Origin of the sequence: Vibrio sp. ER1A (assembly GCF_000733315.1) — a bacterium.
GTDB classification, from domain to species: domain Bacteria; phylum Pseudomonadota; class Gammaproteobacteria; order Enterobacterales; family Vibrionaceae; genus Vibrio; species Vibrio mediterranei.
The window spans coordinates 57635-115305 of record NZ_JPJA01000093.1 but is presented as its reverse complement, the minus strand read 5'-3'; the positions used below and the strand labels follow the sequence as shown (position 1 = coordinate 115305).

47 protein-coding genes and 1 tRNA gene (2 of these 48 running past the window's edge) are annotated in these 57671 nt (G+C 45.2%); 21 read left to right on the top strand and 27 right to left on the bottom strand.

What is annotated here, in order from left to right; translation table 11 throughout:
- Nucleotides 1–662, top strand: partial view of a PLP-dependent cysteine synthase family protein gene (locus tag HW45_RS22225; protein WP_038229843.1) — the 3' portion only. 406 nt of this gene lie to the left of the window's left edge; only the last 662 of its 1068 coding nucleotides appear in the window; its start codon lies off the left edge, out of view; it ends in the stop codon at nt 660–662.
- A 74-nt stretch (nt 663–736) separates the two neighbouring features.
- On the opposite strand, the gene HW45_RS22220 is transcribed toward HW45_RS22225, so the two are convergent.
- Nucleotides 737–3268, bottom strand: a complete 2532-nt coding sequence (locus tag HW45_RS22220; protein WP_038229841.1) for a choice-of-anchor D domain-containing protein — start codon at nt 3266–3268, stop codon at nt 737–739.
- A 294-nt stretch (nt 3269–3562) separates the two neighbouring features.
- On the opposite strand from HW45_RS22220, the gene HW45_RS22215 reads away from it, so the two are divergent.
- The 9 genes from HW45_RS22215 to HW45_RS22175 all read left to right on the top strand — a co-directional run bounded on the left by HW45_RS22215 (nt 3563) and on the right by HW45_RS22175 (nt 15069).
- On the top strand, nt 3563–4990 hold the full coding sequence (locus HW45_RS22215; RefSeq protein ID WP_038229839.1) for an NAD-dependent succinate-semialdehyde dehydrogenase: 1428 nt from the start codon (nt 3563–3565) through the stop codon (nt 4988–4990).
- Between the two features lie 20 nt (nt 4991–5010).
- Entirely contained in the window at nt 5011–6300 is a 1290-nt protein-coding gene (gabT, locus tag HW45_RS22210; RefSeq protein ID WP_038229837.1) for a 4-aminobutyrate--2-oxoglutarate transaminase, read from the top strand.
- A gap of 177 nt (nt 6301–6477) precedes the next feature.
- Nucleotides 6478–8271, top strand: coding sequence for a MocR-like pyridoxine biosynthesis transcription factor PdxR (pdxR, locus tag HW45_RS22205; protein ID WP_038229835.1), 1794 nt, complete (start codon nt 6478–6480; stop codon nt 8269–8271).
- A 396-nt stretch (nt 8272–8667) separates the two neighbouring features.
- Nucleotides 8668–10203: an ABC transporter substrate-binding protein gene (locus HW45_RS22200; RefSeq protein ID WP_051868298.1), complete on the top strand. Its 1536-nt coding sequence runs from the start codon at nt 8668–8670 to the stop codon at nt 10201–10203.
- Between the two features lie 81 nt (nt 10204–10284).
- Nucleotides 10285–11304: an ABC transporter permease gene (locus HW45_RS22195; RefSeq protein ID WP_038229833.1), complete on the top strand. Its 1020-nt coding sequence runs from the start codon at nt 10285–10287 to the stop codon at nt 11302–11304.
- A 1-nt stretch (nt 11305) separates the two neighbouring features.
- Nucleotides 11306–12226: an ABC transporter permease gene (locus HW45_RS22190; RefSeq protein WP_081875879.1), complete on the top strand. Its 921-nt coding sequence runs from the start codon at nt 11306–11308 to the stop codon at nt 12224–12226.
- Nucleotide 12227: 1 nt separating this feature from the next.
- Nucleotides 12228–13211: an ABC transporter ATP-binding protein gene (locus HW45_RS22185; RefSeq protein ID WP_038229831.1), complete on the top strand. Its 984-nt coding sequence runs from the start codon at nt 12228–12230 to the stop codon at nt 13209–13211.
- A 20-nt stretch (nt 13212–13231) separates the two neighbouring features.
- Nucleotides 13232–14227 (top strand): ABC transporter ATP-binding protein, encoded by a 996-nt coding sequence (locus HW45_RS22180; protein ID WP_051868295.1) that lies wholly within the window; start codon nt 13232–13234, stop codon nt 14225–14227.
- Nucleotides 14224–15069, top strand: coding sequence for a carbon-nitrogen hydrolase family protein (locus tag HW45_RS22175; protein WP_038229829.1), 846 nt, complete (start codon nt 14224–14226; stop codon nt 15067–15069). Before HW45_RS22180 ends, HW45_RS22175 begins: the two co-directional genes overlap by 4 nt.
- 30 nt (nt 15070–15099) lie before the next feature.
- Here the strand turns inward: HW45_RS22175 and HW45_RS28470 are convergent, their stop codons facing one another.
- The 4 genes from HW45_RS28470 to HW45_RS22155 all read right to left on the bottom strand — a co-directional run bounded on the left by HW45_RS28470 (nt 15100) and on the right by HW45_RS22155 (nt 21063).
- On the bottom strand, nt 15100–15879 hold the full coding sequence (locus HW45_RS28470) for a methyl-accepting chemotaxis protein (protein ID WP_235225530.1): 780 nt from the start codon (nt 15877–15879) through the stop codon (nt 15100–15102).
- Nucleotides 15880–16404: 525 nt separating this feature from the next.
- A complete protein-coding gene (locus HW45_RS22165) occupies nt 16405–16725 on the bottom strand; it encodes a DUF1244 domain-containing protein (protein ID WP_006071398.1) in 321 nt (106 codons plus the stop codon).
- A gap of 124 nt (nt 16726–16849) precedes the next feature.
- The gene (gene vexH / locus HW45_RS22160) at nt 16850–19978 is read right to left on the bottom strand and encodes a vibriobactin export RND transporter permease subunit VexH (protein WP_038229827.1); all 3129 of its coding nucleotides are present in this window, start codon (nt 19976–19978) and stop codon (nt 16850–16852) included.
- The gene (locus HW45_RS22155) at nt 19978–21063 is read right to left on the bottom strand and encodes an efflux RND transporter periplasmic adaptor subunit (RefSeq protein ID WP_081875878.1); all 1086 of its coding nucleotides are present in this window, start codon (nt 21061–21063) and stop codon (nt 19978–19980) included. The genes vexH and HW45_RS22155 overlap by 1 nt, the downstream gene beginning before the upstream one ends.
- 321 nt (nt 21064–21384) lie before the next feature.
- Between HW45_RS22155 and HW45_RS22150 the strand changes: the two genes are divergently transcribed.
- Nucleotides 21385–21469, top strand: a tRNA-Tyr gene (locus HW45_RS22150).
- A 204-nt stretch (nt 21470–21673) separates the two neighbouring features.
- On the opposite strand, the gene HW45_RS22145 is transcribed toward HW45_RS22150, so the two are convergent.
- From HW45_RS22145 to HW45_RS22135, 3 genes are all read right to left on the bottom strand, one after another.
- Nucleotides 21674–22186 (bottom strand): GNAT family N-acetyltransferase, encoded by a 513-nt coding sequence (locus tag HW45_RS22145; protein WP_051868291.1) that lies wholly within the window; start codon nt 22184–22186, stop codon nt 21674–21676.
- Nucleotides 22187–22268: 82 nt separating this feature from the next.
- Entirely contained in the window at nt 22269–23357 is a 1089-nt protein-coding gene (locus tag HW45_RS22140) for a hypothetical protein (RefSeq protein WP_235225522.1), read from the bottom strand.
- Nucleotides 23358–23575: 218 nt separating this feature from the next.
- Nucleotides 23576–24460 (bottom strand): Tim44 domain-containing protein, encoded by an 885-nt coding sequence (locus tag HW45_RS22135; RefSeq protein ID WP_006075271.1) that lies wholly within the window; start codon nt 24458–24460, stop codon nt 23576–23578.
- Nucleotides 24461–24723: 263 nt separating this feature from the next.
- Here HW45_RS22135 and HW45_RS22130 point away from each other — a divergent pair, with 263 nt between their 5' ends.
- From HW45_RS22130 to HW45_RS22120, 3 genes are all read left to right on the top strand, one after another.
- Complete coding sequence (locus HW45_RS22130) at nt 24724–25314, top strand: TetR/AcrR family transcriptional regulator (protein ID WP_038229823.1); 591 nt, start codon at nt 24724–24726, stop codon at nt 25312–25314.
- Between the two features lie 15 nt (nt 25315–25329).
- Nucleotides 25330–27204, top strand: a complete 1875-nt coding sequence (locus HW45_RS22125; protein ID WP_038229821.1) for an MFS transporter — start codon at nt 25330–25332, stop codon at nt 27202–27204.
- A gap of 170 nt (nt 27205–27374) precedes the next feature.
- Nucleotides 27375–28301, top strand: coding sequence for a YeiH family protein (locus HW45_RS22120; protein ID WP_038229819.1), 927 nt, complete (start codon nt 27375–27377; stop codon nt 28299–28301).
- Here HW45_RS22120 and HW45_RS29045 read toward each other — a convergent pair.
- From HW45_RS29045 to HW45_RS22090, 7 genes are all read right to left on the bottom strand, one after another.
- Entirely contained in the window at nt 28246–28455 is a 210-nt protein-coding gene (locus HW45_RS29045; protein ID WP_006075267.1) for a hypothetical protein, read from the bottom strand. The genes HW45_RS22120 and HW45_RS29045 overlap by 56 nt on opposite strands.
- Before the next feature lie 72 nt (nt 28456–28527).
- A complete protein-coding gene (gene menE, locus HW45_RS22115; RefSeq protein ID WP_038229817.1) occupies nt 28528–29913 on the bottom strand; it encodes an o-succinylbenzoate--CoA ligase in 1386 nt (461 codons plus the stop codon).
- Between the two features lie 3 nt (nt 29914–29916).
- Nucleotides 29917–30918, bottom strand: coding sequence for an o-succinylbenzoate synthase (gene menC / locus HW45_RS22110; protein ID WP_038229816.1), 1002 nt, complete (start codon nt 30916–30918; stop codon nt 29917–29919).
- A 194-nt stretch (nt 30919–31112) separates the two neighbouring features.
- A complete protein-coding gene (menB, locus tag HW45_RS22105) occupies nt 31113–31979 on the bottom strand; it encodes a 1,4-dihydroxy-2-naphthoyl-CoA synthase (protein ID WP_006075264.1) in 867 nt (288 codons plus the stop codon).
- A 3-nt stretch (nt 31980–31982) separates the two neighbouring features.
- On the bottom strand, nt 31983–32837 hold the full coding sequence (gene menH / locus HW45_RS22100; RefSeq protein ID WP_038229814.1) for a 2-succinyl-6-hydroxy-2,4-cyclohexadiene-1-carboxylate synthase: 855 nt from the start codon (nt 32835–32837) through the stop codon (nt 31983–31985).
- Entirely contained in the window at nt 32830–34542 is a 1713-nt protein-coding gene (gene menD / locus HW45_RS22095) for a 2-succinyl-5-enolpyruvyl-6-hydroxy-3-cyclohexene-1-carboxylic-acid synthase (RefSeq protein WP_038229812.1), read from the bottom strand. The genes menH and menD overlap by 8 nt, the downstream gene beginning before the upstream one ends.
- Nucleotides 34539–35846, bottom strand: a complete 1308-nt coding sequence (locus HW45_RS22090) for an isochorismate synthase (RefSeq protein WP_038230150.1) — start codon at nt 35844–35846, stop codon at nt 34539–34541. Before HW45_RS22090 ends, menD begins: the two co-directional genes overlap by 4 nt.
- Before the next feature lie 228 nt (nt 35847–36074).
- Here HW45_RS22090 and HW45_RS22085 point away from each other — a divergent pair, with 228 nt between their 5' ends.
- The 3 genes from HW45_RS22085 to HW45_RS22075 all read left to right on the top strand — a co-directional run bounded on the left by HW45_RS22085 (nt 36075) and on the right by HW45_RS22075 (nt 39307).
- Complete coding sequence (locus HW45_RS22085; RefSeq protein ID WP_006075260.1) at nt 36075–37289, top strand: pyridoxal phosphate-dependent aminotransferase; 1215 nt, start codon at nt 36075–36077, stop codon at nt 37287–37289.
- 83 nt (nt 37290–37372) lie between these two features.
- On the top strand, nt 37373–37957 hold the full coding sequence (gene yfbR, locus HW45_RS22080; protein WP_038229810.1) for a 5'-deoxynucleotidase: 585 nt from the start codon (nt 37373–37375) through the stop codon (nt 37955–37957).
- Nucleotides 37958–37975: 18 nt separating this feature from the next.
- Nucleotides 37976–39307: an anti-phage deoxyguanosine triphosphatase gene (locus tag HW45_RS22075; RefSeq protein WP_038229808.1), complete on the top strand. Its 1332-nt coding sequence runs from the start codon at nt 37976–37978 to the stop codon at nt 39305–39307.
- A gap of 19 nt (nt 39308–39326) precedes the next feature.
- Here the strand turns inward: HW45_RS22075 and HW45_RS22070 are convergent, their stop codons facing one another.
- Complete coding sequence (locus HW45_RS22070; RefSeq protein WP_038230148.1) at nt 39327–39950, bottom strand: tRNA-uridine aminocarboxypropyltransferase; 624 nt, start codon at nt 39948–39950, stop codon at nt 39327–39329.
- On the opposite strand from HW45_RS22070, the gene rrtA reads away from it, so the two are divergent.
- Complete coding sequence (gene rrtA / locus HW45_RS22065) at nt 39949–40512, top strand: rhombosortase (RefSeq protein ID WP_038229806.1); 564 nt, start codon at nt 39949–39951, stop codon at nt 40510–40512. The two genes, HW45_RS22070 and rrtA, sit on opposite strands and share 2 nt — an antisense overlap.
- Here rrtA and HW45_RS22060 read toward each other — a convergent pair.
- From HW45_RS22060 to tig, 7 genes are all read right to left on the bottom strand, one after another.
- A complete protein-coding gene (locus tag HW45_RS22060) occupies nt 40495–40788 on the bottom strand; it encodes a ComEA family DNA-binding protein (RefSeq protein WP_038229805.1) in 294 nt (97 codons plus the stop codon). The two genes, rrtA and HW45_RS22060, sit on opposite strands and share 18 nt — an antisense overlap.
- A 171-nt stretch (nt 40789–40959) precedes the next feature.
- Entirely contained in the window at nt 40960–42819 is a 1860-nt protein-coding gene (gene ppiD, locus HW45_RS22055; protein ID WP_038229803.1) for a peptidylprolyl isomerase, read from the bottom strand.
- A 185-nt stretch (nt 42820–43004) separates the two neighbouring features.
- On the bottom strand, nt 43005–43277 hold the full coding sequence (locus tag HW45_RS22050) for an HU family DNA-binding protein (RefSeq protein WP_006075676.1): 273 nt from the start codon (nt 43275–43277) through the stop codon (nt 43005–43007).
- Between the two features lie 195 nt (nt 43278–43472).
- Nucleotides 43473–45824: an endopeptidase La gene (lon, locus tag HW45_RS22045; protein WP_038229802.1), complete on the bottom strand. Its 2352-nt coding sequence runs from the start codon at nt 45822–45824 to the stop codon at nt 43473–43475.
- A 117-nt stretch (nt 45825–45941) separates the two neighbouring features.
- A complete protein-coding gene (gene clpX / locus HW45_RS22040) occupies nt 45942–47222 on the bottom strand; it encodes an ATP-dependent protease ATP-binding subunit ClpX (RefSeq protein WP_038229801.1) in 1281 nt (426 codons plus the stop codon).
- 123 nt (nt 47223–47345) lie between these two features.
- Nucleotides 47346–47969 carry an ATP-dependent Clp endopeptidase proteolytic subunit ClpP gene (gene clpP / locus HW45_RS22035; protein WP_038229800.1) on the bottom strand — a complete coding sequence of 208 codons (624 nt, stop codon included), beginning with the start codon at nt 47967–47969 and terminating at the stop codon, nt 47346–47348.
- Between the two features lie 105 nt (nt 47970–48074).
- Nucleotides 48075–49379 (bottom strand): trigger factor, encoded by a 1305-nt coding sequence (gene tig, locus HW45_RS22030; protein ID WP_038229799.1) that lies wholly within the window; start codon nt 49377–49379, stop codon nt 48075–48077.
- A 560-nt stretch (nt 49380–49939) separates the two neighbouring features.
- On the opposite strand from tig, the gene HW45_RS22025 reads away from it, so the two are divergent.
- The 3 genes from HW45_RS22025 to HW45_RS22015 all read left to right on the top strand — a co-directional run bounded on the left by HW45_RS22025 (nt 49940) and on the right by HW45_RS22015 (nt 53365).
- Nucleotides 49940–51730, top strand: a complete 1791-nt coding sequence (locus HW45_RS22025; RefSeq protein ID WP_038229798.1) for a sensor histidine kinase — start codon at nt 49940–49942, stop codon at nt 51728–51730.
- A gap of 3 nt (nt 51731–51733) precedes the next feature.
- A complete protein-coding gene (locus tag HW45_RS22020) occupies nt 51734–53080 on the top strand; it encodes a sigma-54-dependent transcriptional regulator (protein ID WP_038229797.1) in 1347 nt (448 codons plus the stop codon).
- A gap of 96 nt (nt 53081–53176) precedes the next feature.
- Nucleotides 53177–53365 carry a hypothetical protein gene (locus HW45_RS22015; protein ID WP_006075546.1) on the top strand — a complete coding sequence of 63 codons (189 nt, stop codon included), beginning with the start codon at nt 53177–53179 and terminating at the stop codon, nt 53363–53365.
- 32 nt (nt 53366–53397) lie between these two features.
- Here the strand turns inward: HW45_RS22015 and HW45_RS22010 are convergent, their stop codons facing one another.
- From HW45_RS22010 to HW45_RS21995, 4 genes are all read right to left on the bottom strand, one after another.
- Nucleotides 53398–54759, bottom strand: a complete 1362-nt coding sequence (locus HW45_RS22010) for a TRAP transporter large permease (protein ID WP_006075545.1) — start codon at nt 54757–54759, stop codon at nt 53398–53400.
- A 2-nt stretch (nt 54760–54761) separates the two neighbouring features.
- Entirely contained in the window at nt 54762–55415 is a 654-nt protein-coding gene (locus tag HW45_RS22005; RefSeq protein WP_006075544.1) for a TRAP transporter small permease, read from the bottom strand.
- Between the two features lie 80 nt (nt 55416–55495).
- A complete protein-coding gene (locus HW45_RS22000) occupies nt 55496–56494 on the bottom strand; it encodes a TRAP transporter substrate-binding protein (protein WP_038229795.1) in 999 nt (332 codons plus the stop codon).
- Nucleotides 56495–56736: 242 nt separating this feature from the next.
- A protein-coding gene (locus tag HW45_RS21995; protein ID WP_038229793.1) for an ABC transporter substrate-binding protein crosses the window boundary here: on the bottom strand, nt 56737–57671 show its 3' portion. It continues 322 nt past the right edge of the window; 935 of the gene's 1257 nt are visible here — the last part of the coding sequence; its start codon lies beyond the right edge, outside the window — the gene reads right to left on this strand; its stop codon occupies nt 56737–56739.

Here is a 57671-nt window from a genome sequence, read left to right as displayed (position 1 = left end):
CTCACCGCTTAGCGAGAGAACTTAACGGCCACTATATGGACCAATTTACCTACGCAGAGCGTGCTACAGACTGGCGTGGTAACAACAACATTGCCAACTCTATTTTTAATCAAATGGAGCTAGAAGATCATCCAATTCCTACATGGGTAGTAATGAGCCCGGGGACTGGCGGTACATCTGCAACAATCGGACGCTTTATCCGTTATCAAATGCACGACACTAAATTGTGTGTTGTCGACCCAGAGAATTCTGTGTTCCATGACTTCTTTAAAACAGGTAATGCTGATATTACCGGTGACTGTGGTAGCAAAATTGAAGGCATTGGCCGCCCTCGTGTGGAACCTAGCTTTATCCCAGGTGTGGTCGATGAAATGCGCACCATTCCTGATGCGGCAAGTATTGCTACCATCCACTGGTTGGAGAAAATGCTAGGTCGTAAAGTCGGGGCATCGACAGGTACTAACTTATACGGTGTGTTGCAATTGGCTGGTGAAATGAAAAAGCGCGGCGAGAAAGGCTCTATTGTCACCCTACTCTGTGACAGTGGCGAGCGTTATCTAGACACTTACTACAACGCAGAATGGATTAATAACAACATTGGCGATCTACAACCTTACACTGACAAGCTAGAAGGCTTCGAAGCGACAGGTGAACTGGCTTAATCTTCAATGAAGACCAAACGCCACTTCGGTAAGCGAAGTGGCGTTTTTGTTTATTCAATTCCTAGCTTTAGACCTCAATTGCAATACGGTGCCAATTTGCCTAACTCAATAGCACTTGTATCCCAATTAAACTCATCATTATCACTCACATAATAATAGATCACACCATTCGGCAACATCACAAACTGTATGCCACCATAGCCCGACATAAACGGAATCATCACCTCACATCCTGAATCAACCATCACAGATTTACCCCACATACTATTGGCGTAATATTTATTAGTGATTGTCGTCGGCAGCGGAGGTGACGTTGGGTCTTCAAATAACGCGATCGCTAGTTCTGCTGGATCCAGTAGTTGTTGACCATTAACGGCGCCCCTATCAATAGAAGTGAACTTAGACAACTTCACAATATCATCGCTCAGGAAGGTCAAACCAAATCCACCAAATGGCATACCTTCACTGTCATAGGTGCGACGGGTGTCTTTCGAACCTTCATCAATACCCAGTGGCGACCAAATATCCGCCACCAGCACGTCATTGAATACATCAAAGCTGCTACCTAACTGACTCTTGGTAAAATTCTGAGCTGCAACGGTTGCAATATAGGTATCGGTCGTGTGATAGATAAACAATGAACCCGGCGCCGACTTACGAGGGTAACGACTTATTGAGTAATCGAGTTTGTCTTGGTGGCCTAGGACCAGAAAGAAGCCAGTATCATTAGCCGTCGAGCCTTCATCACTCATAGAACTTGAGGACAATCTATAATTACCCGTCGCCATATCCAACGCATGGTTCGGTGTTACATCTTGCCAATCCCCTTCTGGATCATTGGCAGTTTCAGGTACGAGTGAAGTCAGGTCAGTATTCATGTAGCCTGGATACATAGCCTCTAGCCTCATCGAAACCGTACCCGCAAATGCGGTTTTAGCCGTTGAATAAGATGGTATTCTCAAGCGATCACAGTACGGGTGCACACCTTGTCGTGTACTGCATTCAGCACGATAGTGAACACCGTTGAAAAACACCCCATAAGCGGTCATATACTCCGGCGTCACACCACTACCAATATTGGCAAGGTTCAAGCCAATAGATGGATAGTCACTAACAAGTTCACTCAAGGCTCGCGTTTCAATTTTCGAGTGCTCATACGCCTGATGCGCTTGTTTGAGCGCTAAGCTGTCTGCGACAGTATGAGGAGTATACGTAGCGGCTACACTTCCCCACATATCAAACTGATAATACAGACATGTTTCAGAGGCGATCTGATAAGCGACCTGACTAACAGATTGATTATCAAAGGTAAACATCATTAGGCCATTATGGACACAATTCGAGTTCTTTTGGATAAGAGAAAACGGAATGGCTGCCCGGCTTGAACCATTGTCCGAGTTTTCTTTCCATACTCTCCCCGGCTCTAAAATGTACTCCCAGTATGGATGAGAGCCAAGATTAATACCGCGTTCTACAGGAATTAAGTGGGTACCACTTTGAACAAATGAGAAGGAGAAGTCAGGAATATGCTTTCTAGGATCATCACCATTCCCAGTGTAACGGAAGGTATCTCTATGCTCGGTAAACTGGCCGACTCCTGCACTCTCAGGGGCGATAAGAGTTAACGTCCCTTCAAAATTATGCTCTGGTTGAGCAGCCTCACTCGGTAATGCAAACGCCTGAGTTGTCGCTAAATAGGAAACTGCATTGCTACTGTTAAGCTCAGAGTAAGTCAGTTGGTTACGACTCACACTCCCACTGCCAGTGAGCGGTTGATAATTCTCCGTATACTCTCCGCTGTTATCTTCAACCCCATAGCCACTTAACGTCACTTGAGCGGTTGGATTTTGAGGATCATTACTATCTAGGCTAAGTGTTCCGGTTTTTAATCCAGATGTCGTTGGCTCAAACTGCACCGTCACATCACAAGAGATGTTGTTATCCAACGTGACTCCATCACAGCTATTATTGACTAACACATAATCCGCGCCAGAAACTTGAGCACTGTTAATGATGAGCGACTGCATTCCTGAATTCGCTACCGAGATTTGCTTTTGAGTTTGACTATCAATCAGCTGGTTACCAAAGTTGGCTTGCTCCGCTACAACAATACTTGGATTCTCTCCGCCCGAATTGGCTGTTCCTGTTACTGACACATTCTCCACATAGCAATGGTCAGCACCGCCCGTTTGCGCTCTAAAACGAAGGGTTAGGTTGTTGCTTGAAGGAATAGTTATCGACGATGGGTAAAAATCGCCACCGTCTTGTCCATTAGTGAGCACTGACACCTGCGTGTAACTGTTGCCATCGTCCGTTGAGTATTCTGCTATACAATAATCAGCTGACTCAAGTAGTCTCGCTGCGAGTAAGTAGTCCACATTAATATCACTATAACCGCTGACGTTTATTACTCTTTCTATTGAACCCGTTTCTTTTAGATAAGCCGATAAACCATCAATAACAACTGTGTCACTGGTGCTGGTATTTCCATAAGCAATCCAATTAGACAACCCCGAATTAAAGTCATCATAAAAAAGCTCATCCGCTACTGTTGGTACTGAATAAAGCACAACAGATACTAGCGAGAGACAGAGAGAAGGCTTCATTCTATTTCTCCAAATATAAAGTCAATGTTCTTCCCTGAATAGGGACTTTATGATTGCCGCACTCTGAAATATTGCACTTAATGTCGCACACAGTTGACGGCTCACAATCGAACTAATAATAGAAAAGCCAAAATACCTGATAGGTACCAGTTGCCACTATTTCGTGGTACCAGCAAATTATTATTCCCCTCAATAACCATCTTAATCTGGTACCAGAAAATAGTGCTAACTGGTACTAAGCCGAGTAAACCGATTCGCCTATTCTCAACGTTACATTAGTTGGGAGAATGAATAATGGAATATATAAATAATAACGAACTGCTCGCTGCATTTAATAATGAAACTGACCATTCTATTGCAGTATATAACCCACATGATGACTCCATTGTGGGATATATACCTTCTCTTTCCATTGAAGACATTAATCACAAAATAGAACGCTCTAAGGTCGCGCAACAAGAATGGCAAACTACCACCGCCAGCCATCGTGCCACTATTTTGAATAAGTGGTTCGAGCTGGTAACTGAGTACAGTGATGAGCTAGCGCAAATCATGACACTAGAACAAGGCAAACCGCTGACCGAGGCTAAAGGTGAAGTGGTTTATGGTGCCAGCTTTATAAAGTGGTTTGCAGAGGAAGCCAAACGTACCTACGGTGACACTATTCCTGCTCCTGCTGCAGGAAAACGACTCATGACCACTAAGCAGCCAATAGGGGTGACCGCTTCCATCACGCCTTGGAACTTTCCTATTGCCATGATCACTCGAAAGGTAGCCCCAGCGTTGGCTGCAGGTTGTAGCTGTATCGTGAAACCTGCGAACCAAACCCCTCTATCGGCTTACGCCATCGCTGAGCTTGCCTATCAAGCTGGTCTTCCCAAAGATCTGCTGTTTGTTATCAATAACCACTCTTCTGTACTGGTTGGCGACCTACTTTGTCACCATGAAGATATTAAGAAGCTGTCATTTACAGGTTCCACAGAAGTAGGCCGAACCTTACTTAAACAGACCGCTGACACCATAAAACGTACGTCGATGGAACTCGGTGGCAACGCGCCCTTTGTCGTCTTTGACGATGCGGATATTCCGGCTGCCGTTCAAGGCGCTATCGCCTCTAAGTTTCGAAATGCAGGACAGACTTGTGTCTGTGCCAATCGCTTTTATGTTCAAGACGCTATCTATGATGAGTTCGTTGATCAGTTTGTGTCTGCCGTCTCACAACTCAATGTTGGCTATGGCTTGGAAGCCGATACCCATGTGGGTCCACTGATTGATAGCAAAGCTAAAGACAGCATCTTAGCGCTGATTTCTACGACGTTGCAGCAAGGTGCCAAGCTGCAATACGGTGGCGATAAGTTATCGGGTAACTATCTACAACCCACCGTCCTGACCGACGTATCCAGCGATATGGACATTGTACAAACTGAAATATTTGGCCCCGTTGCACCGGTGATTCGATTTGAAGATGAAAGCGAACTCATCAAGCAATGCAATGACACCATCTATGGCTTGGCAAGCTACTTCTATACCAAAGATATTCAACGCGCTTTTAGAGTGGCCGACGCATTAGAGTTCGGGATGGTAGGTATCAACGAAGGCATAATCTCCACCGAAGTCGCCCCATTCGGCGGTATTAAACAATCTGGTTTCGGCCGTGAAGGTGCAAAACAAGGGATCGAAGAATACCTAAATACTAAATACATCTGCTTCGGTAATCTCTAACTCTCAGCTAAGGAAAGAATATGAGCAATTTAGACTGGCAAACAAGAAAAGACGCCGTTATTGCACAGGGTATGGGTAACCTTGCCCCTATCTATATTGAGCGAGCCAACAACGCCACGTTAACGGATATTGAAGGCAACCAGTACATAGATTTTGCTTCTGGCATAGCAGTAACTAATACAGGTCACTCACATCCGAAAATTGTCGCTGCCGTCACTGAACAGCTACAACAATTCAGCCACACCTGCGCTATGGTGACGCCCTACACTAGTTTTGTCACATTGGCTGAAAAGCTCACCCAACTAGCCCCTGGAGATTTCGATAAAAAATCGGTGTTCTTAACCACCGGCGCAGAGGCGGTTGAAAATGCAATTAAGGTTGCTCGCGCCCACACTAAACGCAGCGGAGTTATTGCTTTTAAAGGCGGCTTCCATGGCAGAACCAATATGTGTATGGGGCTGACAGGAAAAGTAACCCCCTACAAAGCTGGTTTTGGTCCATTTCCTAACGACATCTACCATGCACCATTTCCCAACGCACTTCATGGCGTTACCGTTGAGCAAAGCCTCGAGGCGCTCAATGACCTACTGACTACTGATATCGAGCCTTCACGTGTCGCGGCTATTATTTTTGAACCCATTCAGGGAGAAGGTGGATTTTACGCCGCACCAAAAGCTTGGACAGATGCAATACGAGTCTTGTGTGACCGACACGGTATCGTACTCATCTGCGATGAGATCCAAACCGGCTTCGCTCGTACAGGGGCGATGTTTGCTTCCAGTCACACTGACTTGGTACCGGATATCACGACTATGGCTAAAGGCATCGCGGGCGGTTTTCCTATCTCAGCGGTGGTTGGCAAAGCCGAAATCATGGACAGCGCTATGCCCGGTGGCTTAGGTGGTACCTATGCGGGATCTCCATTAGCTTGCACTGCTGCTCTCAGTGTTTTAGACATCATAGAGCAGGAACAATTATGTCATCGCGCGGTCGAAATCGGACAACAGTTTAATGACAAACTCAACGCTATGCGCAGGGAGTTACCTTGTATTAGCGAAGTGCGACAAGTCGGCGCCATGATTGCGATAGAGCTCGACAATCCGAGAACTGGAGAACCACTTGCACACATTACTAAGCAATTAGTGACGGCTTGTGTGCAGCAAGGAGTGATCATTTTATCTTGTGGAGTTAAAAGTAATGTCATCCGTTTTCTACCGCCCCTGACCATTGAAAGGGACGACATTGAAAAAGGACTCACAACGGTTTACAAATGCCTTACAAAAATCACTAATCAAAACTTGACGCTGTAGTTTTACTGCATTTATTCACCAACCAACTAACCATATGAATTAAATCTACATTTGGAATCTGAGTCACGTATTTACAGTTGTGAATCAGATTCCAATACAACGCGCGATCTTGGTCTCGGAAAATAACATTTTGTTAACCAATACTGTTGATAAGATAATCAATCGTTGAGGTAAGCAGTGTTAGAGAAGTACATTCAAATCGACCCCAATTTATCCCTGTCACTGCAAGACCAAATCAAAACCGGTATTACGCATGCGATCACCAGCGGCTTTCTGGATAGATCGGTGCCTATCACCTCTTCTCGAAAGCTGGCCACCAGCCTCAAAGTATCTCGCAACACCGTCCTTCGAGTGTATGAACAGCTTAATGCTGAGGGTTTTTTTGTTTCGCGAGAGCGTAAGGGTTACTACATAAACCCCGAACTAAATATTAAGCCTAAGCCTCTTACTACACGCGACCAACAGCAGACACTGCCATGGAACAAATACGTCAAGCTCACCACTCTTGATTCACCGCCCTCTCCTCAAGAGCTGAGTGAGTATCCTTATCGCTTTATTCATGGAATGGTCGATGAGACCACCTTTCCCGTGGCTGAATGGCGTAAATGCGCCATTCAATCGTTGAACAAAATCAACAGCAAACGCTGGACTTCCGAGTTTGAGAACTACGATGAACTGATTAAGCAAATTCGCACTCGTGTCCTGCCTCGACGAGGAATCTTTGCACAGCATAATCAAATAATGGTTACCATGGGAACTCAGCACAGTTTAAACTTGATTAGCCGCTTGTTGACCGACCAAAGTACAACGGTTGGTATCGAAAATCCGGGATACCCAGAAGCAGTAAATCAACTAAGTGCAAAAACAGATCGTATCGTCCCAATTGATATCGACGAACAGGGAGCAGTAATTAATGAGTCATTGCACTCATGCGATTTGGTTTATGTCACCCCGAGCAATCAGTTCCCTACCACAGTGCGAATGTCAAAACACAGAAGACAAGCTCTGCTTCAAGCTGCTGAGGAACACGACTTTCTGGTGATCGAAGACGACTTTGAGCATGAAACCAACTTTATTGATGAAGACATTCCAGCACTAAAAAGCGAAATTCATAGTGAGCGTATTATTTACCTCTCGAGCTTTTCTTCTACTATCGCTCCAGGTCTGCGACTTGGCTTTATCGTTGCCGCACCTCAGTTCATTGAGCTGGCTAAACGGCTTCAACAGCGCAACCATACTTGCCCGCCTAAAAACAACTGTCAGACCCTAGCTCTGTTTCTTAAATTAGGCTACTACGATTCATTAATACATCGACTGCTGACTCGCTATCGCAGTAAATGGCTTACCATGGAAAAGGCGCTTAATTTCTACTTTCCGCAATCAGGGGTAGCCTCAGCATTATCTGGTACCGCATTCTGGATCGACTACAAACCCGGTTTTGACGCAAACCGGCTGGCTAACGTGGCGCAGCAACACGGGATTTTGATCAATTCTGGAGAGAAGTACTATTTTGCTAACGCCAAGAGAAATGGTATTCGGCTGAGTTTCAACTCCATCGACGAAAGCGATATTAGGGAAGGCATAAAACGCCTAGCGCTGCTTGCTCAACACATTATGCCCGATGACTCCTTAGAAACAGTAAAAGGACAACGACTTAAGGCTGATGAAGTCAGGGAGGTGGTCGATGATTACATCATCTGCACGACTGACTGCTTTAACATTCCTTATAAAGTGACTTTCCAGCAAGATGGTCGAATGCACGGTATGTCCAACCGCCCAAATGATGAGGATGAGGGGTATTGGTGGTTAGAAGAAGACACCTTGTGCATTCAGTGGAAGAAATGGCAATTTTCCGACGTACGAAGACAGAAGTTGATTCGCCATAACAATACCTTGTATCGGTTTGACGAAAATGGTCTTTTGGTATCGAAAGGGACTCTATTACCAAAAGCATCAATACCATCCCATTGAGTAAAATGATCGCTGAGATAAATGTCACATATTTGTTAACTGGATTTCATATCTATTAAAGAAAGGTCTTACCCAACATTCTATAGCAAATTATTTTACCGCTCAGTATCTTATATATATCGCTACCTAGAACTTAAAACCAAGAATATCAACCGATATTTCACATAATTCAGCATAAGTAACTACAAAAATAACAAAACAGCGAGTGTAACTCACCAAGATAATTCTGTTTTATATAAGCCAATTCGTTGAACATATTTATTAACAAAACTGGATCCAACGATAACGACAACTGGTACTACTCGATAGTTAACCTGAGCGCTATTTTTTAAATGTCTTGAACAGGAAGTAAATAAACAAGGCCTTACTCTGGTCAAATGATTACAAGGAAGCATTATGTTACTACGCAAACATAAATTGACTGCTGTTGCGCTACTGACGCTCGCTACTGGCTTTACTCATGCCTCTGCGCTAAACACCGCAACATTTGCTACATATACCGATATAAAAGATTGGGATCCTGCCATTGCCTTTTCTACCGAAGTCATCATGCTTAGCAACGTTTACGAACCATTGGTCTGGTATAACCCTCCGGGTTCAAAAGAAACCTTCAGTCCGGCACTAGCAAAAAGCTGGAACGTAAGTGAAGACGGTTTAACTTGGACGTTCCAACTGAGAGAAGGTGTGCAGTTTCATGACGGGACACCCTTTAATTCTCAAGCAGCCAAATCTTCTATCGAACGTACGGTTTCTATGAAAAAAGGGGCTTACTATATTTGGCCTAAAATGGATATTTCCACACCCGATGCCAATACCTTAGTCATCAAAACAGAGAAACCATCGCCTATCGATCTTATCGCTTCGTCACAGTATGGCGCTTATATCTACTCACCCGCTGCTGCAGACAAAGGCACAGAATGGTTTAATCAGGGTAATGCAGCAGGAACTGGCCCTTACCAAGTGACTCAGTGGGAAAAGGGTCAACAAGTCATTCTAGAGCAGAACGAGCAGTACTGGGGTGGTTGGCAAGACGAGCAACTCGATCGTGTGGTGCTAAAATACGTTTCAAACCCAGCGACGCAAGTACAGATGATCAAAGCAGGTGATGCCGACTTTATCAGCTTACCTTCTGCTGACCTAGTGGAATCACTCGCAAAGCATCCAGATGTTAAAGTAATTGACACTCCCTCATGGAAGAACTCACAGTTCTTAATCAATACTCAAAAATACCCAACGGATAACCTAGAGTTCCGTAAAGCATTACTTCATGCTTGGGACTATCAATCTGTGGTTGAATACATCTACGCAGGAGGAGCAACCATTCCTAGCGGTATTGTTCCCGGTACCATGTGGGGTGCTATCGAAGGTCAGGAAAGCCCAGCCTTCGACCTTAAGCAAGCCAAAGCATTATTGGAACAATCTGGCATTCCGAAAAAAGACTGGGTTCTGGATGCTGCCTATATCAACTCTTCAGAAGCCTATAAAAATGCCCTGCTAATGTATCAAGAGAATCTACGCCAGATTGGTGTGACGCTGAATCTAAAGCCGGGCCCTTGGGGTAAGATCTGGAACGATGCGAAGAATCTAAAAACCGCACCGAACCTTCAGTCTATGACATGGTGGCCAACTTACGCGACACCTTCAGATTGGTTGATTGGTCTGTTCAAAACCGAAGAATCACCGTCGTTTAACTTGTCTCACTATTCTAACGCCAACTACGACTCTCTTGTGGACAAGGGTGTAGCCGCCGAGCCAACGAATAAAGCTCAGGCTTCTAGCTATTACCAGCAGGCACAACAAGTGCTCATTGATGATGCCGTCGCTATCTTCTACGCCGACTTGAAAGGCCGCATCATTCATCACAAAGAGATTGAGGGCGTCACGCCAAACCCAGCCTACGCGGCCACGTTCTTCTATCAACTCTCAAAATAATCAACGAGCAGGAGCTCAGAAAGAAGTACCGAGCACGGTACTTCTTTCTCAACGTCATTGAAGACACAGTGGTAAGTAGTTATGAGAAATTACATTTTTAGACGCTCGTTAACGCTAGTTGGCATCATGGTCGGCATTTTGGTTATTACCTTCTTTTTAACCAGAGTGCTACCTTCGTCTCCAGTGGAAATGATGCTCGGAGCCAAACCCACAGCGGAACAAATCGCTATCGCCAAACAAGAGTTAGGGCTGGATAAACCGTTATGGCACCAATTTGTGTCCTATATTTCCCAAGCCGCCACAGGCGATTTCGGCAAGAGCTTACGTACCGGCCAAGAAGTTAAATCCGAAATTATTAAGCATATGATGGCGACCATTGAACTGGTCACCATTGCTATTGGTATTTCATTATGTACTGGTATCCCACTTGGTGTATGGGCAGCGATTCGAAATAAAACGCCAGTCGACCAAATGGCGCGTGGCGTGTCTATTGTTGGTATCGCGATTCCATCCTTCTTTCTCGCCATCTTGCTACAAATGCTGTTTTATGGCGTCTTAAACTGGTTTCCGCTGCAAGGAAGAATTGATTCTCATATTCTAATCGATGCGCAGTTTACTGCAGTTACAGGGCTGTTCACGGTAGATACTTTACTGGCTGGGGATTGGGTTGCCTTTAAAAGTGCGGTCCAGCATTTAGCCTTGCCCGTGCTCACCCTTAGCCTCGCCACGTTTGCCATTTTTGTTCGAACTACACGCAACTTAATGGTGGAGGTGTTGAGCCAAGATTACATTCGCACTGGTCATGCGTTTGGATTGAGTCACTCCAAGATTTATTTCTTCTATGCGTTAAAAGCAACACTCGTCCCGTTGTTGACTGTTATTGGCCTGACCTATGGATTTATGTTGGGCAACAGTGTGATTGTAGAGTCCATCTTTGATTGGCCCGGTATAGGTCGCTACGTTGTCGAATCTGTCATCACTAACGACTTTCCTGCTGTTATGGGGGTCACCTTGATCCTGTCATCGAGTTATTTACTGGTGAATTTCGTCATCGACCTACTGTACTTCACCGTCGACCCAAGACTGTCTCCTGAGGTGTAATATGAGTAAATCATCCGCACACGTTGCAAGTATTGCGTTAACCGCAAATTCAGAGCCTGTCGCACAGCATCTGTGGCAGACTCGCGTTCGTAAGTTTTGGTACAACGCTAAAAACAATCCGCTACTTTACATTGGCGCGTTTATTTTTATTTCTCTGATTGTCATGGCGGTCTTTGCACCTTGGCTAGCGCCTTATGACCCTGCAAAAATGAATTTTGCCCACAAGCTGCAATCGCCTAACGCGCTTCATTGGTTTGGCACGGATAACTTAGGAAGAGACATCTTCTCCCAAATTCTTTATGGTGCCCGAACCTCTCTATCCGTCGGTATTATTACGGTGATATTAGCGCTTGTGATTGGCTTACCCATTGGTCTGGTCGCAGGCTATGTTGGTGGTAAAGTTGATGGCTGCTTAATGCGAATCTCCGATGTGTTTCTCGCCTTTCCTCCCATGCTCTTACCTATCTGTATGATAGCGATACTTGGTCCAGGGCTATTGAATGTGATGTTTGCCATCGCCCTATCATGGTTCCCGTGGTATTCAAGGATACTGCGTGCAGCGGTGATTAGCGTGCGTAATGAGCAATATGTGTTGTCTGCTCAAGCTGCTGGCGTCGGTCATTTAACGATCATGTTTAAGCACCTCCTTCCTAATGCCATGACCCCTCTATTGATTCAAGTTTCTATGGATTTTGGGTACGTGATCCTCTGGGCAGCGGCATTAAGTTTCTTAGGTCTGGGCGCTGTCCCTCCAACCATTGAGTGGGGATTAATGATAGGCAATGCACAATCGTTGTTCCTTGAATACTGGTGGACCGCCGTATTCCCAGGCTGCGCTATTTTTGTCACGGTCTTGGCTGCCAACTTATTAGGTGATGGTTTACGAGACGCACTTGATCCAAAATTCAAAGGGAGAGATTAGTATGACCGATTCTCTATTGTCCGTACGCAACCTTAGCATTCAATTTGAGAACTTCTCCTCAACTATCCATGCCGTTAATGGATGCAGTTTTGAACTCAACCGTGGCGAGATCCTTGGCTTGGTAGGCGAATCTGGGTGCGGAAAGTCCCTCACTTCAACCGCCTGCCTCGGACTACTACCAGATAACGCCATTCTTAATGGTTCGATTTGTCTTGAAGGTCAACCCCTTGAGTTGCTTTCTGCACAAGAGTGGGCACGCGTTCGTGGTGACGATATAGCGATGATATTCCAAAACCCGATGACGGCTCTAAACCCCTACTTCACCATCGAACAACAAATGGCTGATATTATTCTTGCTCACCGCAAAATCAGTCGCAAAAAAGCCAAGCTCGAAGCAATACGGTTGCTGGACATGGTTCACCTTCCAGAACCAAAACAAGCGGTAAAGAAATATCCACATCAGTTTTCTGGTGGCCAATTACAACGAATTATGATCGCCATCGCGTTAAGCTGTGAGCCCAAAGTCCTTATCGCCGATGAGCCAACAACAGCACTCGATGTCACCATTCAAGCACAAATCATTTTGCTGCTGCGCGAACTAGCCGAAAAACAGAACATCAGCATTTTGTTTATTACTCATGACCTATCCGTCGTGGCATCGCTATGTGACCGCGTGGCGGTGATGTACGCCGGAACCATAGTTGAACAAGGCCCTATCGAGTCACTGTTCAATCACCCTATGCATCCCTATACCAAAGGGCTACTTAATTCCGTCCCAGCGATTGGTTTAACCCATGAATTGTACGCCATACCTGGTTCTGTGCCTGACATGAGAACAAAACCTCGAGGTTGTGCTTTTGCCTCCCGTTGCCATACTGCCACAGATCTGTGTCTAAGCGCTGCGCCAGAAGCCAAACAATATAACGCGCATCAGGTCCTGTGCTTTCATCATCAACCACCAAAACAGCCGAAGCAAATTGCTTAATTAATTGAGGAGGAATCATCATGGTACAGCCATTATTGAAGGTCACAGACCTTGCCAAGTCCTACTCTGTTGGGCAACAAACATTACAAGCGTTTCAGCACATCAACTTCGACATTCAACCAGGCGAGTGCGTGGCCTTGGTCGGAGAGTCTGGTTGCGGGAAAAGCTCCATAGCTATGACCATACTCAAGCTTATTGACGCTGATTGCGGTCATATCCACTTTTGCGGTCAAAATATCAGCGTACTCAAAGGTCGACAGCTCAAACAGCTACGAAAAGAGTACAGCATCGTATTCCAAAACCCCTACTCTACACTCAACCCTCGACTTTCAGTTCAAAAGCTATTAGAAGAGCCGCTGCTCACTCACACAAAGCTGAGCAAACTAGAACGGTTGGATAAGGTTCTCGAAATGCTCACTACAGTGGGACTTAATGAGAACATGTTAAACCGCATGCCTCATGAGCTTTCCGGCGGGCAGCGTCAACGAATAGGGATTGCACGCGCTTTAATGCTCGACCCCAAATTAATTATTTTAGATGAGCCGACGGCAGCGCTGGATGTCTCTGTTCAAGCCACCATTGTTAATCTACTTAATCAACTTAAGCAGGAACGTGGTCTGAGCTATTTGTTCATTACTCATGATTTAGGATTGGTCGAACGAATCGCTGACAGGGTATTGGTGATGTATTTAGGTGAAATTGTCGAAGCAGGTCCCGTCGGTGATGTGTTTCATCACACTCAACACCCGTACACACAAGCCTTGCTTAACTCTATCCCGTCACTAGATCCTACCCAACGTGATCGATTGCAAGCCTTATCGGGAGAAGTACCAAGTGCGTTGAACCGTCCACATAGGTGTGCATTCCAAAGCCGCTGTCAAAGGTTGAGCGAGAAGTGCCAAAAAGCCTTTCCTCGCATAGAGCAAGAAAGACCCCATGAGTGCGCTTGCTTTTACCCTTTATTGAATGAACACCAGCACTTTGCAGCAAACCAACAAGATAAGGTGACAATATGAGCCATTTTTCAATTGCGGGGCTGCAATTAAGCCTTCCAATGGGCGATAACTTAGCAACGTTGGAACAGAAGACTCGTGCCACTTGCCAGCGATTCCCTTGGGTCGATATGGTGGTTTTTAGTGAGCTTGCTATTTACGGCGCATCACTCAAATATGCCGAGCCTATCGGAGGCGAAACCGAGCAGCGACTAATCAAGCTGGCTCAAGAACAGAATATCTGGCTGGTTTCTGGTTCCTATTACACTCAAGATGACAATGGTACCAGCAACACCTTGTTGGTTATTAGTCCCGAGGGACAAGTTATCGCTCGTTACCAAAAAATGTACCCTTTTCTCCCATACGAGCAACAGGTTGAAAATGGCGACCAGTTCGTGACCTTTGACATCCCTAATGTTGGACGGTTTGGCGTTTCCATTTGCTATGATATGTGGATTCCAGAAACTATTCGTGCGCTAGCCTGTATGGGGGCTGAGGTTATCATTCACCCAACGATGACGGGCACGATAGACCGTGAGATTGAATGCTGTATTGCACGAGCCAATGCCATCACCAACCAGTGTTTTATGGTGGATATCAATGGTTGTGGGCCGCTGGGGAATGGGCAATCAATCGTCGTAGGTCCGGAAGGCGATGTGCTTTATCAAGCCGGAGAAACCGAACAAGTCATTCCTATTGAACTTGATGTAGGTCGAGTAAAACGTGTGAGAGAAAGAGGAACCTTAGGCCTAGGGCAACCACTTAAGAGTTTTAGAGACCACCCAATTGCGTTTCCTCAGTATCAAGAGCCTTCGGTTTATCTCAATACCTTAGGCGAGCTTAAACTTCCTCCCGCTAATATATAGATCTGAAGGGGACTCACCGTCCCCTTTGCTTCAGCCACGCTGATAGTCTGACTTCACCTTGTCCTGTGCCAGCGAAATATAATGAACAAGGTCTTGATACCCATCATCAAGTTGAGTGATAAGCTCTGCATCAGTCGCATTATTCGCTACTCTTTGCAGACAGTCATGGTAATACCTAGCTTTGTCGCTAAAGTATTCTAAAGGCCCGCCAACACTTGCTAGTTGACGGGTTTCATCATGATGAGCCACTATTTGACCAAAGATGGTTTCGTGTTCTTTGAGCTCTAATAGCGAATGTTCGTATTCGGCGCCGATGAGTTTAGAATGGGCAGTCGTCCACATATTGGTGTATTGTGCGATTGCGCTTGAAGCGTAAATATCTACTGTGCTTTTGTAAATCACATCTACCGTATCAGATGAGAGAGACAAAATAGACTGGGTATCTTGCACTATCTCTGCCGCGCCTCGTGACGCTTTCGCTACTTGGCTTGAGACCAATTCAATATTGTCTCCCGCTCGATTCGTGCTGCCTTCAATGCGTTCAACCAATCCCGAAATTTCACTGGCGGCTTCATTGGCTCTACCCGCCAAAGAGCGCACCTCATCAGCTACTACTGCAAAACCACGACCATGCTCACCAGCGCGCGCGGCTTCAATGGCAGCATTTAACGCCAGTAAATTTGTTTGCTCGGATATCTGGTGGATAATACTAATAAACTGAGTGATATCGCTGGTAAGTACCTGAAGAGCTGCGACGGTTTCTTTGCTCGTTGCCGCTGACTGAGAGACTTCATCCAACGACTGATACATAGCATGCAACTGCTGCTGTGTGCTTTCAAACACGCCAAGATTAGCCTGCAACTGATCACTTTGAGCGATAAGTTGGTTATTAGCCTGTTCAATATTGGCGGTGGTGGAGATCAGTTGCGTCGTCACGCTATTTAAGAATCGACGCGAACGAGCCTTCTGCGAAGACAGCTGCTGCTCCAGTCGCTCGATAGTTTGCTCGCGAAGCGCGAGCTCTTTCTGCAATTGCTCAATCTGGCAAGCAAAAGTGTCCGTCTGTTGTTTTTGCTGTTGCAGCTGCTGCTGAGTGTTTAGTAACTGTTTTTTGGATGCAAACATAAATCATGACCACTGCGGTTCTTGTTATTCTTTATTAACGTTAGCATTGAGGTGCTAAATAGAAATGGACTAAAGAGTAAGTTGTGATTAGTGGCAGTGGGTATACCCCGATTAGGGTATGGACGGGTAAGTACCTCGCTTTGATTTATCGACTTAAATGGCTATCACAAAAAAGTAATTCTCTTCCTCAAAAGGAAGAGAATCTAATGACTATTTCTTGTTTTGACGCGCTTCAAACGCGGCCAACTGTTCAGGTGTCGCTTTAGGTTGGTGGTTGGTTTTCCACTCATCGTAAGTCATACCGTAAACACGCTCTCGGGCATCATCGATGTCCAGCGCCAATCCTTCATTTTCAGCTTCTGCTTTGTACCATTTGCTAAAACAGTTACGGCAGAATCCTGCAAGAATCATCAGATCGATGTTCTGCACATCTTTGTTTTCATCAAGGTGAGTCAACAGCTTACGAAATACCGCCGCATCCAGTTTATCTTGCTGCTCTTGAGGAAGATCTTTGTATTTAAATTCAGCCACTTTACTTTCCTTATTGATTGTTTTTGTACTCAACAATCCTAACCAACAAACAAAAAAATGCCCAGTCGAAACTGAGCATTTTATGAGACTAATTTAAACCGTGCTTTTAATTTACTCTGTGGTTTTAGTTGTCGGTTAACTCGCCATGGCTGGTTCGCGCTTTTACATCGTGACTCAGCGCTTTATTGAGCTCGGCTTCAACATGCCCTGGCGCTTTGGTCTTAGCAGAGATAAGTCGATACATCGCTGGGATTACAAACAAGGTCACTAAGGTAGCGAAAGCCATACCAAAGAAGATTACCGTACCCACTGCGACTCGACTTTCATAGCCTGCTCCAGTAGACAGAATCAGCGGAATTGCCCCCGCGAGCGTAGTAAATGCCGTCATCATGATGGGACGTAAACGTCGTGCTGAAGCATCAATAATAGCTTTTTCAAATTCAACGCCTTTATCACGTAACTGGTTAGCAAACTCTACAATCAAGATACCGTTTTTGGTCACCATACCGATCAACATGATCATGCCGATTTGGCTGTAAATATTCAGTCCTTGCTGCATGATTACCAGACCTAGGAAGCCACCAAATACGCCCATAGGTACAGTAAACATTACCACGAGAGGGTTTACGAAGCTTTCAAACTGAGCGGCTAGTACGAGATAAGCCACCAGCAGAGCCAAACCAAACACGACTAAGATACTGGACTGGTTTTCTTTGAAATCTTTCGATTCACCCGCATAGCTTACTGAGATATCACCAGGAAGCATTTCCACAGCTTGTTGGTCCATGAAATCGAGCGCTTCACCTAATGTGTAACCGTCCGATAGGTTGGCCTTAATGGTGATCGATTTCTGCTTGTTGTAGTGTGACAAACGAATTGATGACGCCACTTCTTCGATGGAAGTCACCGCATCCAGAGTAACCAACTCGCCGGACTTAGTTCGCATATAGATCTGACTTAAATCATTGGCGTTATTAAAGTTATTCTCATCACCACGCAGATACACATCATACTCTTCGCCGCGTTCTACATAGGTGGTTTCACTTTTACCACCAAGCATGATCTCTAACGTATCCGAGATATCAGACACACTAATGCCTAACTCTGCGGCACGCTCACGATCAATCGTCACAACAAGTTCTGGCGTTTTCTCAGAATAGTCGGTACTTGCCCCTTCCATAAACGGAGACTGTTCCGCTGCCAACTCTAGTTTATCCGCCCACGTCTGTAGCTCATGATAATCCGAACCACCAATAACAAACTGGACAGGTTCGCTCGACCCACCTCGGAAACCCGGCATAAATGGGAAGACACGGACATCGGCAATACCCGCCAAAGACTTTCTCACCACATTGAGAGATTCTTGTGCCGTGATATCACGATCATTCCAATCCTCTAATATCATGATAACAAAGCCCGTTTGGTCACCCGCATTACCGCCAAACGCAGGCGATTGAATACTAAACGACTTTAAGAAACCTTGCCCTAATAGCGGCATAAGACGTTTCTCAACGATGTCCATATTTGCAGCCATACGGTTATAACTGGTCGCATCGGCACCGCGAACGAAGGCAAAAATAACGCCACGGTCTTCTGACGGTGTTAATTGGGCTGGGACTTGTTGCATCAATTGGAAACTACCGCCAATACAAGCCACTATGATAATTGGTGCCATCCATCTCAATTTAAGGGCTTTAACCAAAGCCGCTTTGTAGCCGCGCTCAAGCTTTCTAAACCCCTTGTCGACAAACTGAGTAAAGCGATTCGGTTTAACATTGGCTTTTAGAATAGTGCTTCCCAACACCGGCGTTAGCGTCAATGCTATCAATGAGGAAAAGATCACCGACATCGCCAGTAATACCGAAAACTCAGTAAACAGCAACCCGATCATGCCATCCATAAATGAGATAGGCAGGAACACCATCACCAAAACTAGTGTAGTAGCAATAACGGCAAACCCTACCTCACGCGTCCCTTTATAGGCCGCTAACAGAGGTGACTCCCCTCGTTCGATATGGTGGAAAATGTTTTCGACTACCACAATGGCATCATCGACCACCAGACCGATTGAAAGGATCAGTGCCATTAAGGTAATTAAGTTGATAGAGAAGCCAAAGAAATATGCCGCAATAAAAGACGAGATCAGCGACACTGGAACCGTCACCGCTGGAATCAAAGTAGCTCGAGCTTGGCCAATAAAGATGTAAAGCACGAGGATAACCAAACCGCCGGTAATAAACAGCGTGTTATACACTTCTGAAATCGAGCGGTCGATAAAGACGGTAGAATCGTAGTCAATCGCCAGTCTCGTTCCTTGTGGAAGGAACTGCTGCATGCGCTCTACTTCTTTATGAACTAAGTCAGCGACTTGTAGCGGGTTGGCGTCCGATTGCGGCACAATCCCCATACTAACGTTGACGACGCCATCACTCTTAAAGGTCGAGTTTTCGTTTTCTGCGCCCACATAAACATCAGCGACATCTTTTAGGTAGATAGGCGTATTATCACTAGCGCGCTTAACAACCAAATATTCAAAATCGACAGGTGTATTGTAGGCGCGTGCGGTACGCACTGACATCACAGTGGCATCGTTTCGAACTTCGCCGCCTGGACTTTCGATGTTTTCGCTGCGTAGCGACGAGGTAATATCTGACGTTGTCACACCGCGACCAGCCATGTAGGCAGGCTTGAGCTTAATGTACATTACCTGATACAGGCCACCTGAAATATCCACCGAGCTCACGCCAGAGATAAGACTGAAACGGTCGACCAAAACACGGTTCACATAATCAGTAAGCTGAGTGCGGTCCATCTCTGAAGAGCTAAGGTTGATGTACAGCGACGCTTCACCACTACCATTGTTCTTAAACACCAGAGGATCATCCGCCTCATCTGGAAGAGCGCGCTGCGCACGGGCTACGGCATCACGAATGTCACTAACACCGGTATTCAAGTCATAGCCGAGTTCAAATGTCACTGTAATACGTGACATGCTGTTTCGCGTGGTCGACTCTATTTCATCAATACCACTGATACCAGAAAGTTGGTCTTCAATCACAGAGGTGATCTGACTCTCAATGATGGTAGCCGATGCCCCTTCATAACGAGTAGAGATAGAAACAACTGGGTTTTCAATGTCCGGCATTTCACGAACGGCGAGTTTACTAAAGGAAACAATACCGAACACGCAGAGCAGCAAGCTCAATACGATTGCCGCTACCGGACGTTTAACAGAAACATCAGATAACAACATTAGCTCGCTTCCTTGTCATTGCCCGCTGGCTTGTCACCGGTGCGACCTGCTGTCGGTTCGGATTTCACTTCTTGAACCGAGGCACCATCACGCATATTTACGATACCTTGAACCACTATACGCTGACCGATTTCTAAACCCTTTTCAATCACCACTTGGTTACCAACGCGCGCGCCTAAGAATACTTCCGTGCGATGTGCCTTGTTGTTTTCATCAACGACGTAAACAAAACGCTTAGTACCCGAATATTCCAAAGCCTGTACTGGAATGATCGGTGCTTCAATTGGTGGAAATTCCATTCTAGCTTGCGCAAGCATGCCTGGTTTTAAACGGTTTTCATCATTTTCAAAATGAATACGAACTCGAAGGTTGAGGGTTTCCTGGTTCACTCTGGTATCGATTGCAACCACTTTACCTGTGAAAATACGTGTCCCCCACGCTGATGTTCTGGCGGTCACATCCATGCCTTTTTCAAGCATAGGTAAGTAGTGTTCAGGAACTTGGAGGTCGAGTTGCATCGTCGAGAGGTCATCTAAAGTCAGCAGCTCAGTACCCACACTGACCAGTTTTCCTCGGCTAAAGTCAATTAAGCCCACTGTACCTGTGAAGGGAGCTTCGATATAAAGATCGTTAAGGTTAGCATTAGCCGCGTCTAATCGTGCATTACCAATTTCTACCGCAGCTTTCTGAGCATCAATTTCGGTTTTAGTAATTGCGTTGCGGTCTACTAGACGCTCAAATTCAGCAAGGATGCGCTTTTGATCACGGGTATAAGCCTTTGCTTCAGCGACAGCAGCTCGCGCTTTATCGTCATTGAGTAAGACCAAAGGCTGACCTTTTTCAACCTTTTGGTTAGCGGTGACTTTGATTTCATCGACGATACCGTTGACTTCCGAGGCGATAATAACTGACTGATCCGCTTCTAATTTGCCAACTAATGAGAGAGATTGAGAAACTTGATGGATGGCAACAGGTTCAGTCACTACTGAGATAGCCTTGGAGCCAACGTTCCTTTTGGCGAAGGTTGCTGGTGAAGCACTAAGAATAGACAGTGCCAGCAAACCGATTATTGTTTTGTTTTTCATCGTGTTTGTCTTCAGTGTAAAAACTACAGATAGTGTAGCGAGTAATACGAGGAGTAACGTCAAGAAGTGTAAATGTATTCTAAAGAGATTATTTACATTTGATGCTCATCTATTTAGAAACCATCCACGTACAATCAATGTAACACCGCGCTAGTTAATAAATAATGACTAAAAACACGCTTTTTAAGCGTCTTTGTCCAAAAAGGCACCATTCAATTCAAAATCCTCAAAAAAGGGTTTACAGCTATGCGCAGTTTGTTATGATGCGCTCCGCACTTGAGTGATGTGTTGGGAAAACATCAAACAAGTATAAAAACTCCTGGGGGGGTTCCCGAGTGGCCAAAGGGATCAGACTGTAAATCTGACGGCACTGCCTTCGATGGTTCGAATCCGTCCCCCCCCACCATATTCTGTTTAGCTGTTATTAACGGTTAAACAAACTTGAAGCGCTGCGTTGGGAAAACGGCGAAACAAGTATAAAAACCCTGNNAATCCGTCCCCCCCCACCATACAAACGAAAGCCGACTCACTGAGTCGGCTTTTTTGTTATTACCACTTTGTATTGCTGACACCACTACATGCCAACCTATTTTCGAGTTTAGTTTAGACTCTAAATCTCACGCTGATATAAATATGCATCTGAGCTGATCTCATGAAGTACCGCAAAGTCGTGGATCTTTTCTATGCGTTTGAACTGATTATTCTCAAGCACTTTTTGTGAGGCCAAGTTCGACGTTAATGCGTGCGCTTTGAGGGTTTTCAGACCGGCAGTTTTTTTTGCGTAATCTAAAAGCAGTGACAACGCAAAACTAGCAACACCTTTTCCCGTATAGGCCTCGCCGATTCGATACCCCACCTCTGCATAACTCATGTCGGCTTCAGAGACATTGAGATTAATTCGACCGCAAATCTCTCCTTCGTTATTACGAATGAGCATTGGGTAGCAAAGTTTCGCTCTATGAAACAGTACCAGTTCACGAATATGTTCTTCCACACCTTGTTGACTGTAGAAGCCGTCATCCCTTGGAGGAATATGCAGCTCAAACCACGCTTTGTTCTGCCGTTCAAACAATAACAAAGCGTGACAATCTTCCAGCTCAACAAGCGATATGGATATGTCCATATAAGCTATCAACCCTTAATATTTTTGATTGCGCTCGCTAAATGCATAACCCTAATGCACATAACCAACGCAAAAATTCTGTTTAGAAGACTTCGTTAACATGGAAATAGAAGGTACCACCATGTTCACCATAACCGATATCAGCACGCACATTAACCTTGTCTTTGATCTTTAAGCGCAAACCCGTACCAGCACTCGCAAGTGTATTGTCCCAAAGTCCTGAAACGTCATCGGCAACGGTGCCAGCTGCACCCCAGAACACGACACCTACTCGCCAATACACTGGCAAGCGGTACTCGACTTGTCCCATCATCATCTGGTTGTCACGGTAGCGGCCAAGTATGTAACCACGCATAGCATCAGCACCACCAAGATCGGGCAGTTGATTCCATGGCACATCCCCGGAAGTTAAGTTCGCTTGTACTTGCCAAGCCAGTAATCCTGGCACAGGTGCCAGTGAATGGTACTGTGAAGCTTTCAGTGAATATTTACCAAAATCTGCGGAGTTGGTTGAATCATGGTAATAACCGATATCCGCTTGCAGTAGCGTTCCCTTAGAAGCATTGGTCACATTATCACGTGTGTCATAAACATTAGATAAAAACACACCATAGCTGGTGTTATCGGTTAGCTCATCAGCAAGGTAGTCCGCTGACTGATTATCAAATTCCTTTTCATGAGGGTGCACCGATTTGATGTTACCGCCGAGACCTAAGAAATAATCGCCTTTCACTCTAGTCAACCACGTTGGTTTGATATCAATGACTTGCTCTTTAAAGTTGACCTTATTATCGTCTTGTTGGCCGTTCTCGTAGCCGCGACCGTAGTAGACGGCGGCATCATCAAATACTTTTATGTCAGTGAAAATGCGGTCGTTACCCGAATTGTAGAAGTGCTTGTTACTGAACGTAATACCCATTGATCCGTTACTAGAAGCATATGGGTTGATAACCATAGACGAAGGTTGTCCCGCCCCCTCTGACAGTTCACCATAAAGGCCAACATACAAAAGACCAAGCCCTAAGCCTTGCTCTGGGGTATAGAACACGGCTGGAATATAGCTCGAGTTAAGCCCTTGCTGAGCGTCATACTCTTGCTCTGCACCAAATATACTCAACACATCATCCAGAGTGTCTGTTGTTGGATTAGGTGTCGCCTCAAATAAAGGCACCACTGATTCTTCAGCATGCAATGAAGTCGAGGTCACCAAAGAAGCGCAAAGCACAAGTGCGAATCTAGAAAATGTCTGGTGCATGGATAATTTATATGTATCAGAAAATAGAGGCCGAATTATAGAATAAAACAGCAGCAAAATTGTGAAATTATTTGCGCAAAATACAAAAAAACCGCAGTGGTCAGACTGCGGTTTTTGGCATAACTTTTAGGTAATTAACCTTGAATACCGACGATCAGCCATGGCGCGTTAGGTACAGTAAGATCGCGCTCTAAGTGCCAAATATCTTCGATATCTTCTTCGACGTTTTCTACCGCATCACGATAGCGACCCGAGAACTGCAAGCTCAGCTGCGCTTTGTTAGCATCAAAGTCTGCACGAACAATTTCAGCATCCACATACATAACATCAGTATGCTGCTCGCCTTCTAGTTTTGCACGCTCAGCCATAAGATCTTGAAGTAGGCTTGGCGATACATACTCTTCAATGGTATGAAGTTCGTTATGGTTCCAAGCACCTTGCAGGATTCGATAGTGTTCACGAGCACCATTTAGGAATGCCGCTTGATCGAAACCCGGTGGGTAGTTATGTGGAACATCGCTGTGTCCTGCCGCACCAAAGCCACCTGTCGCTGCGCCACCGTTTTGCGGCTGCTCGAAGTTTTGGAAGTTTGGTTGCTGTTCAAACTGGTTGCGCGTGTTGCCACCAAACGCCGGCTGCTGTCGCTGCTGATTCATGCTGCCTTGCTTGGCACCAAGCATCCCTCGCATAAACTTGAAGATAACGAATGCAATCAGGCCAAAGATTAGGATGTCCATGAAGTTGATGCCTTCAAAGGCACCACCAAAGAACGCCGCTAACAAACCACCAGCCAATAGACCGCCTAGAAGACCGCCCATCAAACCTTTTTTGCTGCTACCAGCTTTGTTTTGGTCCTGTCTGCTGATGTTATTTGTGTTCTGTTGCTGTTGTTTCGGAGCTGGAGCTGTTTTAAAGCTCTTACCGAATGATTTACCGCCACCGAACTTCTTCGCTTCAGCTACCGGATTCACCGCTACTGCAAGAACAAGCAGAGCGACGAAAGAAAATAAACGTTTCATTCTAGACCTTTAGTTATATTGTTACGTTAAGCCGTAACCACTATACATGAACTACGACCCATCAAGCATAATATACTGAGCTTAGCATTAAAGGAAACACTCTGATGCCTCGACATGTTTCAGAATATTGCACGTATGTTACGAGCTAGATAGAACCGCATTCAAAACTATGCGCAAAGCCTGCAATACAAGGCTTCATTAGTTGACGCTTAATCATGACACCTCTAAAATAACGAACCGTGTTCAATTAACGATCCGCAACCATGGCCCGCAGAAACGATCATACCAGGGAAGAGCTTGTTGAGCTTACGCTCACGACGGTAAAAGACTACCTTAGCGAAAACTCTTATCACACGCTTAGCCTTCGGAAGATTGCCACTCTGATTGGTTATGTTCCCAGCACACTAGTGAATGTATTTGGCAGTTATAATCTGCTACTACTGCACGCTGTCGCTCGCACTCTAGATGAGCTGTCACAGGAAGCAAAAGCGGTTGTGGATGAAGCTGATAATGTCGAAGAAGCGTTATATGCTCTCGCGAGCTGTTATCACGACTTTGCCAAGAAATACCCGTATCGTTGGCAATTAATTTTCGAACACAATATGAACGGTGATACGCTCCCGGAATGGCAATCACAACGTATCGATGGGATGACAGGCATGCTGGAGAGCTTGCTTTCTGTCTATAAACCGGAAAAGTCTCACTCAGAAGTCCTTCGTGCCAGTCGCGTACTGTGGGCTGGCGTTCATGGCATCACACTGCTCAGTGTTGACGACAAATTCTTTGCTTCAGAGCCCGTAGATGGCGATGAGCTAATCAAAGATCTAATCTCAAAGTATTTACAAAGCTGGTAATCAAAAGGAAAGGTAATGCCACATACGAAATCTGCGTCTCTGTTATCTCAAAGGCGCTTTCTGCCCTACTTTGTGACTCAGTTCTTTGGCGCGTTTAACGACAATATTTTTAAAAACGTTTTATTGTTGTTTGTCGCATTTGCAGGACCACAGGTTCTACCAATCTCTAGTAACCTGTTTATTAACTTAGCGGCCGGTCTATTCATTTTGCCGTTCTTTCTGTTTTCTGCCTCAGCAGGTGTACTTGCCGACAAATACGAAAAGTCATGGTTCATCAGAAAAGTAAAGCTGGCTGAGATCGCAATTATGTGTCTCGGCGCAATTGGCTTTATTACTGAAAGCTATGGCATTTTATTATTATTGTTGTTCTTAATGGGCACACAGTCTGCGTTTTTTGGTCCAGTGAAGTACGCACTTCTGCCACAACAACTAAAACCGAACGAACTTTTGTCCGGCAATGCATTGGTTGAAACTGGCACCTTCCTTGCCATCTTGTTGGGAACCTTAGGGGCCGGCATTATAGCTTCAGCAGAAAGCGCGAAATACGTCGCTGCTGGATGTGTAGTTTTGTTTGCCTTGGCTGGCTACATTTCAAGTCGCTCTATTCCAGAAGCGCCTGCGGCTGCACCGGAACTAAAATTTCGCTGGCAACCCGTAAAGCAAACTAAAGAAACACTTAAAATTGCTCACCAAGACCGCGTAGTATTCCAATGTATCATGGCCATTAGTTGGTTCTGGTTCTTGGGCGCAGCTTACCTAACGCAGTTTCCGAATTTCACCAAAATACATTTGATGGGTAATGAAGCGGCCGTTTCATTCCTACTTGCACTTTTTTCTGTAGGCATCGCTCTCGGATCTATGTTGTGCGATAAGATGTCTAAGAATCGCATTGATGTCGGCATCGTGCCAATAGGCAGCATTGGCATTACCATTTTTGGCGCGCTTATGGCTTTTGCAGTTCCATCAGAGCTGCCTCAGTTTACTTCATTCAGCGAGTTTATTTCCCACTCTAGCTTATGGCCTGTTTTTGGCTATTTATTGTTACTCGGCATGTCCGGTGGATTGTTTATCGTCCCTTTGTACGCGCTGATGCAACAACAGGCTAAAGAAACTGAACGTGCCCGAGTGATTGCTGCCCTCAATATCTATAACTCGCTATTTATGGTTGGAAGTGCAGTTTTAGGTATCGTAGGACTATCAGTGCTGGAACTCACTATTGTCGAACTGTTCCTTGTGCTAGCTCTGATGAACTTTATGATGGCGACTTACCTATTTTTGCAAGCTCCTATCTTCGTGGTTCGTTTCCTTATTTGGGTACTTACTACCATCATGTACCGTATCACCCATAAAAATCTGCATCACCTACCAGAAAAAGGTGGCGCCTTGATTGTCTGCAATCATGTGAGCTATATGGATGCGTTGGTGATGAGTGCGGCAAGCCCAAGACTCATACGTTTTGTCATGGAAGAAGACTACGCGAACTACAAACCCGTTCGTCGCTTTTTACGACGTGCTGGGGTCATACCTATCTCCTCCTCTCGCAAAGGTTCCATTCGAAGAGCGTTTAACGATATCGAACACGCTTTAGCTGAAGGGGAGATTGTCTGCATTTTCCCTGAAGGACGTCTAACCTCAGATGGTGAGATGAATGAATTTATGCGTGGTATTGATATTGTCCTGCGCCGCTCTCCTGTACCTGTCATCCCAATGGCGTTAAAGGGATTATGGGGCAGCTACTTTAGTCGACATAAAGGCCGCGCGTGTAAAGGGCTCCCAACTCGCTTTAGAGCTAAGTTGGAATTAGAAGCGGGAGCACCGGTAGCACCTGAAGAAGCATCAAGTGCTGCGATGTTCGAAAAAGTCGCAACACTTCGTGGTGATTATCGCTGATCGCCATAAGCGATTTTGTTCGTTTATTTCGATGTTGTTCATATCAAAACAACGAGCGTTTAGTATTACTGAACGCTCGTTAAGAAATTTTAGGTTTTGTTGATCTAGCGAAATTCATACAATTCCTTTATGTGGCGAGAAAATTCTCGCCTTTTTATTAAAGGTACTCCATGTTCACCCAGTTACGCTCATACCCTCTGTTTTTTCTCGCAATTCTTGCCTGTCTCACTCCCTGGGTTTCCTCGCCAATTGCACTGATACTTGGCTTCTTTTTAACAACTTTCAGCCTAGTGCCAACCACGCTGCCATTAGCAAAATTCACTAAAAAGTTGCTCGCCTACTCCATTGTCGGACTTGGTTTTGGTATCCACTTAGATCAAGCCATGCAAGCGACCAGCGATGGAATTGGAATCATCGTAGTGACCATCGTTGGCACCTTAATCATAGGTTGGTTCTTGGCACGCCGCATGGGATTGGACAAACAAACGGGTTACCTTATTTCATCAGGTACTGCCATTTGTGGTGGTAGTGCTATTGCCGCTGTTGCACCGGCGATCAACGCAGATGATGAAAAGATCGGTATCGCTCTTGCAACTGTATTCGTACTAAATTCTGTCGCCTTATTCGTATTTCCCGTCATTGGCCACGCGCTAAGTCTCGATCAACATACTTTCGGTACGTGGGCAGCGATCGCCATCCATGACACGTCATCCGTGGTCGGTGCGGCTTCCGCTTATGGTGAGGAAGCACTCACGACGGCAACGACACTAAAGCTGGCCCGTGCGCTATGGATTATTCCTGTTGCCCTAGTAAGTGCAGCTATTTTTAGCAACAAGCAAAATAAAATCACTATCCCTTACTTCATTTTATTTTACTGTGTCGCAATCTTAGTAAGCGACTACTTACCTCAGTTCGAAGTGGTATATCAGGGAATTTTTGATGTCTCGAAAAAGCTGTTGGTCGTGTGTCTATTCTTGATTGGTTGCAGTATTTCAATTGAGAAGCTTAAACAGGCAGGGAGCAAGCCGATGGTGTTTGGCGTTACGATGTGGTTGTTGATTTCGGCGACTTCTCTAGCTTGGCTAACGCTCGTTTAGTCTCAGGGTCTGCTGTTTTTCCTTGTTTTACATTGAAGAACAACACTACTGTCAACAAAAACGCTGTCAGTTCCGCAAGCGCTCTTGTCAGTCCATCTGTTGAGAAGGCAAGCGCCAGTTGAAGGGCAATTGCGATAACCAGTAATTTGTTCATTCCATAGGCTCACTGTTATTCCATATCTCATATTATGGTGAGCCTATTAGGTAATGAAAATTCAGTTTTGGACTATGAAATAACTACATAATTGGATTGATGCTGCGATAGCCACTTTTTCACTTCAGCACGTGAGACTTTAATTCCCGATTGCGAAAGAGACTCAGGCAATAAGAAATAGGCGATCGGCTGTTTGAATCTTGGTAACGAATCCGCAAGCTTTTGCCGCTGTTCAGAGACCGTCGGCAACGCAGTTGACTGCACTACTGCAACACATCGCGCCCCATATTCTTCATCTTCTACCGCCACTACAATGCTCTGGGTAATCGTTGGCTGTGCATTGAGAGCAGCTTCGACCTCCTCGCAATGTACGTTTTCGCCACCTGAAATAAACAGATTGTCAGCACGACCAACCACTCTAAGCTCATTGCCATTGACCCACTCTCCCAGATCTCTGGTATCCAGCCATTGCCCTTCCAATGTCAGTGGCAGAATTTGACCTTGCCAATAGTAGCCTTTGGCTAAGGTCTCACCCGATACAAAGATGCGATTACCACTTAATTTTAGCTCTCGTCCCGGAAGAATATGCCCCGATGATGGCCACTCATCCACTGGTTTAGCGGTCACTGTCGACGCCGTTTCCGTCATACCATAGCCCATCCATGCATCGATATGTCGGGCTTTTGCTAGTTGGATTAGTGACAAAGGAATGTGGCTACCACCGAGTAGTACTCGCTCTAACTTAGTCTGCCATTGATTATCAATAATCCGTTTAAGCTGCGTAGACACCAGCGAGGCGTGACTTACATCTGAAATGTCTTTGCAAAAGTCACCGCTAGCAATTTTGAGCGTTGCACCAGCTTGCAGCCAACGCCAAACAATACCTAACCCTGAGACATGGTACATAGGTAGGCTCAATAACCAGCAATCTCCGACAGTGAAACGAAAGCGCTCAAGTAAGCCACTAGCAGAGGCTATGTGTTGATCTCTACCATGGACAACGGCTTTTGGACACCCTGTTGAACCAGATGTAAAAATGATGGAGGCGATATCAACATTTGCGGAGACTAACGACTGTCGCGATGCAGTCCCTCGAGAAAGGAAGTACAAACTTGGTAGCAACGTCGAGTCACTGCAATCCCAAACCACAGCACGCTCACCGTCTAGATATAGAGAGGACAATTTGGCTTCAAGTAATTCACTTGATTGTGCGGCAACAATCGCAGGCACCGCACCATGAATGAGGCAAGCGAGATAAGCGAAGACTAACGCTTCCTCAGCACGACCAATAAGGCAAACCACCTGACCTTGACTGACAGCCTTATTAATAAGCAACTGTCGATATTGATCGACTTGTTGTTTAACATCGACCCACGTCAGTTGGCGTTGAGGAGTAATTAAGGCAATGTCGTTGGGAGCAGACTGAGCCCAGTGCTCCCAAAAGTGTGATGAAACCACTGACTAGCTATCCACGGATTCAGATTGCCAAACCAAAGTTTGGTCTGCTAGACGCTCGACAGGAAGCAAGCAACCTGGCCAAGGCGTTTCGAGCTGAGCACCGAACAGCTGCATGGTATCCAAACCAGGTGTTTCTGCTGGTACTTGCCAGTGAGCAAAGCGCGCTAACTGCCCAAGACCAATGCTACTCTCCAAGCTTGAGCTAATAACGACTTGAATAGCATGGCTTCTCGCTTCATCGATCAAACGAATACACTTGTCAAAGCTGCCGATTAAGGTTGGTTTGATGATTAACGCTTTGACACCGGTTAGCTCTTTCACCGAAAATCCAGGCTCTTTAATCGCGGCCTGCAGTGTTTCATCCCAAGCGATAGCAATCCCCGTATCTATGGCAAACGACACACTATCACCAGGTGTTTGGCAAGGCTCCTCGACAAACGCGATACGCTGTCTGAGCGATGGGGAAATGTGTTTGGCAAACTGCTTAGCTTTGTCCAAAGTCCATGCTTTATTGGCATCAAGTCGCAGAGTGAGGTCAGGAATTGATTCGAGGAAAAGACTGACCAACATCCCGTCTCTTATCGTTTCGTACAGCCCTACTTTGAATTTAGCAACTTTAGTACCTTGCATGTTATTCAAGATAGGTATCAGTTCATCCGGGTCGCCACTACACAAAGGGGCCGCACGATAATTACCAGTTTGAGGAAGCGTGTGAGCAAGTTCCATTAATGCGGCAGACAGACCGAACGCGACAGAAGGCACGCATACTTCTAAGTCTATGTCTTTGCCATTGACCCATTGCTCTAATTGGCTTTGTGCTTCTATGCCGGCTTGTTCAAATGTTTCTTGGCTGAATCCAGGTAGAGGGGCTATCTCACCTAAGCCTGTCTGGCCATCTTCAGACAGTTCAACAATCCAACCGTCTCGGTGAGTAAGTTTTTGTTCTCGAAGAATAACACCGCTGTCCATAGGCAGACTGTAGCGGTAGAGTTTTGCTTGTCTCATAGTAGAGTCCCACTTCATAGGAAGTATGCGTCGTCAACGAAAAATGAGAGAGTCGACGACGTTGAATACACCGTTGTTAGGCCACATTTCGCTACGAGAGTTCCCAAATTACTTGAGCAAACTATCGATAAAATGTATCTAAATATGGCCAAACAAACATGACGCCAAGGCTGATAATGCCTTGGAGCCGATGGTTACGGGTTTCTTGGGAACTTATTGAAGTCTGGACGACGCTTCTCATTAAATGCATTACGTCCTTCCTGACCTTCATCAGTCATGTAGAACATCATAGTCGCGTTGCCCGCTAGCTCTTGTAAGCCAGCTTGACCATCACAGTCAGCGTTCAGAGCGGCTTTCAAGCATCGAAGTGCCATTGGGCTATGTTGAAGTACTTCACGACACCAACGAACAGTCTCTTTGTCCAAATCCTCTAGTGGCACAACCGTGTTCACTAAGCCCATATCCAGAGCTTCTTGCGCGTCGTAGAAGCGGCATAGGAACCAAATTTCACGCGCTTTTTTCTGGCCAACGATGCGAGCCATATAAGACGCACCCCAACCACCATCAAATGAACCAACTTTAGGACCCGTTTGACCGAACTGTGCATTTTCTGCTGCAATCGTTAGATCACACATCATGTGTAAAACATGACCGCCACCAACAGCCCAGCCAGCTACCGAAGCGATAACAGGTTTAGGGCAAGTACGAATTTGACGTTGGAAGTCCAACACATTGAGGTGATGTGTACCTGAATCATCTTGGTAACCGCCATAGTCGCCACGAACACTTTGGTCGCCACCAGAACAGAAGGCTTTTTCACCTAATCCAGTAAGAATAATGACTCCAACACCCTCGTCGTAACGAGCGTCAGCCAGTGCTTTAATCATTTCGCTGACTGTTTTGGGGGTAAATGCATTGTGAACTTGTGGGCGTGCAATCGTGATTCTCGCGATGCCATCTTCAGATTTATGATATTGAATTTCTTCAAAATCGCCCGTTACGTCCGCCCAATTAACCGGTGCGTAAAGTTCTTCTTCTGTTAGTCCAACTGTTTTAGCCATGATCTATTCCAATTTTTCTTTTGGGTTTAAACCCATTTGTTCTAGATAACTCAGCAACACCGAGGCAAAGGCCTTAGGCTGCTCTTTGTGTACATTATGCCCAGCTCCCGCAATCACCTTAAAATCAAGGTTGCTATCTTGAGCTAACGCAGTAAATTTTGTGTCTCGTTCACCCACGATATACAGAGGTCGATTACCGTTACTAAACCGAAGCTGCTGGATTTTTGGCAGCAGGTTAGGCTGGTGAGCTAGTGAAGTCGTCATCAGCATATGACTTAGCTTGTCACCAAGGTTAACACTACGTTTAGCAATCAAATCTTGTCTTTGCTCATGATTTAAGGAAGAAAACACTGGTTGTTGATACCAATCGCCCAAAACCTCTGCAATATCATCATTTTTGAAGCGATACGCCCATGCTAAGTCATTTGCAAATCTATCCTGACGGGCATGTTCTGAGCACAGTCCAAAATTTCCACCTTCAATGACGACACCAGCCATAGTGAGTGGCAGCAGTTGATTATCTGCTCCCTCATACTCACAGAGAAAGTACATCGACAACCTAGCACCTAACGAGTACCCCACCAAACAGATGGGCACTGTAGCACTCAGGCTTTGTGTTTCAATACATTTTAGTATGGTTGAATGGATCAATCTGCAAACATCACTAAAACTTGTGCTTTGGATCGACTGACTTTGACCATGTCCCGGTAAATCGATAAACAGCTTGTTGTAGTTTGGAAGGTATTTACTAACGGTGTGAAAGTCGTCACCCGCCCCTAAAAAGCCATGTAAGAAAACCAACAGAGGCTTATCTTCAGCATGAGCTTGGAGGGACGCTGTGAACTGACTATTAAGCATGAGTCTGATAAGTACTGATGTCTTGGCTTAGTTGGCGAATCAAACTTGCCACTTCGTCGGCAGCGGTAAGCACTTCAATCAATAGAGTGTCTTTTCCGCTTAATAGATGATGTTGAATTTGTGTTTCTAAGTCTTCACGTGATTTCGGTGAGCAATATTGCAAACCAAACTGAGCCGCCGCATGTTCAAAGTTTAGGCCATGGGGCATTTGATAACAGCTTACTCTTTTTTTTTGCGGTACAGGCAACATGTCAAATATCGCCCCCCCATCATTGTTAGTCACAACGATTACGCAAGGTGCTTGTGTACGACTAAAAAGTGACAGCGAATTCAAATCATAGAGCAGCGATGTATCACCCAAATAGAGCACCATCGACTTACCTTTATCGCGATGAACACCATTAGCAGAAGCGACTAAACCATCGATACCGGATGCGCCTCGATTGCTATAAGTTTCGATGCCTAGGGGGTTAGTTAACATATCCGCTAACCTTACGATAAGGCTATTACCCATAAAAACACTAATGTCTAGCGGTAATCGCTCAATGCTACGGGCAACATCAAATTCGGTCAGATGTGAGCGAGTAGGCATTAATGTCGTCACGAGTTGGGCATAAGATTTTAATTCATCTCCCCACCCGATATTTCTGCTGTGCTCCACTGTTTCTAAGGCTGACTCTAACCATAGAGGAATTGACACCTGACAATGTTTCAATGCAACGTGAGCTGGGTTTAACCGCTCGCCAAATTCACTCAGCACTAGGTAATCACTGTGTAGAGATTGCTGCTTTAGCCAAGCATTCAGCCTTTTCGAAACCAGCCTTGCACCTACTTGGAGTACAGTATCGGCACTTGAAAGCATGTCTGCTGCTTGGGGATTCTGAAGCCAAATATCATAACGCTGCCAGTCACCTCCCAAACCCGATTGAGGGTCGAGCAGAATTGGCCAACCTAACTTCTGCGCCAGTAACTTTGCTTGCTTGGCAATCGCGAGAGTTACACTGCCTACGACAATGACACCTTTTCTGTCACCGATTCTTAATGCACTATGCTCCGCCGTATAGTCAGTAACGCTAACCGTATGGTAGTCGACAAAGCAGGCCTTGCTATTACGCCATTTCGCTATGGGTTGCAAATAGGCTGAGAACGAACGCTTATCGTCTCCACCATATAATGGTTCAGGGAACGGACAGTTGAAGTGAACACTACCGCCATTCACTTTTTGAACTGATAACGCATGGTCAACTGTAGATAATATCCACGTTGGCGAAATCTGGGTTGTCGGCGATGGCAGATTAACGGTCTCCACCACATGTTGTGAGAAGATTCCAGACTGCACGATGGCTTGATTAGCACCACAATCGACTAACTCAATGGGACGATCAGAGGTCAGTAAAACCAGCTTCTCTTTAGTCAACTTCGACTCAGCAACCGCAGGAAGTAAATTAGCGACTGCAGTGCCAGATGTAACAATAACCGCAACAGGTGATTGGCTTGACTTGGCAAGACCTAACGCCAAGAAACCTAAACCACGCTCGTCAAAGTGTGTGTGAACGGTCAACTCAGGGTGAGCAACAGCCTCAAGAGTAAGCGGGGTTGAGCGTGAACCCGGAGCAATGCATACGTGTCTTACCCCTTGGCGATAGAGTTCTTCTATCAGTATTTCCGTCCAAACCCTATTTAAAGCAGCTTGGTTGTGGCTCATGACGCAACACCTAATGACGGTTGGTCAGAAATTAGACTTAATAACGTGGACATCTTTTTATCCAACTCTTGCCATTCATGTTCGGCGATGGAACCAGGCACGATCCCCGCACCCGCGAAGAGTTGTAGCTCATCTTTGACCAATAGCGCGCTTCTAATCGCGACACAAAACTCTGCTTTTTCATGGCTAAGATAGCCCACAGAGCCAGCATACCAACCACGTGCAAAAGGTTCATTCTGCTGGATATACTGCATTGCTTCTGCTCTTGGAAGCCCTGCAACTGCCGCGGTTGGCTGCAACGCTTGAAGCAATTGCACGCCGTTAATGCCCTTGTGCAAATGGGCCAAAATGTTTCTTTTTAGATGTTGAACTTTGCGCAGCCGAACCAAGCGAAGCTCGCTTTCAAGATGAACTTGGTCTGAGTGTGGCGATAGGCTTTGCAGAATATCATCTACAACGTACTGGTTCTCATTGATGTTCTTGTCATCTTGAGTCAACCAATTAGCAAGTTCCATATCTTGAGCGGCATTGCCGCCTCGACCAATCGTCCCCGCCAAGGCTTCTGTCTCTAGCTCTTGCCCTACTCTTCGATAGAGACGTTCAGGCGTTGAGCCTACAAATGCGTGACCAGGGGACAAAGCCATCAAAAAATGGAAGCTATGATGGTTTTGAGCATAACTTGCTTTGAGTAGCTGCGCAGGAGATATGGAGTGCTTGAGATCAACGCAGGTTTTACGAGCCAAGACCACTTTCTTGAATTTATCTTGTTGAATTCCTGCTAAAACATCATCAACCAAATCACACCACTGTGTTTTCTCTGGTGTATGACGCAATGAGACGATGTCACTCGCTAGCGGCGCGAGTTCTTTTGCATCGGCAACGAGTTGCTTCAAGGCCCTAATTGATACCTCTTTGCTCATTCCAATGTTAACCGCCAAACGCCATCCTTCATCGAAACGAATCAACTCAACTTGAGGTAGGAAAAAGAATGCCGACATACAACGACGGTTTTTGTCTGAATGGCCATCAAAAGAGCGACCACCCCATACTCGCTGGTTTTCACTGAGGATCGTATAAGCAGGAGCTGCTTCAGAAAAAGTATGAAGCTGACCGAGAGCAACCACTTCTTCACGGGTATCTCTCGACTGCCAATAGAACTTAGGATAATGAGGCTGAGCGTCCAACCAGTCGATGCCATGAGTCTTTGGTGAACCCTGCAATTCTTGCTCTAGTCGTTTGGTGCCTTGCGGCGCACGCTCTAGTTTTTCAACAAGCTGAGTGATGGCTTTTGTTAAATGAGACAAATCAACCTCAAAACTGTAACTTTTAATCTTATATACACGAGATACTCTATTTATACCAACTACATAGATCAAGCAACACGCGCTTTAATTGTTCGCAATGTTAAGTGGCTCATTGCCACTGTATTCATATCCAATCTTTAATTTTCACTTTAGGCAGATTTTTATTCTTTCAAAAGCCAATTTAGTGTAATTTAGTAAAGAAATAGCCGTTTTTTTAGGAATATAGCAATGAAAAATATCGAGATGTCGTCAAAACTCGATAATGTCTGCTACGACATTAGGGGACCTGTACTCAAACATGCTAAGCGCATGGAAGAAGAGGGACATAAAATACTGAAACTCAATATCGGTAATCCCGCCCCTTTTGGTTTTGATGCCCCTGATGAAATATTAGTCGATGTCATCAGGAATTTACCTACATCTCAAGGTTATTGTGATTCCAAAGGTATATACTCCGCACGCAAAGCTGTGGTTCAACACTATCAGCGTAAAGGCATTCGTAGCTTAGACGTTGAAGATGTTTACATTGGCAATGGCGTTTCGGAGCTCATTGTAATGGCGATGCAAGCTCTGTTAAACAACGGAGATGAAATGTTAGTTCCCGCTCCTGACTATCCACTTTGGACAGCAGCGGTTTCTCTATCCGGTGGTAGCCCAGTTCACTACCTCTGTGATGAACAAGCAGATTGGTATCCAGACCTAGATGATATCAAGAAGAAAATCACGCCTAAAACTCGTGGTATTGTGCTTATCAACCCAAACAACCCAACCGGTGCGGTGTACAGTCGTGACTTCCTACTCGAGGTGATTGAAATTGCACGCCAGCATAAACTTATCATCTTCGCAGATGAGATTTACGACAAAGTTCTGTATGACGGCGCGACTCATACCTCAGTTGCAACCCTTACCGAAGATGTACTCGTAGTGACCTTCAATGGTCTTTCTAAGTCTTATCGCGTTTGTGGCTTCCGTGGCGGTTGGATGTTTATGACGGGCCCTAAGGAGCATGCCACTGGGTACATTGCGGGTCTTGAAATGCTTGCCTCGATGCGCCTTTGCGCTAACGTTCCGATGCAACACGCGATTCAGACCGCCTTGGGTGGCTACCAAAGTATCAATGAACTGATCTTGCCGGGTGGTCGTCTATTAGAACAGCGAGATAAAGCCTACGAGCTTATTACTCAAATTCCAGGGATCTCTTGTGTGAAACCCAAGGGAGCTATGTACCTGTTCCCCAAGATCGACACCAAGATGTACAACATCAAAGACGATCAGCGCATGGTGCTCGATTTTTTGAAGCAAGAAAAGGTTCTCCTCGTGCAAGGCACTGGTTTCAACTGGCCTAAACCTGATCACTTCCGCATCGTTACTCTACCTCACGTAGAAGATCTAGAGATGGCGATTGGTCGATTTGAAAAATTCTTGGCAACATATAGTCAGTAACTCTTTCATAACACTGATATAAAGCCTATTCTTATTGAGCGCCGAATAAATAGTTCGGCGCTAGTATTAAGGGATTACGCTGTATGAAAGAAAGTCACTTTTTTGCTCACCTTGCTCGAATGAAACTGATCCAACGCTGGCCATTAATGCGTTCGGTTTCAACGGAAAACATCTCTGAACACAGTCTTCAAGTCGCCTTCGTTGCTCATGCTTTAGCCATCATAAAAAACAAGAAATTTGGCGGTAAAACCAACCCTGAAAGAGTCGCGATTCTCGCGATGTATCACGATACCAGTGAAGTGCTAACTGGGGATCTTCCAACACCAGTTAAATATTACAACCCAGAAATCGCAAAGGAATACAAAAAGATAGAGTCTGCAGCTGAGCGAAAGCTGTTATCTATGTTACCCGAAGAGTTTCAGGATGATTTTCGACCTTTCTTGATTTCAGAATACGCTTATGAAGAAGACACCCAAATTGTGAAACAAGCCGATTCTATCTGTGCATATTTGAAATGTCTTGAGGAGCTGAGCGCTGGAAACCATGAGTTTGCTCTCGCCAAAAAACGTTTGGACCAAACACTGCTTGAAAAGCAAACCGAAGAGATGGACTATTTCCTAAACACCTTTGCACCAAGCTTTGAGCTTTCTCTTGATGAAATCAGTTAGCCAACTCGAGGAATTGAGATGCCGTTAGAATCCATGCAAATTTGGCAAGCCAGACACAGTGATGAGCACAAGCTCAGACGTAATGATCATCGCGACCCCTTCCAACGTGATAGAGCTAGGATTCTCCACTCTGCAGCGTTTAGGCGACTACAAGCTAAAACGCAGGTGCACGGTACAGGTGTTAACGATTTTCACCGCACACGCCTAACACATTCGCTCGAAGCGGCTCAAATTGGCTCAGGCATCGCAGCTCAATTAAAACAAAAGCAGCCAGAACTCGAACCATTACTGCCTTCTGATGCACTCATTGAAGCACTTTGCCTCGCTCATGATTTCGGTCATCCACCTTATGGGCATGGCGGTGAAGTCGCACTCAACTACATGATGCGTGAATATGGTGGTTTTGAAGGTAACGCCCAGACGTTTCGTATCGTCACCCAACTCGAACCCTACACCGAGCATCACGGGATGAACCTCACCCGTCGCAGCCTATTAGGTTTGCTTAAATATCCCGCCCCTATTAGCCAAACTTGCGCCGACAAACAGCCTCACCCGGTAAGCAGCCAACGCCAGTTAAAAGCGAAGGACTGGGCGCCTGCAAAAGGGATCTACGATAAAGATAAGCCCCAGTTTGATTGGGTTATCGACCCACTATCTGACAGCGATAAATTATTGTTGCAAACCATGCGATTTGAGCAATTGACTCCACTTCAACACAACAAGACGCAATTCAAATCTCTTGATTGCTCTATCATGGAGTTAGCTGACGATATTGCTTACGGTGTGCATGACTTAGAAGACGCAATTGTGCTTGAGTTGGTGGACAAAGATATGTGGCGAGCCAATGCCGCGGCACAGCTTAAAACGCAAACCAATACTTGGCTCTCAGAACATATTGACTCAATCACTGAACTGCTTTTTTCAGGTAAACACTACGAGCGAAAAGACGCCATCGGGGGCATTGTTAACGCCCTACTAACTAGTATTGAAGTCAAGAAAGTCCCAGAAGCTAGTTTCGACGATCCTTTACTTCACTACAACGCCTATCTTGATGGTGATATGGAATGTGTCTTAGCGATTCTTAAGCGGTTTGTCAGCGAGTTCGTGATTCAAGTACCAAGGGTACAAATCGTCGAGTACAAAGGCCAACAAATCATTATGGACCTTTTTGAGGCATTCAGCGCCGATCCTGAGCGCTTACTTCCTGAATCAACACGCAACCTTTGGCGTAAAGCTAGTGGACAACAAGATAACGGAATGCGTGTGATAGCTGACTATATTTCCGCCATGACTGACGGTTATGCGCAAAAGATGCATCAACAACTGTTTGCGGCGCATTCGAATTACTAGTGATTAGAAAGGTAAAACCTTAATCGTTGGAGCCCGGAGCGCGATAGTTTTTTTCATAAACACCTGAAGGCATTTGCTGAATCTGGAACTCTATCATTTTTTCAAATGCAACCAGCATAGCGTCGAAGTTCCGTTCAGGCTCTAACGTTTGAATAATATGATGACCCGCTTCAACCGTGGATAGAGCATTAGGTGATGGTGCTTTGCGAATCCGATAATCGCCCTGCAAGGTCTCTGGCAATTTAACCAACGGTAAAGTATGCAAATTCGTAGACAGTTTCCACATCTTAAACGCTTTCTTCCACGTTCCGTCTAGTAGAATGACACGCAAGTGCTTGTTGTTAGACGCTGCGAGCTGTACTTGCGATAATTCAACGGAGTCTTCACCCGGATACAGCACCACAGACTGGTATCTATCATCAGCCAACAGATCATTAAGCGCTTGATGGGTCGAGAAATCCTCACCAATAAAAAGATGTCCGTTTGGCAATGACAAGGACAAAATTCGCGCCGTCCCAAGCGGGCGCTTTTCTTCACTTGGGTGCTGCAAAATGATCAATTGTGTGTCACAGTGAATGGGCTGAATCCACTGACAAATACAAGCGCGCTTAGCTTTCAAGCACTTGGGACAATATCGAGATATGGACACTTCTTTCGTCATAAGACTATTGCTGTTTTCTCTACTTTGCGCACTGCTGCAAATCCCGAGCTTACAATCCTTAGTAGAGTGGAACAAGCTAGCAATACATGCGGGTCAATGGTGGCGGATAGTATCAGGAAATTTCTCGCATACCAACCTAGCACATCTGGGCATGAACCTCGCCGGACTTTGGGTCATTTGCTACGTATTTCGTCCTTCATGGCGGTCAGTGGTGGCTGTTACGCTAATTAGTGCGACCTCTATTGGTTTCGCTTTGTTGTTCACAAACTTAACGTATTACTTAGGCTTATCAGGAGTACTCCACGCTCTATTTGCTTACTGGGCGCTACAAGAGGCGCTGAGTGGAAAAAATTCAAGCTGGCTATTGGTCTTGGGTATCATCGGTAAAGTGGCCTGGGAAAGCTTCTACGGCGCGTCAGAAGCAACCTCGCAGCTAATCGCGGCTCCAGTTGCGACACAAGCCCACGCAATAGGACTTGGCGTCGGCTTGATTTTGGCACTCTCGGTAAGCGTCTATCGTCGTACGTTACAGAGTGATTCTTGAACGGTTCTTCTCTACCGTTGCTTCACCAATACCTTTCACTTGAGTTAAATCATCTGCCGATTTAAAACTTCCGTGTTGATCGCGATACTCCACGATATCTTTTGCTTTTTCCTCGCCAACACCTTTGAGCAGTTCCGCTAGTTCCTCTGGACCCGCTTGGTTGATATTGACTGTTATCTCTATCCCCTCTAGTTTCTTCGCTTCGGATGCATAGGAAAAGCTCATAGGGACAACTAACAAAACTACTAGCAGCCAAACATTTTTTAGATACTTCATTTGAATTCCTTTTTCTCACTAAAAGTCGCCATCCAAGATACCCAGAAAAAACAAGCTGAAAAGTTCTGTCTACTGAAAACAAAACGGACCGCGAATGCGGTCCGTTTTTATTAGCTTATCAGTTACACAAGAACTGTGAGCTGAATTGCGTCATCGACTCTGTTTATGCTGTTATTCAGCATCAAGTAAGTATTCGATGTCCGTATTTTTGCGCAGAATTGAAAGCACAGAAGCTAAATCTTGTTGAGTCGCCTCACGTTCCATTTGAGCGCCGATTTGCTCGTTGTATGCTTCATTGTACTCAGAAGCGACTTTAGTTAGCTCAACAACAACAATGTTGCCTTCCATATCTTTAGTCTGAGCGTAGGTCGCTGCGTTTTCTGCTGGCTTAGTCATTGCAAACACAGTGCCTGCTAATGGAGAGCTACGGTCGATAGCTTCCAGTTCTCCAAAGCTTAGATTGTTCGCTTGAAGTGTGTCCTGCTTGCCTTCTTTTAGCTCGTTCACTAACTGAACACCCAACTCCATAGCCGCTTGCTCACCTTTAACTTTCGCTAACTGAGTTTCCACTTGCTCTTTCACTTCTTCAAGTGGTAATACAGTTTGTTCACGAACGTCATCGACACGAACCACAACGATATGCTCTGGTGCCACTTCCATCACTTCAGAGTTAAGGCCATCTTCTTTCACTTCTGGTGACTGAATCGCTTGCATCACTGCTGGCGTTTTCAAGATTTCTGGCGCATCAACTTGAGAAATGAAATCGGTAGTCACGACTTTCTGATTAACTGCTTTCGCTGCATCATCCAGTGAATCTGGATATTCGAAAGCAATCTTCTCTAGCTCATTTTGCAGGTTATAGAACTCATCTACCGCTACTTGGTCTTTTAGCTCAGCAATGATTTCGTCTTTCACTTCAGCTAAAGGCTTAGACTCAGATGCCTTGATAGCGTCAAGTTTAATAATGTGGTAACCGAAATCAGACTTAACTAAACCAGTTGTATCGCCCACATTCTTAAGAGCAAATGCAGCTTCTTCAAAAGCAGGATCCATCACATCACGTTCGATCCAACCTAAAGAACCACCCTCTTCAGAGCTACCAATGTCTTCTGACTTTTCTTTCGCTAGCGTCGCAAAATCAGCACCGGCATTGAGCTCGTCCAAAATTGCTTGCGCTTTCGCTTCGTCATCGCCTTGAACCAGAATATGGCTCACTTCACGTTGCTCAGAAGTTGAGTATTTATCTAGATGCTCGTCGTAGTACTTCTGAACTTCATCATCAGTGACTTTAACTTGATCTTTAATTGCTTGAGCAGATAGCTCAATGTAAGCCACTTTAACTTGCTCAGGACGCGTAAACTGGCCAGGGTTCTCTTCATAGTACTTTTGAATCTCTTCATCAGTAATCTGAGCTTTCTTAGAGAAGTCAGCTAGCGATAGAGTCAGCGTTTTGATATCACGCGTTTGGGTTAGCAGCTTGCTTTGAAGCTCAATTTCGCTCGGAAGCGTAAACTCGCTACCTTGCAATGCCGATAGCAGTTGGTTACGAACCAAATCACGACGAAGGTACTCTGCAAAGCTGTCAGCACTGAAACCAGCACGGCGCAGCGTTGCTTGATAAATGTCTTGGTCAAATTTTCCGTCATTTTGGAACTGAGGCATCTCAAGAATCATTTGACGGATTTGAGCGTCGCTAATACGTAGCCCCAGCGATTCTGCATGTTGCTCAAGCAACACGTCATTAATCATACGATCAAGGACTGACTTACGGAAAGACGCTACGTAGCTTGGGTCACCAAGCAGAGTCGAGAAGTAATCACCAAGCTGAGATTGCATGCGATTGCGTTCATTTTGATACGCTTGTTCAAACTCACCACGACCGATTTCTACATTACCCACTTTTGCCGCAGTATTGCCAATTCCGCCTGCGATATAGCTACCTACACCAGCAAACACAAAAGACAGAATAATGAGTCCTAAGATAATTTTAACCGCGATGCTATTCACGCCTTCGCGAATTCGCTCCATCATAATTTTATTACTCTCCAGATAGGAAGGGTTATCTTCTACTGCATCGGATAATATCAGAAAAAGAAATGCGCATCAGTAAGATGCGCATATTTAAAAAAAGTTCGACTTATTTTGTCGATTAAGCCTAACAAAAGCTTAATTTTTGCTCAGTTGACGCAAGGTTTGTGCGCAACTGTAACAAATGATTAGTTACAAGCGTCTTTAAGAGCTTTACCTGCTTTGAATGCAGGAACTTTAGCTTCAGAGATTTGGATCTCTTCACCAGTTTTTGGGTTACGACCTGTACGTGCTGCACGAGTACGTACGCTGAAAGTACCGAAGCCAACTAGAGCCACTTGATCACCTTCTTCTAGAGTAGTGCTAACTGCTTCGATGAAAGCATCTAGTGCACGACCAGCTGAAGCTTTAGATAGATCTGCGTTCTCTGCGATTTTTTCCACTAATTGTGTTTTGTTCACTGTGTTTCCCCTTTCTGTTACCGAATTGTTATTTTTTAAAAGGTAACGTTAGTTCCATTCTCGTAGTTGAAGACTCTAAGCCTTGTCTATCAAGGGCTTCAGAGTTACATAGCTAAACTTAGTGCTACAAAAAAACGCTGACAAGCTTTTTTTGCCTATCAGCGCATTTCTTTTACCTAAATTTGGAGCACATCACTATTTTACAGGTTCAAATGCCGCTCCAAGCGGTGCTCTCTCTAAAGCAACTTCAAGAACTTCATCAATCCATTGCACCGGAATCACCTTCAGATCCGCAATAACGTTGTCAGGAATCTCTTCCAAGTCACGTTCATTATCCTTAGGAATCAATACCGTTTTGATGCCGCCACGATGCGCTGCAAGTAGTTTTTCTTTCAGGCCGCCGATAGGTAGAACTTCACCACGTAGAGTGATTTCACCAGTCATTGCCACCTCAGCTTTCACTGGGTTACCTGTCAAGCTCGAAACTAAAGCGGTGCACATTGCGATACCCGCACTTGGACCGTCTTTCGGCGTCGCACCTTCTGGAACGTGAACATGAATGTCACGCTTCTCGTAGAAGTCTGAGTTAATACCAAGCTTCTCTGCACGAGAACGTACAACCGTCATCGCGGCTTGAATTGACTCTTGCATCACATCGCCCAATGAACCGGTTTGAGTCAGCTTACCTTTACCGACCATCGCTTCAGTTTCGATAGTCAATAGGTCACCACCTACCTCCGTCCACGCTAGGCCAGTTACCTGTCCAATGCGATTGCTGTCGTCCGCTTTACCATAGTCAAAGCGTTGTACGCCTAGGTATTCTTTCAAGTTGTCTTGATTTACCGTCACTGTCTTTAGTTTTGGATCAAGCAAAATGTTCTTAACTGCTTTTCGACAGATCTTTGAGATTTCACGCTCAAGGCTACGAACACCCGCTTCACGTGTGTAGTAGCGAATGATGCCAATGATCGCAGAATCTTCAATTTCAATTTCGTTCGGCTTCAGACCATTACGTTGAACTTGCTTAGACACTAGGTGACGCTTAGCAATATTAAGCTTTTCATCTTCTGTATATCCAGAAAGACGAATCACTTCCATACGGTCAAGTAAAGGCCCTGGAATGTTCATTGAGTTAGACGTCGCAACAAACATTACGTCAGAAAGATCGTAATCGACTTCTAGATAGTGATCGTTAAAGGCATTGTTCTGCTCTGGGTCTAAAACTTCAAGCAGCGCTGATGACGGGTCACCACGCATATCCGAAGACATTTTGTCGATCTCATCCAGAAGAAAGAGCGGATTTTTAACACCAACTTTCGACATCTTCTGAATCAACTTGCCCGGCATAGAACCGATGTAGGTGCGTCGGTGACCACGAATTTCCGCTTCGTCACGTACACCACCCAATGCCATACGAGTATATTTACGACCCGTTGCAGCCGCGATTGAGCGACCAAGGGAGGTTTTACCCACACCAGGAGGACCAACAAGGCATAAGATAGGACCTTTTAGCTTGTTAATGCGGTTTTGCACTGCCAAGTACTCAAGGATGCGCTCTTTAACACGCTCTAAGCCATAGTGGTCTTCGTTCAGTACTTCTTCCGCTTTTGCTAGGTTCTTTTTCACCTTAGAGCGTTTAGCCCAAGGAACGCCTACCATCCAATCGATGTAACTGCGAACAACTGTTGCTTCAGCGGACATCGGAGACATCATCTTAAGCTTTTGTAGCTCTTGTTCAGTCTTCTCTTTCGCTTCAGCAGGCATTTTTGATTCTTCAATCTTAGCCTTCAGTGTTTCGAACTCATCAGGAGCATCATCTAAGTCGCCCAGTTCTTTCTGAATCGCCTTCATTTGCTCATTCAGATAGTACTCACGCTGAGATTTTTCCATTTGTTTCTTAACGCGACCACGAATACGTTTCTCAACTTGCAGTAAGTCGATTTCCGATTCCATTTGTCCCATTAAGAACTCTAAGCGCTCAGTTACATCAAGCAACTCAAGCACTTGCTGCTTATCTACGAGTTTAAGCGGCATATGAGCAGCGATAGTATCAGCAAGACGCGCTGCTTCATCGATGCCACCGAGAGACGTTAGTACTTCCGGTGGAATCTTCTTGTTCAGTTTGATGAAACCTTCAAACTGGTCGATTGCACTGCGTACAATGACCTCTTCCTCACGCTCATCGAGTTCTGGCGTGATCAGGTATTCAGCATCCGCTACGAAAAATTCTTCATCGCGGTAATTGTTAATTTTGGCACGCTGCTGACCTTCAACCAGTACTTTTACTGTGCCATCCGGTAGCTTGAGAAGCTGCAAAATGGTTGCAACTGTGCCTGTTGTGAATAAATCGTCAATTTTTGGCTCTTCAGTATCTGCTTCTTTCTGAGCCACAAGGAGTACTTGTTTGTCATTATCCATCGCCGCTTCTAAGCAACTAATGGACTTTTCGCGGCCAACAAACAAAGGAATCACCATGTGTGGATAAACAACCACGTCGCGCAGAGGCAATACCGGGATTTCTATACGCTCGGAACGTTCCAAGTTCATATTATTCTCTCTTCCGCTTAGTATTATTTTCAGTATATGGGGGCGTATTCGTTGGATTCAATAAAGAAATAAAAAAAGGAGGTATCAAATACCTCCTTTTTATCTCAGCTTCGCAAATTACTCGGCGCTGGCAACTTGATTATCGTTGTTTGTGTAGATAAGTAGCGGTTCTGACTCGCCATTTATCACACTTTCATCAATAACCACTTTGCTTACGTCAGTAGCCGATGGTAATTCGTACATCGTTTCTAGCAGCACGCCTTCAAGGATTGAACGTAGACCACGAGCACCTGTTTTACGCTCCATTGCTTTCTTAGCAATCGCACGCAGTGCATCTTCGCGGAATTCCAACTCAACACCTTCAAGGTCGAATAGCGCACCATACTGTTTGGTCAGTGCGTTCTTCGGCTCATTCAAGATTTGAATCAGTGCATCTTCATCAAGCTCGGTTAGAGTCGTTGTCACAGGTAGACGACCAATGAACTCTGGAATTAGACCGTACTTAACTAGATCCTCTGGCTCAACTTGGGTAAATAGCTCGCCGACAGTCTTAGTTTCGTCTTTCGAACGAACTTCTGCGCCGAAACCAATACCAGTGCCAGTTGCAACACGTTGGTCGATCACTTTATCGAGACCTGCGAATGCACCACCACAAATAAACAGAATCTTAGAGGTATCTACCTGCAAAAACTCTTGTTGTGGGTGCTTACGACCACCTTGAGGTGGAACCGACGCAATTGTACCTTCAACCAGTTTTAGTAGCGCCTGTTGAACCCCTTCTCCCGACACATCACGTGTGATAGATGGGTTCTCAGCTTTACGTGAAATTTTGTCAATTTCATCGATATAGACAATACCGCGCTCGGCTTTTGCTACATCGTAGTCGCACTTCTGAAGCAGTTTTTGGATGATGTTTTCAACGTCTTCACCAACATAACCAGCTTCGGTCAATGTTGTTGCGTCGGCCATTGTGAATGGCACATCAAGGAAACGTGCAAGCGTCTCAGCAAGCAGTGTTTTACCACTACCCGTTGGACCGATAAGAAGAATATTACTCTTACCGAGTTCAACACCGTCTGCCGTTGTATCACCATTGCGCAAGCGCTTGTAGTGGTTGTAAACAGCGACTGAGAGAACTTTCTTCGCGTAGTCTTGACCGATTACATAATCATCGAGGTGTGCGCGAATGTCTCTTGGCGTTGGTAACGCTTCAGATTCCTTCTTCGGCAGCACATCTTTGATTTCTTCACGGATGATGTCGTTGCATAAATCAACACACTCATCGCAAATGTAAACAGACGGACCTGCGATTAGCTTGCGAACTTCGTGCTGACTTTTACCACAGAAAGAGCAATACAGCAGTTTACCGCTACCACTCTCTTTGCTTTTATCTGTCATTCGCTAACCTCTTAGCCTTTACTTTCTATGTTTTGAGTGTATATCAATTTAGACCAAATTGCGCCCGCCAATTTGATTTTCACAGGCTTCAATTTGGTCAATTGTTACTCAAACGATTGTCGATTAACCGCGATGGGTTAAAACTTCGTCAATAATACCGTATTCAGCGGCCTGAGCAGCTGACATAAAGTTGTCACGGTCAGTATCTTTTTCGATAACGTCGAGTGGCTGACCTGAATGTTCTGCCAAAAGATTGTTCAGCTTCTGTTTGATAGTCAGAATTTCTTGTGCATGAATCTGAATGTCTGAAGCTTGACCTTGGAAACCGCCTAGTGGTTGGTGAATCATCACGCGAGAGTTAGGCAGAGCAAAACGTTTACCAGGAGCACCACCTGCAAGTAGGAAGGCACCCATGGAACATGCTTGACCAGTACAAAGCGTGCTTACATTAGGCTTAATAAACTGCATAGTATCGTAAATCGACATACCAGCCGTTACGCTACCACCAGGAGAGTTAATGTAGAGGAAGATATCTTTGTCAGGATTTTCTGATTCAAGGAAAAGCATCTGGGCAACAATTAAGTTCGCCATGTTGTCTTCCACTTGACCAGTCAAGAAAATGATTCGTTCTTTTAGTAGTCGCGAATAAATATCGTAAGAGCGTTCGCCACGGGAAGTTTGTTCAACCACCATCGGTACTAGCGCGTTCATAATTGGCGACATTGCATTTTTTTCTTGGTAGCTCATATTCTTATGTCCCTAAAATAAATGGCCCGGATGATAAACATCATACGGACCATTGTTAGCAGAGAAGTCGACTCTAAGTCAACCTTCTATACAAGATATTGCTTATTAAGCAGCAGGCTGTTGGTTCATTAGCTCGTTGAAGCTAACTTCTTTATCAGAAACCTGTGCTTTAGCAAGAATTGCATCGATCGCTTGCTCTTCTAGTGCAACGTTGCGCATGTTGTTCATCATTTGCTCGTTTTGCTCGTAGTAAGAGATTACTTCTGATGGATCTTCGTACGCTGTTGCCATTTCAGAGATAAGCTCTTTCACTTTCTCATCGCTAGCTTCTAGCTCTTCAGACTTGATCACTTCACCTAGAAGTAGGCCAACAACTACGCGACGCTTAGCTTGCTCTTCGAATAGCTCACGTGGAAGCTGTTGTGCAGCTTCTGGGTTGCCACCGAAACGTTGTGCAGCTTGCTGACGTAGAGCACCGATTTCTTGGTCGATTAGTGCAGCAGGAACGTCGATGTCGTTCTCTTTAACTAGACCGTCAAGAGCTTGCTCTTTGATGCGGTTCTTGATTGCTTGCTTAAGCTCACGCTCCATGTTCTTACGAACTTCAGCTTTAAGAGCGTCAACGCCACCTTCAGCAACACCGAACTTAGAAACGAACTCGTCGTTTACTTCTGGAAGCTCACGTGCTTCAACTTTGTTCACTTTGATTAGGAACTTAGCTGCTTTACCTTTTAGGTTCTCAGCGTGGTAATCTTCTGGGAAGTTTACGTCGATTTCAAATTCCATACCCGCAGTCTTACCTTGGATACCGTCTTCGAAACCAGGGATCATGCGACCAGCGCCCATTTCTAGTGGGAAGTTCTCAGCTTTACCGCCTTCGAACTCTTCACCGTCGATTGAACCCGTGAAATCGATAGTTACACGCTTACCGTCTTCAGCCGCTTCTTCAACATCAGTCCAAGTTGCTTGCTGCTTACGTAGAGTGTCGATCATTTCTTCAACGTCAGCGTCATTTACTTCAGTTGCAGGCTTTTCAACAACGATGTTTTCTAGACCCTTAAGTTCTACTTCTGGGTAAACTTCGAAAGTCGCAGTGAAAACAAGATCTTTACCAGCTTCGTTTTCAACAGGAGCGAAAGTAGGCGCGCCAGCTGGGTTGATTTTTTCAGAAACGATTGCTTCGATGAAGTGACGTTGCATAACTTCACCCATCACGTCTTGACGTACTGCTTTGCCGTACATTTGCGCAACCATCTTCATCGGTACTTTACCTTTACGGAAACCATCGAAACGACGGTTTTTCGCGATGTTGCGTAGTTCAGCTGTCACTGCGTCTTCGATGTTAGCAGCAGGAACAGTAATGTTTAGACGGCGCTCTAGGCCCTCTAGAGTTTCAACAGTAACTTGCATTGTATAAACCTCAGTTTGGCTCAGTGTTGGCTGAGCGTATGAGCATCCATATCACGAGGATATTTCCGCTTCATCCTTGTTAGTACCAATAGGTACTTCTTTAAAGTGAGCATCGATAACCAGTAAATCATGCTTTAATTAGCGTGTTATCTTGGCTATCGGACTAATGAGTGACGTCTTCATCGGGCTGAATAGACAGCCTCAAAGGCATCTCTGATTAGTCTCAGGACAAAATTTCAGACGCGACATTCTAGCGATCTCCGCCTACCCTGTCGAGTCGAAGTCGGGTCAATCGGTGGTTTTGTCTCTAATTACTCCAAGAAAACGTTCAACAATGACGTTTTCAACCGATTCCAACTTGAAATGGGGACAATATCGGCTTTTTCAAGAGAGTGAAGGGCTTTTTTTGGTGAATGGCGAAAAAAGAGATCTTGCTCCTGTTTTGCAACGCGTTAACCTCTCAGTTCTTATAACTTTTTTGCCACAAAACCCTCAAATTCGTTAACCTATGCTTTCAAACGACATACGGAATCGTTGGTGTTTAACGTTGGGGTTCGACGATGCGATTGAAACGGATTTTGCTAGGCTTTGTTGCCCTATTTCTCTTAATTTCGACTGTAGGCGGTCAATGGTACTGGCAGCACAGCTACGCTGCTCTTGAAGAACAGCATAACAATTGGCTGAACCGATTCGTAGAAACCATCGACAGTAAACTGGACAAGTATCGACATATCCCACAACTCCTGTCGCAAGATAAAGAATTAGTAGACGCATTATTATCCCCGAGCAACACCGCTCAAATTGAAGTAACTAATCGCTACTTGGAGCAAGCCAACCGGATTATCTTAGCCTCAGATACCTATCTCATCGACCGTTACGGCAACACCATTGCCTCAAGTAACTGGGCTTTAGAACGTTCATTTATCGGCAAAAATTTTGCTTTTCGACCTTATTTCCAAGAAGCCATTAACGGTGGACGCAGCACTTATTTTGCGCTGGGCTCGACATCTGGACAACGTGGTTATTATTACTCCTTTCCTGTGACTTATGCTGCTGAGCACATTGGTGTCGTCGTGGTCAAAATGGATCTGTCTGCCATTGAGCGTAACTGGCAAAGTGAAACTAGCACCTATGTGGCCACCGACAATAATCACGTCGTGTTCATGTCTAGCAACCCTAATTGGCTGTTCAAAAGTCTTTCAACACTGAACGCACAAACACTACAACGTATCCGCAATTCAAGACAGTACTTAGAAACCGATATCCACAGCTTGGGATTCATCGGTGACCTGACGGCAAAATCCACCCAGCTTGCTAATCCTGAAGGTAATATCTTCACCAAACACTACTTGGTTACCCAACGTGAATCCGGTATTCCAAATCTTATTTTAAGAGTCTTAACTCCCCTCTCGACGCTCTATATTGAGCTTTTCGGATTTATTAGCGTTTTAGCGCTGGTCTTTATTACACTTTACTTAGTCGTCGCTCTGGTTGAGAACCGCCGCTATCGCCACCGACAGATCGAACAAGTGCAAGCTGAAGCTAAGCAAAAGCTTGAGTTATTGGTGATGGAACGCACCGCCGAACTACATGTAGAAATTGATGAGAGGGTCAAAACTGAAAAAGCCTTGCGACAAGCCCATAATGAGCTCATTCAAGCCGCTAAGTTGGCAGTGCTCGGCCAAATGTCTGCCAGTATTAGTCACGAGCTAAATAACCCTCTTGCGGCCATTCGCAGCTTTGCCGAAAACGGTCAACGTTTTATCGACAAAAACAAAGTTGACCGAGCAAAAGACAATTTACAGCGTATCGTCGCTTTGACTGAACGAATGGCAAAAATCAGCCAACAACTTAAATCTTTCGCGAAACGCAGTGATGCCAATGAGTTAAGCCGTATCAAGCTTGCTCCGGTGATATTTTCAACCATAGAGTTAATTCAGCCGCAACTTAAGAATCATCAGGTCACTCTCGATTGCAAAATTGGTCAGCAAGATACCTTAGTTCAAATCAACCCCATTCAGGTTGAGCAGGTCCTTATTAATTTACTGACTAACGCAATGCAAGCCATGCATGATAGTGAACAAAAACGACTAGAGTTGACCATAGAACAGGGTCAAACCAAGGTAACAATTCATATCGATGATTCCGGGCCAGGCCTGAGTGGCAACTCAATAGCTGAGTTGTTTGAACCTTTTTATACCACCAAAGAAAATGGGCTGGGGCTAGGGCTTTCCATTTCCCAACAGATTATTCAAAACTTAAACGGCAAGATTCGCGTTGCTCGCTCCCCTATAGGGGGCGCTCGTTTTTCGGTTGAATTGCCTATTTTCACTCAAGCGGACAGGGACTAAATTATGAGCCAAATATTTTTCATCGATGATGAAGCTGATATCAGAGCCGCGTTGGAACAAAGCTTCGAACTCGCCGAGATTGAGGCGCGATTCTTCGCGTCTGTTGAAGATGCCATGTTGTGTCTAAAACAAAATGACCTTCCGCTTGCGATTATTTCTGATATTCGTTTACCTGGGTTGTCAGGTCTCGATCTACTCAACACCGTCACCCGCCATCACCAAGGCATTCCCGTCATCCTAATTACTGGGCATGGTGATATTTCGATGGCGGTTCAAGCCATTCAAGATGGTGCTTATGATTTTATCGAGAAACCCTTCTCTGCTGAGCGCCTCATCGAGATAACACAACGAGCGATTGAGAAGCGACAACTAACTCTTGAAAATGAAAGTCTTAAGCGCTCACTAAAAGCAAGCCAAACACTTGGACCGAGGATTATCGGTGATACCAATGTGATTCAAGAGCTCCGCTCTACTATCTCCGTGGTTGCCGACACCGATGCCGATATTTTACTGTTTGGAGAAACGGGCACGGGTAAGGAGTTGGTTGCGCGTTCATTACATGAACAAAGCTCACGAAAAGACGGTAATTTCGTCGCGGTAAACTGTGGCGCAGTTCCAGAGAATTTGATTGAAAGCGAGTTATACGGCCATGAAAAAGGAGCGTTCACTGGCGCAGAGAGCAAACGTATTGGTAAGTTTGAACACGCAGAAGGCGGAACCTTATTTTTGGACGAAATAGAATCGATGCCAATGCAAGCGCAAATAAGACTGCTTCGAGTATTGCAGGAAAGAGCCATTGAGCGAGTCGGTTCTAATACACTCATTCCCTTAAATATTCGCGTTATCGCGGCCACTAAAACCGACCTAACCCAAGCTTCGATGCAAGGTAATTTTCGCCAAGATCTTTATTACCGCCTAAATATCGTGACTTTGGATTTACCTCCTCTAAGAGAGCGGAAAGACGATATCGCTTCACTGTTCCACCACTTTCAGCTTGTCGCTGCATCTCGCTATGGAAAAACCGCTAATGCATTAACTCCTCACGAACTTAGTCAACTTATTGGTCATGATTGGCCCGGTAATGTAAGAGAGCTCAGAAACTGTGCAGAGCGTTTTGTCCTATTGGGTAAAATTCAAGCAGGTACGCCAAATCAAGCGGAGAGTGACGAAGGACAGTCTCTCGCCGAACAAGTGGGGCTATTCGAAAAAAATGTCATTGAGCATGCCCTTATCGAAACCAATGGTAGCATCAAGGCAACCATGGAAAAACTCAATATCCCGAGAAAAACTTTATACGATAAAATGCAGAAATATCAGCTTATTAAGGAGTCCTACAAAAGCTCTTACTAAAATACTGTAGAAGTGTGAGCCAAGTCTCCTATACTCAAATTATATAAACAGGACGTTGCATAACAATTGAGTATAAGAACACGTAGGGAGACAATTATGGGCGAAAAAACAAAGGTTCCCTTTATTTCTGATACGGTAGAAATCGATGGTATTTTTTACGTTGAGCATCGCACCAGCGAGACTGTAGATAGAAGGAAAAAACAAAGCAGACGTGTTTTTTATGAAAGACGCTCTCAGCCGGATCCAAGAACGCAGAATATTAAGCATATAGATGAGGAGGTCTAACGACCTCCTCTTTTTTTGTCGTTAATAAATAGTTACTTGGTAATGATTTCTGGTCCCATTAATGTGGTCGGAAGCCAAGTGGAAACCCAAGGTACGTAAGTAACAATTATCAAGAATAGGAACATAACCGCAACCCAAGGTAGAGCCGCTTTCACCACACCCATCATCGACATTTTCGCCACCCCTGCGGTGACAAACAGGTTGAGTCCAACTGGCGGAGTTATCATCCCTATTTCCATGTTCACGACCATCATAATGCCAAGGTGAATCGGGTCGATACCCAGTGCAATGGCGATAGGGAAAACTAACGGCGCCACGATGATCAACAAGCCAGATGGCTCCATAAACTGACCACCAATAAGCAGTAGGACATTCACCACAATCAGGAAGGTAATTGGACCAAGGCCTGCCGAAAGCATTGATTCGGTGATCATTTGAGGAATACGTTCTTCTGTTAATACATGCTTAAGGATCAGCGCATTAGCAATGATAAACAGAAGCATGATAGTCAGCTTCCCTGCTTCAAAAAGAGTATGCTTGGTATCTTTATGCACAAAAGCTTGGAACACTTTAACTATCGCTGGCTTGGTATTTTCCTTATCAGCAAACGGCCCCATATCTTTGTAGATAAAGTTAGCAATCAAAAATGAATACACTGCTGCGACCGCTGCGGCCTCTGTTGGTGTAAATACACCACCGTAGATTCCGCCAAGAATAATCACTACTAACAGCAAACCCCAACTCGCTTCACGAGCGGAATCGAAAACTTCCTTCCAACCTACAAATGGTTGCTTTGGCAATCCTTTTACTTTTGCAGCGATATAAATGGCGATCATTAGCATCAAGCCCGCAAGCAAGCCTGGGATAACGCCACCAAGGAACATACGACCTACAGAAACGTCCGTTGCCGCAGCGTAGACCACCATTACAATGGATGGCGGGATTAAAATCCCTAAAGTACCAGCATTACAAATGACCCCTGCTGCAAACTCTTTGGTATAGCCATTTTTGATCATACCCGCGATAACAATACTACCAATCGCTACCACTGTTGCAGGCGATGAACCCGATAACGCTGCGAACATCATACACGCCACCACTGATGCCATGGCAAGACCACCGCGGAACCAACCGACCATAGCAATCGCAAAACGAATGATGCGCTTTGCTACACCACCCGTCGACATAAAGCTCGATGCCAGAATAAAGAATGGAATTGCAAGTAACGTGTAGTGGCCTGCAAAGGCGTTAAACAAGGTTTGCGCTACAGATGCTAACGATGCGTCCGAGTGCATTAGTAGGAACAAGATACTGGACAAACCCAGTGACACGGCAATAGGCACGCCAATTAGCATGAAGCCTACCACCATTAAGAAGAGTAATAGAATATCCATGCTTATTTATCCTTGTCTTTAACACTGTCAAACGCGTTGTCCTGCATTTCCGCTTTTAACGCTTCTAGATCTTCTTCAGCTTCATGACCTGCGATCAGTCGGTCCAACTTACCCGTCATTATCTGGTAAGCGGCTTGAGCAAATCTAAAGGTCAGTAATGCCATACCAATTGGCAGTGCCATATAAGGAATAAAGCGCGGCAGTTTTTCGTAACGTTCACCTTCATTTAGCCAGTCTGCTAAAAACTGTAAAACCTCAGGCATAGGAATATCGTCGGTTTCATACCAAGCTCGCTCGGTGGCAAAGGGGTACCAGTAGTTCCACGAACCGATTAGCAATAAGATAGAGAACACCAAACAAGCTAATACCGAGGCAATGGCAAACAGTTTGCGTTTATCCTCCGATACCATGTTGATGACAACATCCACACCGATATGAAAGTGCTTTTTAACACCATAGGACGCGCCGACAAGGACCATCCAGGCAAACATAAATACGGTAAGTTCAAGAGCCCAAAGGATATTGTCGTTAAATACATAACGAGAAATAACGTTAGCAAAAGTGAGCAAAGTCATCGCGCCAAGGAAGAAAGCAATCAACGTTTCTTCAAAAGCATCGGTCACTTTACCAATACGAGAAATAAGAGACTGTTCCATGTGATACATCGCTTTTGTAATAGTAGGGACAGAGGGTTAGGCCCCACTTCCCGTAGGGCCCTTAACAATGAATATCGAGGTTATTGTTGGTTTGATGCTTGAGCGGCTTCGATCAAGTCCGCACCAATGTCTTTCTCAAACTTTTTCCAAACAGGTTGCAGAGCTTGAACCCACTGTTGACGTTGATCAGGAGTCAAAGTACGCACAACACCACCCGCTTCAACAATGTTGTTCTTGTTGGCTAGGTTAACTTTGCTCGACTCTGAGTTACGAGTCTCAGTCACTTCTTTTAGGATCTGTGCGAACTGTTCGCGAGTGTCATCCGGCATGCCATCCCAGAACTCCTTTGAAGTCACTACAAGATAATCAAGAATACCGTGGTTGGTCTCTGTTACACCGTCTTGAACTTCGAAGAACTTCTTACCGTAGATATTTGACCACGTGTTTTCTTGGCCATCGATAACCTTCGTTTGCAAGCCGCCATACACTTCTTTGAATGACATCTTCTGAGGGTTTGCGCCTAACTGTTCAAACTGAGCAACTAACACGTCAGAAGCTTGAACACGGAATTTCAGGTCTTTCGCATCACCCGGAACAAGAAGTGGCTTATTCGCCGACATTTGTTTCATGCCGTTATGCCAAAACGCCAGACCTTGTAGACCACGACGATTCATCGCATTCTTCAGTTTTTCACCCGACTCTGAGTTTTGGAAACGATCCACGGCTTCTACGTTTTCAAATAAGAAAGGTAGGTCGAAGATGCGGTACTTCTTGGTGAATTTCTCGAATTTAGAAAGTGAAGGAGCGGCAAGTTGAACATCGCCGTTTAAAAGGGCTTCGAGAACTTTATTGTCATCGTAAAGAGTTGAGTTAGGAAATACCTGCATACACGCTTTGCCGTTCATTTCTGTATTCACACGCTCTTCTAACAATGATGCGGCAATACCTTTAGGGTGTTTGTCGGTGTTGGTTACGTGACTAAACTTAATCACAATCTCACCTGGATCACACGCCGCAGCGGCATTAAAACTTGCTAGAGCAATAGCAGAAACAGACAGTAGGGATAGAGGCTTTAACATTATTATTCTCCTTTGGATTAATGCAGTCCCATCAATGGGTACTGATAATCTTGTTAGAGCAATAACGATGCCAATCAAAAAAAAGCCAGAATTACAACGGGTTACAATAGATTTTTATTGTCAAGTGTAGAACCAGCCTTTGAAGTGGGTGGAAAGTGACACATTTATAAAATGAAAAAGGGTAGAAACAAGCCCATTTCTACCCATGGTAACCTCCGCTGTTCTAACGGGAAACGCAGTTACTAGATAGCCGCTTTAACCGCTTTCGCTAATTTGTGAGCAGCTTTCTTCGGGTCAGCTTCTGGATCGTTAAAAAAGTTGGAGACTACATCCGTAATCGCGCCCAGTACGTAACTCGTTGTCGCCATATTTTGCGACATACTTGGTACTAAACCGCCATTTTCAATACTCTGCTCAAATGTTTTTCTGGAATCCAGAGCGCACTTGTCAAACCCGTGCATATCCATATCGGTTCGAACCGGGAAAGATCCTTTGTTTAAGTTGAACACTTCTTGGAACTGCTTATCCATGATGGTTCTAGCGAGTGCTTTCTGGGCGTTCACTTCCGCTTCGTCTTTGATATCAAAGAAGGCAAAACTGTCAACATTCTGGATGAATTGCCCTTTAGTACCCGGTGCAGGAACGCAAAGGTAATCTTTACCCGGAATTTTTCCTGCGGCGGTAAATTCACCCTTGGCCCAGTCTCCCATGATCTGCATAGCAGCCTGACCATTAAGAACTCGGTTGGTTGCCACGTTCCACTCTCGACCTTGGACGTCCTCATCCATGTAATCGCGCATTCGGCCAAACGTCTCAAATACCTTCGCCATTTTGTCGCTCGACAAAGTATCCATATCTAGATTAACAAACGCTTGTCTAAAATCTTCAGGTCCTAGTACCGCAAGGGCAATGGTTTCAAACAGTGTCGTGTCTTGCCAAGGCCCACTGCCATTAGCAAGGGGTGTGAAGCCCGCAGCTTTGATTTTTTCCGCAGCGGCAAAGAATTGATCTAGAGTTTCTGGAACCGAATCCACTCCCGATTTTTTTAACACTTGTGGATTGACCCAGAGCCAGTTAACTCGGTGGATATTGACTGGAACAGCAACATATTTGCCATCGTACTTCATGCCTGCCGCTACGACAGGTGGCAATACTTCATCCCATCCATCAGCTTTGG

Excerpts from the sequence above, each read along its gene's own strand:
- ppiD (WP_038229803.1), bottom strand. The coding sequence starts at position 42,819 with ATGATGGAGCGAATTCGCGAAGGCGTGAATAGCATCGCGGTTAAAATT.
- HW45_RS22015 (WP_006075546.1), top strand. The coding sequence starts at position 53,177 with ATGGGCGAAAAAACAAAGGTTCCCTTTATTTCTGATACGGTAGAAATC.
- HW45_RS22085 (WP_006075260.1), top strand. The coding sequence starts at position 36,075 with ATGAAAAATATCGAGATGTCGTCAAAACTCGATAATGTCTGCTACGAC.
- HW45_RS22125 (WP_038229821.1), top strand. The coding sequence starts at position 25,330 with ATGCCACATACGAAATCTGCGTCTCTGTTATCTCAAAGGCGCTTTCTG.
- clpP (WP_038229800.1), bottom strand. The coding sequence starts at position 47,969 with ATGAGCTACCAAGAAAAAAATGCAATGTCGCCAATTATGAACGCGCTA.
- menC (WP_038229816.1), bottom strand. The coding sequence starts at position 30,918 with ATGAGACAAGCAAAACTCTACCGCTACAGTCTGCCTATGGACAGCGGT.
- HW45_RS22175 (WP_038229829.1), top strand. The coding sequence starts at position 14,224 with ATGAGCCATTTTTCAATTGCGGGGCTGCAATTAAGCCTTCCAATGGGC.
- rrtA (WP_038229806.1), top strand. The coding sequence starts at position 39,949 with ATGGACACTTCTTTCGTCATAAGACTATTGCTGTTTTCTCTACTTTGC.
- HW45_RS22130 (WP_038229823.1), top strand. The coding sequence starts at position 24,724 with ATGGCCCGCAGAAACGATCATACCAGGGAAGAGCTTGTTGAGCTTACG.
- HW45_RS22120 (WP_038229819.1), top strand. The coding sequence starts at position 27,375 with ATGTTCACCCAGTTACGCTCATACCCTCTGTTTTTTCTCGCAATTCTT.
- HW45_RS22185 (WP_038229831.1), top strand. The coding sequence starts at position 12,228 with ATGACCGATTCTCTATTGTCCGTACGCAACCTTAGCATTCAATTTGAG.
- menB (WP_006075264.1), bottom strand. The coding sequence starts at position 31,979 with ATGGCTAAAACAGTTGGACTAACAGAAGAAGAACTTTACGCACCGGTT.
- HW45_RS29045 (WP_006075267.1), bottom strand. The coding sequence starts at position 28,455 with ATGAACAAATTACTGGTTATCGCAATTGCCCTTCAACTGGCGCTTGCC.
- tig (WP_038229799.1), bottom strand. The coding sequence starts at position 49,379 with ATGCAAGTTACTGTTGAAACTCTAGAGGGCCTAGAGCGCCGTCTAAAC.
- HW45_RS22010 (WP_006075545.1), bottom strand. The coding sequence starts at position 54,759 with ATGGATATTCTATTACTCTTCTTAATGGTGGTAGGCTTCATGCTAATT.
- HW45_RS22155 (WP_081875878.1), bottom strand. The coding sequence starts at position 21,063 with ATGAAAAACAAAACAATAATCGGTTTGCTGGCACTGTCTATTCTTAGT.
- HW45_RS22215 (WP_038229839.1), top strand. The coding sequence starts at position 3,563 with ATGGAATATATAAATAATAACGAACTGCTCGCTGCATTTAATAATGAA.
- HW45_RS22145 (WP_051868291.1), bottom strand. The coding sequence starts at position 22,186 with ATGGACATATCCATATCGCTTGTTGAGCTGGAAGATTGTCACGCTTTG.
- HW45_RS22190 (WP_081875879.1), top strand. The coding sequence starts at position 11,306 with ATGAGTAAATCATCCGCACACGTTGCAAGTATTGCGTTAACCGCAAAT.
- gabT (WP_038229837.1), top strand. The coding sequence starts at position 5,011 with ATGAGCAATTTAGACTGGCAAACAAGAAAAGACGCCGTTATTGCACAG.
- HW45_RS22060 (WP_038229805.1), bottom strand. The coding sequence starts at position 40,788 with ATGAAGTATCTAAAAAATGTTTGGCTGCTAGTAGTTTTGTTAGTTGTC.
- HW45_RS28470 (WP_235225530.1), bottom strand. The coding sequence starts at position 15,879 with ATGTATCAGTCGTTGGATGAAGTCTCTCAGTCAGCGGCAACGAGCAAA.
- menH (WP_038229814.1), bottom strand. The coding sequence starts at position 32,837 with ATGCTTAATAGTCAGTTCACAGCGTCCCTCCAAGCTCATGCTGAAGAT.
- HW45_RS22180 (WP_051868295.1), top strand. The coding sequence starts at position 13,232 with ATGGTACAGCCATTATTGAAGGTCACAGACCTTGCCAAGTCCTACTCT.
- clpX (WP_038229801.1), bottom strand. The coding sequence starts at position 47,222 with ATGACAGATAAAAGCAAAGAGAGTGGTAGCGGTAAACTGCTGTATTGC.
- HW45_RS22200 (WP_051868298.1), top strand. The coding sequence starts at position 8,668 with ATGTTACTACGCAAACATAAATTGACTGCTGTTGCGCTACTGACGCTC.
- HW45_RS22005 (WP_006075544.1), bottom strand. The coding sequence starts at position 55,415 with ATGGAACAGTCTCTTATTTCTCGTATTGGTAAAGTGACCGATGCTTTT.
- vexH (WP_038229827.1), bottom strand. The coding sequence starts at position 19,978 with ATGTTGTTATCTGATGTTTCTGTTAAACGTCCGGTAGCGGCAATCGTA.
- HW45_RS22195 (WP_038229833.1), top strand. The coding sequence starts at position 10,285 with ATGAGAAATTACATTTTTAGACGCTCGTTAACGCTAGTTGGCATCATG.
- menD (WP_038229812.1), bottom strand. The coding sequence starts at position 34,542 with ATGAGCCACAACCAAGCTGCTTTAAATAGGGTTTGGACGGAAATACTG.
- HW45_RS22025 (WP_038229798.1), top strand. The coding sequence starts at position 49,940 with ATGCGATTGAAACGGATTTTGCTAGGCTTTGTTGCCCTATTTCTCTTA.
- HW45_RS22000 (WP_038229795.1), bottom strand. The coding sequence starts at position 56,494 with ATGTTAAAGCCTCTATCCCTACTGTCTGTTTCTGCTATTGCTCTAGCA.
- lon (WP_038229802.1), bottom strand. The coding sequence starts at position 45,824 with ATGAACTTGGAACGTTCCGAGCGTATAGAAATCCCGGTATTGCCTCTG.
- HW45_RS22075 (WP_038229808.1), top strand. The coding sequence starts at position 37,976 with ATGCCGTTAGAATCCATGCAAATTTGGCAAGCCAGACACAGTGATGAG.
- HW45_RS22220 (WP_038229841.1), bottom strand. The coding sequence starts at position 3,268 with ATGAAGCCTTCTCTCTGTCTCTCGCTAGTATCTGTTGTGCTTTATTCA.
- yfbR (WP_038229810.1), top strand. The coding sequence starts at position 37,373 with ATGAAAGAAAGTCACTTTTTTGCTCACCTTGCTCGAATGAAACTGATC.
- HW45_RS22135 (WP_006075271.1), bottom strand. The coding sequence starts at position 24,460 with ATGAAACGTTTATTTTCTTTCGTCGCTCTGCTTGTTCTTGCAGTAGCG.
- HW45_RS22020 (WP_038229797.1), top strand. The coding sequence starts at position 51,734 with ATGAGCCAAATATTTTTCATCGATGATGAAGCTGATATCAGAGCCGCG.